This window comes from Streptomyces sp. NPDC091280, assembly GCF_044768565.1.
Taxonomy (GTDB): Bacteria; Actinomycetota; Actinomycetes; order Streptomycetales; family Streptomycetaceae; genus Streptomyces.
The window spans coordinates 56,732-110,663 of record NZ_JBIVUZ010000020.1 but is presented as its reverse complement, the minus strand read 5'-3'; the positions used below and the strand labels follow the sequence as shown (position 1 = coordinate 110,663).

The window sequence follows — 53,932 nt, the reverse complement described above, 5'->3', positions numbered from 1 at the left end:
TCGCATTCGGCGCTCCTCCTGGAGGAGGCGCTTGAGGTCGTAGTTCTCGCGGACCAGCTTGAGGAGCTGATCGAACGGCATTACCGAATACGCTTCCCCTACGCTCTTGAATCGGGCCTTGATGATGACGGCGCCGTTCGTCGCATGGGGGTTGTGCTCCAGCTCGCGATTCAGCTCGCGCATGAATTGGGCGAGGTCGAACTTCTGGACGTTCTTCATCTCGAAGAAGAACGCCATCGGGATGAGGGTGATGTCTCCGCGATCGTTCACCCCGTACAGGGTTCCGTGCCTCTGGATCTCTTCCGGATCGATGTCCGGGAAAGTCTCCCGGATGTGGTCGAGGCCCTGCTTTTCCCAGCGGTAGCCCTTGTCCTTGTTGGCCTTGGCGGTTGAAGTCATCGCCCCCCTTCCCTTACTTTCAAGGTAGATCAGCTGCGCTTCGGACTCAACTTCTGAGTCACGGAAAATGTGTGACCTAGAACTCAGCAGAGATGTCCGTTAGGCGCATGTTCGCGTTGTTGAAGTCGTAGCTGCTGAAGGTCTGCCCCGAGCTGTCTTCGAATCCTTCACGGTTCTTGACCGGCGAGACATGCAGGATCCTGCCGTCCATGCCGTCGATTTCCTTATGGATCGTCAGAATCACGGAAGGGACACGGCCGATCTTGCCTTTCACCCCCGACAACGGAATGGGGTTGAGGCCGTCGGAGAACTCGCCGACCACGTGATGGAGTCCGAGGACATGAGCGTTCGTGTCCCGCGCCATCTCGGCGAGGTACTCGCACATCGCCTCCAGGCCGAACACGAAGCTCTCCGCGTCAGGTGTCGCGCCGCCGTCGACGTTGGTTACGTTGTCGACCACGATCAGGTGCGGGTCCATCCCGAACACCTCGAAGTAGCAGGCCAGGTCCCGCTCGATGTCGCCAGGCGTGGGCCGGGCCTCGAAGTTCCACCGGATCCACCAGCGCTTCCCGAGATCGGCGTAGTACTCCCCGAACTCGTCGTGCACCAGCTTGCGTTTGATGTCCCTGACGTTCTGGCCGGTGATGATCGCGGTGGCCCTGGTCAGCTGCGTGGCCGCGTTGGAGTCGGCCGAGAAGTACAGCACGGGCATGTTGCCCGCCAGGGCGAGGTTCGCAGCGAAGATCGACTTGCCCGTGCCCGGACCGGCCGCGACGAGCGACAGTTCCCCGCGCCGGAACTCGACCTCGTGCCTGCGCAGCCCTCCGAAGGGGGACGGGATTGGCTCGCCGGCCTCTCCCCTGGCCTGGACGCTCTGAACGAGTGAGTACATCCACTTCCTTATATTTCGGACTCAACTTTTGGTCGAAAAAAATATGCACGCGTGCGAGACGTCGCAGAAGCGACAGTCATAGGACGGCCGCGCGGGGAAGTCACCGGCCTTCACCCCTGCGTCCATCGAGGCATACCGCTCCCCCAGATCGTCAGCGCTCACCTGGTCCAGCCGCACCGGCCGGGAAAGGCGCCCGTCCTTGGCGAGGTACCAGTCAGCATCGTTGACCTCGACGCCGTACAGCTTTCGCACCGCGATGCCGTACGTCTGGAGCTGGAACTTCGACTTGGTGGACCCTGTCTTCAGGTCCCGAGGCCGCACAGCATCCTTCACCGTGACTAGCTGGTCTATGTAACCGCGGACTTCGATCCCGCCCAGCTCGACGAGGAAGTACAGCTCTAGCCCCGGCTCGCCCTCAGGCGTCTTCCAGATCGAGGGGCCGTTGACCTTGGCCCACTCCACGTAGTACGCCGTCTGCTCCTGACCCAGGACATAGCGCCGCTCGATGTCCTCCCCGCCGCTGTAGCGGCCGGCGGACATCCACCGGTCGGTGTCACTCTCCCGGTCCAGGCCCGCGTTCGTCAGGTCCCCGTACTGGTCGGAGAAGATTTCCACGGCCTCTTCCGTGCTCATGCTCCGGCCGGACTTCTCGAAGGCTTCGGCAGCAGAATGGAACGCAGTGCCATGGTGCGACCATGCCGCCGGCCTCGGTGTCACGCGTTCCACTCGCTGTAGGTAGAAGCGCCAACTGCACTTCTCGTACTGCTCGGTCTGACTCACGCTCCTGGGCTGAGTCTCAATACTCAAGCAAGCACCGCCTTCGCGTATCGAACGATCTTGAATGAATTGCTTCCGGGGATCCAGGCGTGCGGTCGGTCGTACGTCTCGTACTCCACGCCGACCATCAGCGAGGCCTCCATCTCGACCTCAAGGTCCCGGACCCGCTCACGCCCCTCGGCGTCCACCTGGTCAGACACGATCACATCGACGTACTCGACCGCGCTCCGAGGGTGACGCCTGGACCGGGCATGCGTCCGGATGATCAAGAGTCCCCATGTCTCGTCGTCCTCCATGCACCGCATGTCAGTGCACTGGTCGATCAGCTCCCGCAACTTCGTACGCAGTCGACGCTCCCCCTCTACGGCATCGAGAAACTGGCTCAACGTACGGCTCCGCCGGCCGAGGCCGTACAGGTCAGGGAGCGCCCCCTCCTCACGCACGTCTTCCTTGTCACGGAGGTGCGGCGTATGGCTCTTCAGGACCACCTGAGGGATCGCACCAGAGTCTTCGACTCCCAGCTCAAGCGTCACGAGCGCTCCCAAGGGCCCGACCCCATAGGGGTCCCGTTCACAAACGAGGAGCCCGTGTGTGGCTCCTGTGAATCAACGTAGCAAGGTTAGGAACGCGTTAATAGCCTGAGTTTCCGCAGGTGAGCGCCACGGCCGTACAACCTTTTCGCTGCTTACGGTGCGTCTACTTCGCAGCCGTAACGACCGGCGATCAAGGTTGGGAGCAACCGGACACAGCGGACGCCTACTCAAGCGTAGGGACCCATTCCGGTTACAGGGAGTGATTAGTCAAGGGGATGCAAAATGTTGAATCCGAGAGGGATCCCCCTTATGAAGCGCACCGCGCCGCCGAAGTGTCACACCGGCACCAAAAAACCTCCCGGCGCCTTCACCGGGAGGTCTAAACCAATTTCGCCAGAGGCGGGGGGAACTAGCCCCAGGGAGTCTCAGGCAGCTCCAGAGCCGCGCGGTACTTCTCGTCCTCGAACGGCGCGCGCCCCTCGGGCCAGCGAATGACACAGTTCCCGTCCGACTCCAGTCGCGGTATCAGGACCCAGGGCCCCTCAGCCTCACCGGGCCGCAGGTCGAGGACGCACCCGCTCTCCCTGATGAGCCGGTCGAAGCGCTCGGAACCCCGGACCAGGGTCCTTGTGGTGGTCTTTTCGCCCAGACCGCGACGCAGGAAATAAAAGAAATCGCGCGCACGGTTGATCGCCATGTATTCCGTGCGGTTCGTTTCGCTGGCAGGCCAAACGTGTTCAAGGATTTCCTGGGCCTGAACCTTGAAAGGGGCGCGCCAAATACCCAGTTCCTTGAGCCGCTTATTCACAGCCTGAAAGGAAACCCCGTACACTTCGGCAATTTCCTTATCGGACATGCCGTCTCTGTAGTGCTTTAGCAGCACGGGGTTATCCGGCAGCTTGGTCATAGGGTCCCTTGTCGTCCGGGTGGGGCTAGGCATGGCGCAGCGATCATGCGTCAAGGTAGCCCCAACGCGTCTCGGATTCAAGTGTGTTCCAGGGGCTGACCTGGGGCGACTGCTTCCCAAAAGTTGAGTCTGTGACGTCGGTCTCACATCGGGACCCTGGTGTCAGCGGTCTGGAGGTTTGTCACCGACGTCTTTAGTGAGAGAGCGAGCAGAGCGAGCGATCGAACAGGTCAGAGACATTTTTCGAAAGACTGTTCGAGTCTGATTTGGAAAGGTTCGTTCCTCCAGTCTAGTTCCGCAACAACGTTGCGGAAGTGCAGACCTACCGCGCGGTACGAGACCTACCCCACTAGGTAAGGGGTCGGTGAAAGACATCACGGCTTCTCCTGTTGATCAGCCCGTTGAGATCCATCTCCGGGCGAGCGTCCAGGAGCGGCCCCGGCTGCCAGATCAGCATCCGGCCGGGGCCAAAGACTTTCGAGGAGGGGCATGCCCAGGGCAAAAAGCATCTGCCTAAAAACTGGCTGTACCTCCCACACAATTCGCGATGGTCGGTGCGACAAGCACCAGGTGCGAAAGAGCTGGGACAGGGTCTCAGCACGCAATGCCAGCAGGCCCGCGGACTGGTCCCGGCGCCGGGCTCGTGTCCTGGCCCGCGACCGCTTCCGCTGCCAGCTCTGCGGAGCCAGAGAGCCGCTGGAGGTCGATCACATCGTCCCCGTGGCCCGTGGGGGCTCATGGGAGCCAGACAACCTCTGGACTCTCTGTCGCCCCTGCCACAAGCGCAAGACATACAGCGAGAAGTGACAGGTCCCCTCCCTGGAACTCCGTTCATCACTTTCCTAGGAGGCCCTCAATGGCTCGTGGCGTTATCCCTGTGACCGGTGTGGACCGGACCGGCGTACTTCTGCCCGGTCCCACTACCGGTGACCCCGTGAACAACCACACCGTCGCCAACAACGGCCGGGTGGTACTGCTCGTGCAGAACACCGGCTCGACCTCGTCACGAACAGTGACCTTCCGCCTCGCGCGGACAGTCGACGGCTTCAGCGTCACTCCGCGTACCGCGACCGTCGCGACGGGGACCACCAAGGCGTTCGGCCCCTTCGACCCCAACGACTACGGCAACGATCTCCAGGTCGACGTGGACAACGCCGAACTCAAGATCCAGGCCATCAGGGTCTGACCTCTACGCGATCGAGCCCGCTCCCACGACTCCGGGGGCGGGCTCTTCTCATTCAAGAACGGAGAGCGCATGAGCGCCTGCAACGGCCAGTGCGATGACTGCCCCTACACCTTCTGTGCCCCGCCGGCGCCCAAGGCACCGAGGCCGACGAAGGCAGCAGACAGGCGCAGTTGGCGTCAGGACGCGCTCTTCGAGCTGGAAGACCTCGGTGACATCTGGGGAGTGGACATGAGCAAGGTGAGGCTCTGATGACTCGCGGCCCGCGCCCGAAGGACAACGCGGTCCGGCGCAACAAGCACGAGCACGCCCAGCAGCTCAACAGCTCCGCGACCGAGGGCCGAGCACTTCCCGCAGGCCTCGGGATCAAGACGGCCGGGGCCCGCCGCTTCTGGCGGACCTGGGCGACTTCGCCGCAGGCCGGGAAGTGGATCGAAACCGACTGGGCCGAGCTGGAGATCACGACCAAGCTCGTGGACTCCCTGTTCCAAGGCGACCTGAAGCAGGCCGGCGAGATCCGTCAGCGCGTCGCCAAGTGGGGGGCGACCACGGAGGACAGGGCGAGGCTCCGCATGTCCATCGAGGACCCCCAGGACGAGGACGAGACCGCCGGCACCGAAGCCGCAGCTGTCGCATCAAGCACAGACATAGACGAGGAGCTGTTCCGGCTTCTCAGCGAATAGAGGTGACCGCCCTTGCAGACAGGGAATCTGCCCGCAGGGGTACCGAGCCCGAAAGAAACGCTGGGCTATCAGGTCATTCGCTGGGCTCAGAAATACATCGTCCAGCCGGACGGCGAACGCGCCGGTGAAAGCTGGCAGTTCACCCCCGAGCAGCTCAGATTCGTCCTGTGGTTCTACGCCATCAATCCGGATGGGGGGTGGCGTTACTCAGCTGGCACGCTTCGGCGTGCGAAGGGCTGGGGAAAGTTAGACGCCCCTCCTCGCCGCACTGGCGATCGTTGAATTTATCGGCCCGTGTAGATTTTCCCACTGGGATGCTTTCGGCCTCCCTGTTGCCAGACGCGTCCCTCTGCCCACAGTGCAGATCGGTGCGACCGCGCTGGATCAGACCGAGCAGACGATGGAGTTCATTCGAGGACTCCTCTCTGAGTCTCCGGCCGAGAAAGAATACGGACTGGAGATCGGCAAGTCGATCATCCAGTTCAAGAACGGCAAGCCTGGCACCATCAAGCCGAAGGCAACTGCCGGTAGAACGAATGAAGGAAATCGCCCCACCTTCGCCCTGATGGATGAAGTCCATCACTGGGTCGGAAGCAATGGCGGTCCCGACTTCTACCAGGTCATCAAGCGAAACATCGAGAAGACCGCTTCTGCTGGTTCTCGATGGGTCACGACGACTAACGCGTACAACCCGAATGAGGATTCGGTCGCTCAGCAAATCCACGAGTCGGACATGGTCCGTCAGGGGTTCTGGCTGTACGACTGCCTTGAGGGCGACATCGAGCATGACGAGCTGCGGGACGAAGCCAAGGTCCGTGCCGCGCTCAAGCAGGCGTACGGAGATGCGGTCTGGGCCGACATCGACGGCCTGACCCGCACCATCCTGCACGACCGAACGACGCCTGACAGCACCTACCTGCGGTTCTTCTGCAACAGGATCGCTGAGTCCTCTGACGGCTGGATGAGCCGTTCCGAGTGGCTGGCGTGCCTGGACGACCAGGAACCGATCAGGCCCGGCGATCAGATAGCCGTGGGGTTCGACGGCTCGATCCGCGGTGACGCGACGGGCCTCGTCGGGTGCCGGCTCCGGGACGGCAAGCTGTTCGTCCTGGGGCTCTGGGAAAACCCGAGAGACCCCAATAACCCTGACTGGGAAGTCGACGTCCTCGCGGTCGAGGCTGCTGTTCACAGGGCTTTCAAGACGTACAAGGTCGAGTGGTTCTATGGGGATCCGCCGTATTGGCAGGAGAACCTAGGCCGCTGGGCTCTCGAATACGGCGATGATTACGTTTTCGAATACTGGACCAACAAGCCCACGCGCATGGTCCAGGCCGTTGAGAGGTTCCGCACCGCTTCCATGGTCCAAGACCTGAAGCACGACGGAGATGAAGACCTCACCCGGCACATTCTCAATGCGGTGACCCGTGAAGTCCCTCAAGGGATCTTGATCACCAAAGACTCTCCCCGCTCGAAAAAGAAGATCGACTTGGCGGTTTGTGCGGTGTTGGCATTCGAAGCCCGCGCTGACGCAATTGCGGACGGACGACTCAGGCAGAGGAGGCGGCGCGTCGTCGGATTCTAAGTGAGGTAATGCATGATCGTACCGCCGAATGGCTATACCGCCATGTCTCCCCCTTCCACTCCGAAAGAGTGGATGCAGTACCTGTACGGGAAACTCCCGGCTCCCAACTCCCCGGAGCGGATATATTCGCGGTACTACGAGGGGGAGCAGCAGAAGCTAGCTTTCTCCCAGGCTCGATTCAAGTCCGCCTTCGCTGACGTCTTCGAGCAGTGGCGGGACAACTTTTGCGCGATGATCGTCGACTCGACGAACGAGCGCCTGCACGTCGACTCCTTCCGTCTGCCGGACTCACCCGGCACGGACAAGGACGCCCGCGAGTTCTGGCAGCGCTCGTCCATGGACGCCTTCAGCAACTCCGTCCACCTGGACGCGCTGATCCAGGGCACTTCGTACGTCCTGGTCTGGGCAGACCGCAACGGCGATCCGACCATCACCCCAGTCTCAGGCGAGCAGATGGCCGTGCAGTACAAGGCCGGCAGCCTGACCGAGCTGGAGGCCGCCGCCCGCTTCTACATGGACTCATGGGGTCGGCAGATAGCCACGCTGTGGACCGAGACGTACGTCTACGAGATCCCCGTGGGCGAAACCGACTGGGACAAGGGCCAGGTCGCCCGCAACCCGCTCGGCCTGGTGCCAGTCGTCCCGTTCGCCAACCGGGCCCGGCTGCTGGGCGCTTCGTTCTCGGATCTCGCCAACGTCATCCCGATCCAGGACGCGATCAACAAGACCCTCATGGACGCGCTCACCGCGTCCGAGTTCGCCGCGTTCCCTCAGCGGTGGGTCACCGGCCTGGAAATCCAGGAGGACGAGAACGGCACTCCCATCGAGCCGTTCCAGGTCGCGGTGGACAAGTTGCTCCAGGCCGAGGACCCCGGAGCCAAGTTCGGATCGTTCTCCCCGGCTGACCTCAGCAACTATGCCGCGCTGGTCTCCCTCCTCCTTCAGCACATGGCGGCAGTCAGCCGAACTCCCCACCACTACTTCCTCGTTAACAGCGGCTCTGCCCCCTCCGGCGAGTCCCTGATCTCTGCGGAGGCCGGTCTAGTGGCCAAGGTGCGAGAGAGAATGCTTCATTTCGGCGAAGCGTGGGAGAAAGTCCTCCGTCTGTGTTTCGCAGTGAAGCGCGATAAGCGCCAGTCCGCCTACGGCATGGAGACCGTATGGAAGGACCCGGAATACAGAACGGAAGCCCAGCACATTGACGCCCTGCTCAAGCTGAAGCAGCTCAACGTTCCCGAAGAGCAGCTCTGGTCTGACGCAGGATATTCCGCTGCACAGATCGTGTCCTTCCGCGAAATGCGTAAGGAGGACGCGAAGGCGGCAGCAGAGGTTCAGAAGCTCGGGCCGCAGCCGGAAACCACGGCGGCCGGCCCGAAGCCGCCTCAGGGCAACGCGGGCAACGTCAACCGCAAGCTCCACGAAAAGTAACGACCCGCCGAAATGGCGTGTCCATCCGAAATGGAATCACCATGAGCGACGAGCAGACCCCCAAGGATCCGGCCGAGCAGAAGCCGGACACCCCGCCGACGCCCAGCGTCGAAGACCTTCAGGCCGAGGTGGACAAGTGGAAGGCCCTGTCCCGAACGAATGAGAAGCGCTGGAACGAGGCTTCCGCCGAGCTGGACACCTTCCGACAGGCACAGATGACCGAGCAGGAGAAGGCCATTGAGGCCGCCAAGGCAGAGGCGCGAAATGCAGCCCTGTCCGAGGTCGGTACCTCGCTGGTCGAGGCGGAGATCCGCGCTCAGGCGGCGACTGCCGGTGTCACCGTGCCCACCGAGTACCTCGACCTGAACCGATTCCTTGGGGAGAACGGCCGTGCCGACGCTGACAAGGTCAAGTCGTTTATCTCGTCCCTCCCGAAGCCTTCTGCCGATCCGGATTTCCCTCAGCTCATGGGGACCGGTCATCACCAGGCGGGCGGCAACGTCATTTCCTCTATGGACCCGAACGAACTCGCGGACTTCATCGCGGGCGGGAAGTTCATATAGACCCTTTACCTAAGAAAGCCCTTCGGTTCGCCGAGGGGCTTTTTTTATGCCCGGAGGCACCATGGCGCTTACCACGCATCATTTCAATCTTGACCCGAAGCAGGTTGTCATTGCGGCGCTCGGCCTGCTCGACCGACAGCTGACGCTCGGCGGAATTCCGGCCCGATACTCGGAACTCAACTTCACTGGCGGTATCGGTGACGTCATCAACGTCAACCGCGAGTCCCGAGGAATTCCGGTCCAGTCGTCCGGCATCTCCTCGCCGATCACCAACCCGATCACGGGTGACAAGAACGTCTTCGCAGCGGCGTCCGACCGGCCGCTTCCCACTGCGGACCGCCGGGCCCCGAACGGCTTCATCAACGAGAGCCGGTTCCCGGTCCAGCTGACCACGCTGGCGCAGAACGCGTCCACGCTGTCCATGGAACAGGTCGCCTTCGACCTCAAGCAGTTCGGCTCTCAGGTCCTCTCCAAGCTCACCCGTGGTTTCGCCGAGTACTTCGACGACACCACCGCGGCCTTCATCAAGGCGAACATCAACCGGTCGAGCCTGACCACCGGCCAGAAGAACGCCATCGGCGGCGACGTCGCGGTCTCCATCCCGACGGCGGACGGCACCGCAGCGAACATGGCTCAGCGCGCCCTCGGTATCCGTACCGCGCTGGTCGACGCCCGCATGGCCCTGAACATCGCCGACGTCCCCCAGTCCGAGCGGTTCCTGATCGCCGGCCCCGAGGTCGAAGCGATCCTGCTCAAGGACCCCGAGTTCGTGGCCGTCGACTATTCCGGCGACACCAACGCGCTGCGTCGGGCCGTGGTCGGCCGGATCTACGGCTTCGACATCGTGATTCACAACTCCTTCGGCCTGGAGATGTACCTGTTCCACCAGAGCGCGATGCTCCTGGTCTCCGCGTGCCCCGCGATCCCGATGGGTGCCGTCAACGGCTCCACGCAGAACATCAACGGCATCGCCACCCGCATGCTGATCGATTACGACTTCGGGAAGAAGGCCGACACGATCGGTCTGGACACCATGTACGGTCTCGCGACCGTCAAGGAGGACCCTGACTTCAGCGTCCGGGGTACCACCATCGGCGAGAAGTTCGTGCGGGGTCTGAAGATCAGCATCACCGAGACCGCTCCGTCGGGCGGCTGATCCTGACACATGAAAAGGCCCCGGACTTCTCCGGGGCCCTCTCGTCACTCGGTCAATCCTGCGGCCTTAGCTCCCATCAGGAGCAGGGTAGTTGAGGTTACGAAGGTTGCGGCGCCAATAGAGGCACCCTCCTTAACCCGCGACCCTAGGGCCAAGAATAGGGCCATTGCTGCGCAACCAAGCGCAAATCCAGTGACGAAAATCAGGGCAACCACCCATTTCTTATTGGGGTTACCAGCGGACGGTTCAGTCATTTGTAAGCCGCCTTGGCCGCTTCACAAGAGTGGACAGCGGCTTTGACGGTAACGCGCTAGGCGGCTGTCTGACTACACCAATCAAGATCGTTCATGTTTTTGTTTGCCGGGCCGTTACAAGACGGAGCTTCGGAAGGAGTACCCATGCCCATAGCGAGCCTTGAGGACGTCGCCGCCAGGCTCGGTCGGACTCTCGAAGCTGACGAGCAGACCCGCGTGCAGGCGTTCATCGAGGACGCCACAGCGCTGGTACTCGACTGGTGCCAGACCGACTTCGAGCAGCACCAGGACGAGACGTTCACGCTTCCTCTACTGGGGAGCGAGGTCGAGATCCCCCCGCGCTACCTCCCCGGCCTGAAAGTCTCGGCCGTCGAACTCGACGGCTACGAGCTGGCGGCAGAGGACTGGAAGCTCGTGGGCCGCGTCCTCTTCCTGCGCTACGGCATCACGGTCGGCACGGTCACCATCACTGCATCGTGGGGGTGGCCGGCGCCTCCGCCTGTGCTCAAGCAAGTCATCTGCGCCGAGGTCATCCGCTGGATTGCTGTCTCTCCCGGCACCGTGCTGGAGAAGACCGGCGAACTCGAAGTCCAGTACACGCCGGCCGCGAACCATCCGGGTCTCTCCCAGTCCGCCAAGGACAGTCTCAAGCGCTTCAGGAAGCGGGCTCGAAGCCTGGATCTGTGGCGTCCCGTGACCCCCTTCTAACTCCGGAGGTCACATGGCCCTGTTCAACGACCCCATCGAAATCCACCGGGCTCCGCTGGTCGGCGATGCCTACGGCAGGCACCGCGATTGGGCCCAGGCCGTCAAGGTCTGGGAAGGCGTGGGGGCCGCTCTCCCGTACCGGCGCTCATACAAACCGGAGCCTGCTGTCCGGGAGACGAGCCGCATGCGCATCACGGTCTACCTCCCCGGCGCCGTGGCCTTCGACTCTGCCGACCGCCTCTTGATCCGCGGTGAGTGGTGGGAGTCGGACGGCGATCCGTGGCCCTGGCGGCTCGGCTCGCGCAAGTACACGCAGCTCTACGCGAAGGGGGTGACCAAGTGACCGGTGACTCCGCTGCGCAGCCGAAGCGCGGTAAGCGCTGGACCAAGTCAATCCGGAACGGCGTCCTCTTCGAAACGGACGTCGGCTTCATGCTGCAAGAGATCACGCATGGCGGTAGGTACAAGGAATTGGCCGCTTATCACGCCGCGAAACTGGCTGGCGAGATCATCAAGGCTGCTCCGCGTGGTCCGCACAAGTTCACCGACGAATACTCGATCAAGAAGAACATCCACGCCAACGTCGAGAACAACGTTGCCGGATGGATCGGTTACGTGACGGTCGAGGAGAACCCCAAGGCTCGACACGCCATGCTCCAGGAAGAGGGATTCCGCACCCGGGACGGCATGCGCCATGCAGGCCGCTTTTACATCAAGGGTGTTCTGGAGAGGCAGCGTGTTGAGTGAAGGTCGATCCAATACCCCTCGTCGTGGACTATCTCAAGTCCTGCCCCGGCATTCCTGCTGATGCGCCCACAGGCACGTTCGTCGGCAGAGAGGCGGGAGACACCACCCTCTACGTCCTGCACAGCGGCGGATACCGCATGGTCCGCAACGCGATGGACAAGGCCGATATCTGGTACGACGCCTATCACCAGGACCGAGCCTCAGCCGCCGGCCTGGCGTACCTGGCCCGTGAATTTCTCCTTGAGGACCTGCCCGGCAAGGTAATCAACGGTGTCCAGATCCTCGACGTGAAGGAGATTTCCTCTCCTCGCTACATCCCCGACGAGACGTCCCTTGAGGACGTGTACGGGGGCGAGGTCTCCATTTTCTACGTCGAAGCCTGACAACTCCACCGAGCGAGAGCGCTCGGTTTGAAGGCCCCTGCGGGGCCTTTTTTGTTTCCCTTCTTCAAGGAGCATGCATGGCCAATGACGCTTCCAAGATTCGGTTCGCGCCGAACGGTGCCCTCTTCGTGGCGCCGGCCCCGTCCGGTGGCACCGGTTCTACCGTCCTTCCGACTGCCGTAGGCGACGGCGGTACGACCGCCCCGACCGGATACAAGTCCTTCGGCTACGTGAATGAATCGGGTGTCACCATCACCCCGCAGATCAACACGGATCCGGTCACCGTGTGGCAGAGCGCAGTTCCGGTTTTGTACAACGTCAAGGACGCCTCGTTCAGCATCAAGGCGACCTTCTCCGAGGTCTCGAAGATCACCACTGAGTCGTTCTTCGGCGCCAACTGGGTCAAGCAGGGCTCGTCTTCGCTCTGGCGCCTCGACCTGTCCAGCGTTCCGGGCTTGTCCGAGCTGTCGATCGTCGTGGACTGGCAGGACAAGGGCAAGAACTACCGGTGCGTGGTCCCCAGGGCGATGGTCTCCGACCGAGGCGCGATCACCCTCCAGCGGACCGCCAACCAGGAGTTCGAGCTGACCTTTGAGGCCCTGGACTACCAGGGTGCTCTTGGCTACGTCCTCACCGACGACGCCAACGTGGACGACGGCACGGACCCGGTTTCCGGCGGCTGATCACCCTTCGCCCCTGCCGGGGAGGGCTAAATTCCCCGGCCTCTCTCACCCCACCCCCTTTGCTTCCTGGAGATACCTATGTCTGCTGCTGAGATCGTCGCCGCTGCTGAGTCCGAGGCCACCGAGGAGCCCCGCGTCATCGAGCACAAGGGCGTCGAGTACGTCATCCCGGATCCGCTGGACTTCCCCCTCGAAGTCGTCTACGCCGAGAACGAGGTGGAGATCGTCCGCCTGGTCCTCGAAGCGCACGACGAGCGGCAGTGGAAGACGTACCTGTCGACCAAGCCCACCATCCGTGACTTCCAGGAGCTTTCCGAGAAGGTCAACGGTACGGCGGGAAACTGATGTTGGCCGTCCGCTCCATTCGAGAACACCCCGAGGAACTTGAGTCGGACCTCTTGGAGTTCTTCTCGGTCGATTTGCTCGACCTGTGGCGTGGACGGCTCTCCCTGCGGCGTATCGCAGTTCTCGTCAAGGCACTTGGCCGCCGGCATGGCCGGTCCAGTCTCGCGGCCGTCATGGACGAGTCCGCCGAGTGGGACACCTCTGACTACCTCCTGGCACGTATCTCTGACGCGCTGGAGATGAGCAACTTCCTCTTCCTCAAGGCGAATTCTTCGAGTGACAGCCAGCTCACCGCGCCTGATCCCATTCCCCGGCCCGGCTTCGAGATCGAAGACGAGGAGCCGGAATTTGAACACTCCTCCGGTGAGGAGGTGGCGGGCTTCTTCGCCCAAATGAGCAAACTCTAGGGGGCGAGATGTCCACCATTCCCACGGGCGTCAAGGTCGGTAACGCGTTCATCGAGATCAATCCTCAGATGGACCAGGATCAGCTTGCGCGACAGCTGGCGTCTTTCGAGGAGAAGGTCAAGGCCACCTACAAGCGCCAGTCGGATGTGACGAAGGCGTACGCCCGCCTTCAGGTCCAGCTCGAAGAGTGGGTCACCAAGAACTACGGGGACCAGGCGAAGGCGCGCCTGGCCATCAACGCCGACACCATCAAGGCCCGGAAGAAGCTCAGCCAGACGGAGTCTGCTCTCCTCCTCCAGGCCCTCGCCGAGGTCGAGAAGGCCGAGCTGGCGAGCGAGAAGCGCAAGACGGCGGCGAAGCAGACCGCCGCGCGGGCCAAGGAGCGGATCGCGCTCAACGCTCGGGACCTTGAGATCAAGTACGGCACTGAGGTCGCCGACGCCTACAAGACCCAGCTCGCCGGTATGCAGGCCGGCAAGAAGAAGCTGACCCTCACCCAGATCAACGAGACGAAGCGCTGGGCTGAGCTGGAACAGGCCGAGATCCGCAAGGTCGCTGCCGCTCAGCGCGAGGCACAGCAGGCAGCAATCCGCGGTGCCCAGGTCGAGGCGACGGAGAAGACCACCGCTGCGAAGAAGGCGCAGGTCGCTTACACCCGCACCTTCGAGCAGGTGAAGTCCCAGCTTCTTGAGCAAATGCAGCTGGAGAGGATGCGGGAGCGCGCTCGCCTCGAAGGCGAGCTGGCCATCCAGACCGCTTCCGCTCAGACGGCCGCGCTGAACCTGGCCAACGCCCGTTCCAGCCTCGCTCAGGTCACCTCCCTGACCACGCGCAACACCGCCACCATGGCTTCCCGCTGGAAGAAGGTGGGCGGCGAGATCGAAAAGGTCGGGTCCACCGCTTCGGAGCTGGGTCGCACGCTGATGACGAGCGTCGTCACGCCGATGGCTGCTGCTGGCTCCGCGCTCACGGTCTGGGGCCTCAAGGCCGCCGACAACTTCCAGAACACGCAGACGTCGCTGAAGAACATGGGCATGGCGCTCCAGGACGCCAACGACCTCATGAACAACCTGACGACGTACGGCCTGCAAACCCCGTACGCGGTCGGCGACATGCTCACCTACGGTGCCCGGTTCTCCCGTGCGATCGGGGCCCACAACAAGAACTTCACCAGCTCCGACCCGACGAAGCACGCGAAGGGCTCCGAAGAGGTCTCCACCGAGGCCCAGAACATCGTGCAGATGATCGGTGACCTCGCTGCGCGAGGCGGCATCACCGACTCGTCCATGGTCCAGCGCGGCTACTACGCCATGGAAAAGCTCATGGACGCTGACCGCGTCTCGCTGCGCGACACCAAGCAGTTGGAGTACGCGGTCAACATGCCGGTGCAGGAGCTTGCCCAGCTCCTCGGGTTCACGGACTCGAAGTACACCGCCAAGCAGGTCAAGGACTTCAAGAAGGTCAACCCCGGCTTCCACGCGAAGGCCGGAGACATCTACCCGGCTTCCGCTCAGATGATGGAAGTGATGGCGAACGCCAAGACCACGGGCGGCGTTCGCGGTCAGGACATGGTGAAGAACCTCCTGGGCTACTGGGAGGGGAAGACCAACGTCCCCGGTGCCAAGCCGGACAAGACGATCCAGGGCTCTGCGGAACGGCTCGGTACCGCGACCTTCGGTAGCCGCATCTCGAACATGAAGGAGACTGCTCAGCAGAACCTCCGCAAGATGTTCCAGACGTTCGACCCGAAGACGGGTGAGCTGGAATACACCGGGCTCGGCGCGGCCATCATGGGCAAGCGCGTCCAGGTCAAGGGCCAGGACGGCAAGGTCCACAACGAGTGGCAGGGCGGTCTTCTCAACAAGGTCGCCGGCATCGGCTCCGACCTCATGGGCGAGCACGGCAACGGTGCCGTCCCGCAGCTCATGTCCGGCTTCGTGGAGGGGACAACCCGGTTCATCGACTGGGTCAAGAAGATCGCCGATGAGCTGGACAAGCACCCCGAAGTGGTCAAGGCCATCAAGGAGTTCGGCAAGCTCGCTGCTGTCGTTGCTCCGGTCGCGCTCGCTCTCGGCGCGACGGGCAAGATCTTCGGCAAGATCGTCAAGTTGTTCTCTCCGCTCGTCTCGGTGGGCGGAGCTGTCGTCAAGGGCCTGATGGGTGGCGGCAAGATCGTCGGTCAGGTGATGGCCGGCCTGTCGTCCAGTGCCAACGGGACGGGCTTCCTCAACGGCTACCGGGGTCAGCGTGCGGCCTACAACAACGGCGATGAGCGCAATCTCCGTCAGCGCGCGGTCGACCGCATCCGAGGCAACAACTCCCAAGAGGAAACGTTGCGCCTCAACGCCACCCAGTACGAGGAGGCGATGCGCAAGGCCAAGGACTCGATCGCCGACCTGAAGCGCAAGATCAACGACCTCAACCGGCAGAACCTCGACAAGGTGGCCAAGGAGGCCGCGGGCAAGGACACCAGCGTCCAGGCCGCAGCGCAGAAGGCCCAGAAGGCGACGGACAAGGCCGCCAGGGCGGTCCGCGACCTGGACAAGGAGAAGCTCAGAGCACTCCGGGACCAGATCAGCAGCAGCACGTCAAAGGCCACCGGACTCAACTCGTCTACAGATAACGCGAGTTCGGCCGTCAAGACGCTCAACGGCAAGTCACTGAAGAAGCTGCGCGACCAGTTCAAGGACGTCACGGACGCTGCGGACAAGACGATCCGCAAGGTCTCGACGCTCACGGGCGACATCCACACGCTGAGCGGCAAGAACCTCAACGGCGTGACCAAGGAGGTCAAGACCCTCGGCAAGGAGTTGGAGGAGACCGCAGGCAAAGCCGAGGCCCTGAACCTCACGCTCGACCACATCGCCAAGCACAAGGGCGATGGCGGTTCGTCGAAGACCAGCAAGCCGAAGAAGCACGCCAAGGGCGGCATCATCCCGGGCTACGCGCCCGGCGTGGACAACGTGCCGGCCATCCTGTCGCCGGGTGAGGCGGTTCTCCGTCCGGAGGTCACTCACGCACTCGGTGCCGAACGAATCAATTCGTGGAACAGCATGGCCGCTCGCGGCAAGCTGTCCCGGAAGTTCGCCAAGGGTGGCATCGTCGGCAAGCTCGGCCTCAACCAGCTCATCGACGCAGCGAAGACCTTCAACATCGGTCCGGACGCGCTCAGCGCGTTCGCCACGATGACCATGGACAGCTCGTCGCGCAAGCTGGGCGGCGATGTTCAGAGCGGTGTCGTGGGATCGGGCACCGCGGGCTCTCACTTCGTCGGCTCGGACCTGGCCGAGAAGTTCAAGGGGATGTTCGACTTCACGACGAAGGACTCGTGGAAGATCCTCAAGAAGCTGCCGATCCCCGATGGCTGGTCGCAGGTCATCGGCATTCTCGGCGGAGCCCTGACCCCCATCACCGGAGAGTATTTCTGGGACGACGTATGGAAGGGTCAGGGGAACGTCCTTCAGCGAGGCACCGCCTACCTGGATGACCTCTTCTCCACAAAGACCCTGACAGGCGTTGTCGAAAATCTGTTCGGCGGCATCTGGGACTCGGTGAAGAGCCTGTTCTCCGGAGCGAAGGCGCTGCTCACTGATCCGGTCGGGACCGTCGAGGACTCGATCACCGGTCTGTGGGAGCTGAGCAAGGCCGAATACGACGGCACGATCGACATGGTGAAGTCGCTGGGAAGCATCTTCACCAGCCCGATGGACTACGCGGGCCAGGTCGTCTCCGACCTGTACTCGACCGCGAAGGATTCACTCCCCAACACCGAGGGCCTGTTCGACTTCAGCGGCGATCACCTGACCGCCAAGAAGCCGGACGTGTCACAGCTGGTCGACGGCCAGCTGAGCACTCCGGGCACCGGTTCCGCGGTCTCCCGCTGGACCCCTCAGGTCAAGATGGTCCTGGCCCAGCTCGGGCTCTCCTCCTCGAACCTCCCCCTGGTCCTGCACAGGATCGGCGTGGAGTCGGGAGGCAACCCCAAGGCCATCAACAACTGGGACAGCAACGCCAAGGCCGGCGATCCCTCGCGCGGTCTCATGCAGACCATCGGATCGACCTTCCGGGCGTATGCCGGCCCGTACCTCAAGCGCGGCATCTACGACCCGTTGGCCTCGATCTACGCAGGTCTGAACTACGCGGTTCACCGGTACGGCTCCAACTGGACGCAGGCCCTCGCAGGCACGAAGGGCTACGCGACCGGCACGACCGGCGCGGCTCGCGGCTGGGCGTGGGTCGGCGAAGCAGGCCCGGAATTGGTGCACTTCGGTGGCGGGGAGACGGTCCTCAACAACCGGGACAGCATGCTCGCCACGGTCAAGGTGCTCAGGGGCTACGCCACCGGCACCGGGACCAGGACCACGGGTGTTGCTGCGGACGCCGAGAAAGGCGTGTCCAGTCTCAACAGCGCGGTCAAGAAGCTGTACGAGATCATCACCAAGGCGTTCACCTCCGGGCGGATCGGCTCGGGATCGGCGAACTCGCTGAACAAGTGGCTGGACAAGGAGAACAAGCAGCTCCAGTCCCTCGTGAAGCAACGCGCCGACATCGCGCCGAAGTTGAAGGATGCGAACGCCAAGCTGGCAGCAGTCAAGAAGGACGAGGCCGACATGGCGTCGTCCATCTCGGACAAGTCGAAGGAAGAGCGCTCGCTCTCGTCCATCTTCAACACGGACGGGGTGTCAACCGCTTCGGCGATCTCCGGTCTGCACGAGCGCCTGGCGGCCATCAAGACCTTCCAGTCGAACGTCTCCACGCTGGTGAAGCGCGGCTTCTCGAAGGACATCATCAGCGAGATTGCCCAGGCCGGCCCTGAAGAGGGCGGCGCCATGGCGAAGGAGCTGCTGAACGCCACCTCGTCCCAGGTCTCCGACCTGAACAAGACGTACGCGGCCATCGGCTCTGCCTCGGATTCCCTCGGGAAGTCGGTGGCTGGCTCGTACTACTCCGCCGGGAAGAAGGCTGCTCAGAGTTTGGTCGATGGCCTGACCGCCAAGGACAACAAGCTCAAGAAGCAGATCGAGGGCCTGGCCGACGAGATCACCAAGACCCTCAAGAAGAAGCTGCACTTCACCTCGAAGACTCCCGTTGACTCGGGGCTGGCAGCGCTTCTCACCTGGCTCACCGGGGAATCCCAGTCGGTCAAGGGTGGCGGGTCCACCGGAAAGAAGAAGACGACAAGGGTCACCACGTCGTATTCGACGGATTCCAAGGGCCGACAGGTGACCACCGTAACCACCACGGTCACCGACCCGGCAAAGGGAACCACGACCACGACCACCGAAAGGACGGTCGGCGGCAAGACCACGAAGACCACCAAGGTAAGCAAGGTGAAGGGGTACTGGACCGGTACTCTCGCGGCTTCTCCTGGAATGGCCCTCGTGGGCGAGAAGGGTCCCGAGCTGGTGAATTTCGGTGGCGGTGAGCGTGTCTACAACGCTCGACAGACGGCGGAAATGATGGGGAATCGCTACGAGATCCACATTCATGAAGCCAAGTCCGAGAACACGACTCAGGCTGTGCTCCGAGCGATGCAGTACGCAGAGGTGATGGCCGCCATGTAATCGACAGGAGTGCTCAATGCCGATTCCCGCAAGGCCAGTAGTCCCGGTAAACGGCGGCTTTCTACAACAGCCGATGGTTCCGGTCCCGGAGGATTGGCAGAACACATACGTGTCGATCAGAGGCAACAACGGTCAGGGGGAGGAAATCCCCCTGACCGGCTTTCTGTCCGCCGCATGGCCGGCCATGATGATCCAGCCCGGAGCAACGGGCCTCGATATGCCTCCCTTCGAGCTGCACACCGATGACTCACCGAACCTCGACGGATCGATGTATCGAGGAGCCAGGGCCGCAGCCAGGCAGATACTCTTGCCCGTCTTCGTCTACGGAATCGACCGCAAGACACTGCGCAGATTCAAGCGGAAGCTGGCCAACGCTCTCAATCCCAAGCTGGGATATTGCATCTTGACCTTCGTGGAGTCGAACGGAATCCCCCGGCGCCTCCAGTGCTACTACGCAGGCGGCATGGAAGGAAACGAAGCCGCCGACTCCGCGGGCTTCAAATGGATCTCCTATGGGATCCAGCTGACCGCGACGGACCCGTGGTTCTACGGAGACACGGAGATAGCTGCCAGCTGGTCTTTCGGCTCGGCTCAGCCGTTCCTCGGCAACCCCTTCCTCCCGGTCAAGCTGGGCAAGGGGACGCTCTCCACCGGCACGCTCACCGTGACCAACACGGGCGACATCGAAGCCTGGCCGGTGTGGACGATCACCGGCCCGCTGAAGAGCTTCACCTTTACCGGCCCGGACGGAACCAGCTGGGGCATCCCCGCAGCGGCCGGCGGGGCTGACGTCCTGGCCAACGGCCGGACCCTCACCGTGGACTGCCGTCCCGGATACAAGACCATCACCGACGACCAGGGAACGAATTATTTCCCGTCGATGTCGGCCAGTCCTTCCCTCTGGTCGGTGCCCCCTGGCACCTCGACCGCCCAAGCGACTCTCGTCTCCGGCAGCGGAACGCCCACCGTGACGATGACGCTTTTCCCTCGCTACGCGACTTACTGACATGAGGTGTTCATGGGTTATCGAGTGGAGGTGCGCGACGCTGCACTCAATCGGATTGGCGTGATTGACACCTGGATCTCGATGGACCTCGTAGTCCGGTACTGCCAGCAGGGCTCTTGGCAAATCCTTGTCGAGGCAGGAACGCCACAGGCGGACCTTCTCCAGAAAGGGGGCGGGGTCGCCATCTATCAGGATGACGTCGACTTCCCCATTCTCACGGGCCAGATCGAGAGCTTTCAGCACTACTGGACCAACGATCAACACACCTCGCTCGGGTCTCTCTACTTCGGCGGGAAGTGCGACAACAAACTTGCCTACAGCCGTCTCGCCTTTCCCGACCCGTCCAAGTCGGCAACCCAGCAGTGGAACACGACCGACGACACCCGCACTGTTTCCGGCCCGGCTGGTCACCTCGTCTGGTCCGAGCTGAATCAGGCCCTCGGTTCCGGCGCCCTCGCCAACCGCAAGGTGTCCGGGGTAGTCATCGGCAGCGATGTGACATTCGGGAGTACCGTCTCCGACAATTTGCAGTGGGACGTCATCGGCACAAAGCTCGAATCCTGGATCGACACCACGACCACCGGCTACCGCTTTGTGTGGGATCCGAACACCAAGCTGATCAGTCTCCACCTGTTCAGCCCGCGCGACCTCTCCAAGGACGTCCGGTTCAGCCGGGAACTGGGCAACCTCCGGGAATTCACCTGGGCTCTGACGGCACCGACCGTCACCCGGGTCATTGTCGCCTGCCAGGGCACCGGAAAGAACCGGTACATGTACCAGCAGATCGACAGCGATTCCGAAGCCGAGTGGGGACTTCAGATCGAGCAGTTCCTTGACCGGCGGGATCTCCCCATCAAAGCGGACCCGACGACCGGACTACCCATCAAGGCAGACCTGTCGGTGACGGACGACGCATTCACCACTGCCAAACAGGCCGTATTGGACGCAGCCACCGAGGCCCTTACCACCGGGGCGAAGAACGGCAATTTCCAGCTCTATCCGATCGACACCCCGCACATCAAGTTCGGGCGCGACTACTTCGTTGGGGATCTCGTCACCGTCAGCGTGGACGGGACCGAATACACAGACATCGTGCGCGAGGTCTCCATCACCGTGGACCAGGGCGGACAGACACAAACCGTGTCTCCTTCGATCGGAGAGCAGGGATCGAGTAATCCCCTCAACTTGTACAAAACAGTTTTCGATATGCGTGAGAAGTTGCGCAGGCTAGAGGCGAGGATGTAATGGCAAACGAAATCAGTTACCCATTTACCGCCGATAGCGCTGGTGGCGGATCGCAGATGGTGTCCCAACAGCAATGGCAGTACATGGCCCGCCAGTTCGGCAAGGACCGAGTCGACTACCGGCTGAACACCGCGAGCCTCGCCGCGTCGGACCTCCCCTTCTACGCCCAGGTGGTCAACGGCACCACGGTTTCCATCGCCCCCGGCAGGGCTCTCGTGGGCGGCTTCTTCTACCAGCTCACCTCTACACAGACGGTCACCATCGCAGCCAACACCGGGACCACCGGACGCTGTGACCTGATCGTCCTGCGTGCGGACATGTCGGCCGGCTCGGTGAACCTGAAGGTAGTCCAAGGCCAGCCCGCCGCCTCTCCGAAGTGGCCGTCCCCCACCAAGGCCTACGGCGGCGTGTGGGAGATGACGCTCCACGTCGTGAACGTGCCGGCCAACAGCGGCGCCCTCACGCTGATCAACGTCATGCCCTTCGACTTCCCGGAGACTCAGGCTGCTCCATGGAACGTCAGCCAGGCTGCTCAGTTTCAGCAGGTCGGAACATTCCTCGTCGACATGGACAACAACAACACCGACACACAGACCGAGTACTTCGTCGGCCGAGACGGCACCGTGGTGACGCGCGACCTCGGGAAGCCCCGCACCTACACCCCGACCCTGGTCAACAACACCGGCGACGTGCCCGACGCGAACAAGGTCGGCCGCTGGCGCTGGATCTCTCCGGGCGTCCTCTACTTCTCCGTGTCCCTCACGAACGACTACGAGGACACCGGCCCCGTCCGCACCGGCACGGCCGGCATGGGCATCACCCTGCCCCGCACCGCAGCCGCATCCACCGGCCAGGTCTTCAAGGGCCGCCTGTCGAACCCCTACTACAACGGCGGACTCCCGAACTCCGTGGACATCACCGCGGTCGTCAACCAGTCCAGCTCAGCCCAGTCGGTCATGTACCTGTGGGCGCCGAACCCCACGAACTTGGCCGAGGGCCTTGACCTTCTGCGGGCGATCCCGCCTCGCTCCCAGCTCACGATTTCCGGCGTGCTCGAAGCGAGCGCCTTCGGTAACTAATTAGGAGGCCGCTAGTGGCACGACAACTGTTCGGAGGCACCGCCGACTCTGTAGCCGAAGACGCGACCGGCGCCCGGGTGGCGAACGCAGTGGGAACCGTCTGGGACGGTCCTTCCGCCGGGGCCACTCAGCTGACCGACCTCACCGACGCGAGCGGCGCCCCGCTCACTCAGCTCCAGGCCGACGCCAACGGATACGTCGGCACCTTTTTCGGCCCCGATGGATTCGAACGTGTCTGGGTCGACTTCGGGGGTGGCAAGGTCGCCCTGGTCTCCGTGACCGTCGGGGACCGGCTTGACGCCCACCTCACCGCGACCGACCCACACGGGGACCGCGCGTATGCGGACGGCGCCTTCCTCAAGACCAGCGTGGCCGGTTGGGCGGCCACCGCGAACGCGCTGCAGAACGCTTCGAAGGGTCTCAGGGTGCCCCCGAGCTGGGGCGAGTTCTGGCGTCCGAAGCGCGATGCCGCGAAGGCAGGAACCGGTAAGGCGACCGTCGCCGTCATCGGCGGATCGACGGCCGCGGGCTTCTACGCCTCCAACATGTTCACGAAGTCCTGGCCCGGCGTCCTGGCCACCAACCTCCAGAGCACCTACGGAGACGGAGGCAGCGGCTTCTACAGCGCGCTCTTCAGCACCCAGGGCATCGGCGGCATCGACTCCACCGCCCTGACGCAGTGGACCGCTTCGGGCGGCCTCGTCACCCAGACCGGCACATGGAACCTCGGCGGCTACCAGGCCGGCCCCGGAGCGGGCTACCTCTACAGCTCGACCAACGGCAACACGCTCACCTTCACCGTGAAGGGCACGAGCGTCACCATCTACACCCTCGGCGCGGACGGCTCTCACTCGCCCTGGACGTACAGCATCGACGGCGCCACCGCCGTTGCCGTGACCGACACAGCGACGACGGGTCTGGCCGTGCTCACGAAGACGATCACGGGCCTGTCCAGCGGGACCCACACGGTCAAGCTGACCCACACCGGAACGACCGGTACCCAGTACCTCGCCGTCTGCGGCGTCGCGGGCGAGAACGCAACCGGTGTGGTGGTCAACAACTTCGGCAAGCGCAACGCGTCGGCCGCTCAGTACGTCTCCCCGCTGAAGCTGGGCTGGAGCGCAGGCCCCAACTACCCCGCAGACGTGGTGATTTACTCCATCAGCCCGGACGACATCATCAACGGCAACGACGCGGACGTATGGGCGTCCAACGTCCGTCAGCACCTCTCGTACGTCCGCGACGGCGGCACTGCTGTCGGCGCAACGGACATCGTCTTTGTCGTCCCGCACATCGGCCAGGCCGACTTCTCCAACCAGCGCTATCAGGACTTCATCAACCGGGCTCACGGCCTGGCGGTCTCCTTCGAAGCCGCACTCATCGACTTCTGGGGAATCGGCCGAAATTCGTGGAACTACTGGAACTCACTGGGGTATTGGGCCAACCCGGCGACCCCTGGTGCCACCGGAACCGACGCCTATCTCATGTCGGACACCGGCCACTCCTACGTCGCAGGAGTGATCTCTTCGCTCCTTTCGAGCTGACTTAGGAGGAACTATGGGAAACCCCCAGATGCCGCAGGTAATAGCCGTGGCCAAGAGCCAGGTTGGCTACCACGAGGGATACGTAGAAGGCGGCTGGACCAACGCCACCAAGTACGCGGCCGAAGTGCCCGGCCTCAGCTGGGCCAATGGCCAGTCCTGGTGTGCCGTCTTCACGAGTTGGGTCGCAATGAGAGCTGGTGTCGCTGGTCTGTTCCCGCGAACTGCCGATTGCTCGGCCGCAGTTACGTGGTTCACCAGCGCCGGCCGCTGGTCCTGGTACCCCGCTGTCGGGGCACAGGTGATGTACGGCACGAGCGGCCAGGACCACACTGGAATCGTCTACGCGTATGACGCGACCTACATTTGGACGATCGAAGGAAATACGAACGACAACGGTTCGACCGAGGGTGACGGCGTCTATTTCCGTAAGCGCAAGAGGTCCGATGCCAACGTTTATGGATACGGCCTCCCCAACTATTTGGAAGGCATCACCACTGCCGAAGTCGCCAAGAAGGGCGTATCCGGATACAACTACCAGGTTTCCAGCCTTGGACCCGGTACGGCCTCGCTCCAGCCCGGCGGGCTGATGACCAACAACCTGGTGGCCGACGTCCTGTCCGTCGACGGAGCGGCCCACGCGGGCCGCGTCTTCGTCCAGCAGAACGACGTCTCGACCGTGGCCCTTGAGGTCATCTCCGCGTCCTCGACCGCGACCGCGAGCCTGGTCCTGTTCAAGGACGCCAACGGAGCCGTCCAGTTCGAGATCACCGCCACCGGCAACCCGATCTCACGCGGCACCCACTACTTCCCGGCCCCGCTCCAGCTCGGCGCGACCACCGCAGACCTCGGCGGCAGCGCCGGCGCGGTCATCAGCATGAAGAACGCGACCACCGCCCCGACGACCAGCCCGAGCGGCGGAGGCATCCTCTTCGCCTCGGCCGGCGCCCTCAAGTGGAAGGGCAGCAGCGGGACGGTTACCACCATCGCCCCCGCCTGAGGAGAACCCATGGATTTTCAGGCCCTCTTCGCTTACGCGGGAATGGGTGCCACCGCTATCGCGGCCCTCGTTATGACGAAGGCCGCGTGGCGACTCAATACAGCTCGGGTTTGGAAAGAGGAGGCGGAAGCGCAGAAAGCGCGGGCCGACCGACTCATGGAGGATCTAACGGAAATCAAGGAGCGACTAACTCGGATCGAGGACGAGAACAAGCGGCTCGTTCAGATCTTGCTGTCCCTCGATCCTGAGCGAATCGCCGCCCTATGAAGTCAACCGTCCGTTATATGCCTCTCTTATTCGCGCAGCCTCGTCAGCAACCCGCATCTTATGTTCCTCGTCCAGCAGTAGCCGGACTTCGTCCTTGCGTTCTTCAGAAACATCCGGCCGCTTAATCATTTTCTCCAGCACACGCCTAGAGCGCCACACCTTGATCTGGACGCCCCATCGCGCACCCTCCACCTTCAGAAGAGGTAGCAAGGCGCCAGAAATCGCAGCGACACCTGGAGACGCCCACATAAGAAGACTCGCCCAGATGCTGTCCTGAGGAACTTGGTGGGACAGGGAAAGCATTAGCGTTCCACCAAGACCGCCACCCGCAGCAGCAGCCTTCTGAGTTCGTCGACTGGGAGCCTTACGCGGGGTACCACTCTTACGGGCTGGGGGCTTTGGCGCGCTTCCTTCACCGTTAGCGGAAACAGTCTCAGTCACTCTCCACCTCGGCGCGAGGGGCACTCTCTCGTGAGCGGATGACGCCTTCTTTTGATTCGACGTATTTCCGCAAGAAATCCTCAGCGTCTGCTTCTGAGGCCTTGACTTCCTTCTCGCGCGTACCGGGAGAACGCTTAATAGTGACTGTGAAAGAACTCCAGTCATCACTAACCTCGAAATGCGCGATACGCCTGACGGCATCGCGGGCGCTTCGAAGGATGATCTCCGCTACGACGACGACCACTCCCCCCGCAGACACGGCGGTGATCGCGTTCACCCAGTTGCCACTGCTCATCCGTTCATCCGCCCCCCAGCCGTGGCCCCTTGACTGCCCATCACGTCGCAACTGTAGCGGAGAGCCAGCCGACTAGCGAGGGATACCGCTAGCGCCTAGATCAACCGCAACTGATCAAGAGACTCAACTCCGGGCCGCGTCGGCGGCCCTTTTCCATGCCCTGAAGGGGGATCTCATGAGTGGTGCCGCAGAGCTGATTCGCATAGCGAAGGCAGAGGTCGGCTACAAGGAAGGCTTCAGCAACGGCCACTGGAACAACCGCGAGAAGTACGCCGGGCAGGTGCCCGGCCTCGCGTGGGTCGACGCTGGCGGATATGCCTGGTGCGCGGTCTTCGTCTCCTGGGCCGCGCTCAAGTCCGGTAACACGGATCTATTTCCTCGAACTGCTTCCTGTGCCAACGCACTTGACTGGTTCCGGTCGAAGGGCCGTTTCTCGGAATACCCTGCGATCGGCGCTCAGGTCCTGTTCGGACCGAACGGCTCGACACACACCGGAATCGTCTATGCCTACGATTCGGCCTATATCTACACGGTTGAGGGAAACACCAATCTCACCGGTTCCCCGGAAGGTGACGGCGTCTACCTGCGCAAGCGGGCCCGGCGTGATGCGAACACCTTCGGCTATGGCCTGCCGAAGTTCCCCGAGGGAGTGACCACCGCGGACCCGGCGCTGAAGGGCAAGTCCGGCTTCCACTACGCCGCGAAGGCGTCCGGGCCGGTCAGCTCGGCGTCGAAGCCGAAGCCCTCGACCGGCCTGAAGGCCGTGGTCGTGAAGTCCGGCATGACGCTCGGCTCCATCGCTGCGGCTGCTGGTGTGACCCTCGCGGCTCTTCTCACGGCCAACCCGAGCGTCAAGAACCCGGATCTGATCCAGCCCGGCCAGACGATCAACGTCCCGGCGAAGCCGTCGCCCACTGCGACGAAGAAGCCTGCTGCGAGCAAGACCAGCGCGAAGCCGACCAAGAAGCCGACGAAGAAGGCGTCTGCCAAGGCGACTCCGAAGGCCAGCACCAAGCCCAGCTGCAAGTGACCCCCCTAGGAGTCTTCCATGAAGGAATTCATTGCCCGCCATGCTGTCCGCCTGGTCGGTCTGCTCGGTTCGATGGCGCCCGTCCTGGTGGCCCGGTTCCCTGGCGTCCCGTGGGAAGCCCTGGTGGGAGCCGCCGCCGCACTTCTCGGCCTTGGTGAGGTCGCGCAGCGGAAGGCGGACACCAAGACAGCCGCCGCATGGGCCCTGGCCGAGGCCGGCCAGCTGGCGCTTGCCGAGATCGAGCGCCTCCAGGAGAAGCACACTGCTGTCGACGCGCCCGCCGAGTCGGCGCCCACGGCGCCGGCCCCTGCTGTCCAGTCGCCTTTCACGGCCTGACAGCCCAAGAACTGAGGTAGAGGGGTCTACCTCGGGTGAGAGATGAAATGCCCCCCGGCTACGGCCGGGGGGCATTTCTGCGTTTCAGGACTCCTCGCGGCACAGATGCCACATGTACTCATCCGCCCTACGGATGATCCCTGCATCCACGTTGCCCAGGAACTCGGGTCCAGCGGGATCGTCTAGCCGCTCCAGCCGCCATCCAGGGGGGAAGGGGTCGTCAGGCGCAGGGGCATACACCTTCCAGAGCCGCCACAGACTTCCGCTGCCGCCCGGGTACTCCTGCTCATAGACTTCTGGCCCTTCGACCCCTACGACATGCCATCCGTCAGAGGGCTTGCGGCTGTAGTGCACGGCTCAGCCGTTGGCCTTCGCGTACTCCTCGCGGATGTTGGAAGGAACGCGGCCTCGGTCGTTGACCTCGTAGCCGTTCGCCTTCGCCCAGGCGCGGATCTGCGCGGTGTCCTCGCTGCCTCCACGGGCCGCAGCTCCACGCCCACGAGAGGAAGTCTTCCCGCCCGTCTTGCGTCCGGCCTCGATGTAAGGGGCCAGGAGGTCACGCAGCTTCTTGGCGTTCTTCGTGTTCAAGTCGATCTCGTACGACTTGCCGTCGAGCCCGAACACGGCGGTCTCGTCTGCGTCCCCGCCGCTGATGTCGTCGGTGAGGAGAACGACGGTCTTCTGAGCCATCTCTAATGCCTGCCTTCTGTATCCGTGATGTGCGTATGAAACCACAAGAGAAAGACGCTCGACACACCATTGCCGAACGCCTGTACCCGTCGTGCTGGAGTTGCTCTAGGATGGGAGCGCGGTTCTGGACTCTTTGGCTGTCCAGAGCCGCGCTTCTTTGATCAGAACCTCGTCAGCACCCCGTCAACGTACCCAAGGGGCACGGCGTCGGTGTGCGGGTTCTCCCCATCGGGGTCCTCACTGCGGTAGTGGTACCGGCCTCGCTCATCCTGGAAGAGGACCAGAGGGTCAGCACCACACTGGAGACACCTGAAGAAGGCGAACTCAGCCATGCTCGCCGAAGGGCTCAGGTCACTCGGGCTTATCACCGTCGCCACAGTTTTCCTCCCACCTCCCCTGACTGCTGAGATTCTGCCACTTCCGGGCCAGATAAGAAAAGCGCCCTTGAACAGGGCGCGATCTCTTCAGCTGCGGTATTTCCGAGGGCTTCACTTGCCGGTCCTGCGGTACTCCTCGCAACGACGCGTCCAATACTTCCTCGCAGCCTCGGTGTTGCCGTCCTCCGCCAACTCCAGGAAGTTTTCAGGCACCTCGTACCCACCGGGCGGCGCCGTCTCCTCGACGGCCGCGGGCTCCTGCTGCTCCTGGTCCTCGTCGTCCCGGCCATCCTCGACGGCCGGCACCGGGCCGTGGCAGTACGCCCAGAAGATCTGAGAGCGCAGCGTCACTGTCCGAACGGACTCGCCCGTCCCGACGGCAACCAGGTCGTATATCCCGTCCCCGGTGTAGACAATCTTCACCTTCGTCCAGGTGCCAGGCTCAGTGTGCTTCTTCCCGGCCTTGCCTCCGAACCAGATGACCGGCTCGTGGCTTCGTCCTCGGGACGGCAGCATGCTGCCGTAGTTTTGCAGCGATCCGCGGTAGTGGTGGTCCGGCTTCTCGGGCTCCTGCTCTTCCTGCGTCTCAGGCTCCGGGTCCTGCTGCTCACGCTGGTCCAACCAGGCCTGTATCTGCTCCGAGCTGATGAGCTTGCCCCAGTGGATCTGACTGATCAGCGTGCCGGTGAACAGGCTCTCCCCGTTCTCCAGGGAGTAGATGACGTACTTGCGTCCCTCGACCTTGATCCCCGCCTTGATCCACTTGCCGGGGTGCGGGTTCGTCTTGCCTGCCTTGCCGCCGAACCAGAACTTCGGCCCGCCGCTGGTCCGGATCTTGTCCACGTCGGGGAGGTCGCCGATCCTCCCGGAGTAGGCGGGGAGAGGGCCCTCCTCCTGTCCTTGGACCTCATCGGTGACCGGCTCCTCGACCTGTGTCTCGGTGACCGGCTCGGACTTCTCGGCCTTGACGGCCCACACGTACGACATGCTGTGAACGACCTCGACCAGCTCTTGTGTGTCGACGTCGATCAGCTTGTTCTTGCCGTTCTCCGAGTCCCGCCACGAGACGAAGACCAGGGGGCCGCTTTCGTTCACGTCCTGCTTTGCGGTACCTCCGTAGTAGAAGTAGCTGGGCTCGTCGGACCATGTGACAAGGTCGCCCATGCGCTTCTTCTGCCACTCCCGAGAGGAGGTGCCGGCCTGCTCCTGGTCGTTCTCTTCGGGCTCTCCCTTGTATATGCCGGCGAGCTGCTGGAGCTGCTGACCGATGCCTCCGGACAGTGGAGCCTCCGCGTCCGGCCAAACCTCCCGAGCGAGGCTCACGTACCGCTCACCGCCGAGGACGGTCACCTTGGCGTCCAACAGGCCCATCTCTTCGGCGTGGCGCCTCAGCTCGATGCCGCCGACGGCTTCGGGGTCTCCCACCGTGACGTTGTAGGCCGCAATCTCCTCGTCGAGCGGGACCAGGCCGTACATGGCGCTGAGGATCAGCGTCCGGTCTCCCAGGGCTTCGGCCGCCTTGCGGCAGGCGAGGTGATAGCTCCCGACGTACATCTCACCAGCGGGAACAACTCCAACGTCGACCTTCTTCTTGCCGCCGCAAGCTACCAAGATCACGCGCTCCCGCTCGGCCGGGACCTCGCCCTTCTCGCGCATCGCCCAACCCTCGGCCTGCTCGATGTAGCCGGGCTCGTGAGCACGAATGAATTTGTCGGCCGCCAGCGGGACCGGCCCGCCGCGCCCGGAGTTCATCAGCTCGCGCACCTCGCCGAGCAGCCACCCCAGCGTCTCGTGCCCCACACGGCCGCTCATACCGGCCTTGCTCCAGGAGCACGCGACCAGCTGTGTACCAACCTCTTCCCTCAGGCCCTCGCTGCCCCAGTTGCGGACCTTCGGGTGAATCACTTCGCTCAGGCTCTTCGTCAGCTTGACCGCGTACCGGACCTCAGCGAGGGTGGCCGGCACGTAGTCCAGCTCGTGACGGGACAGGACGCTCTTCCCGGCCATCCACTCGGTGTTGTTGTTGCTGACCGCCCACTTTCGGGCCTGCCTGACCAGCACGCCCAGCGGGCCGTTCGCCAGAGGGACCGTGGTCGTCTTCATGGAGTTGCCGAGCCCGAGGGCCTTGCAGGCGTCCATCAGGTCGTGCTCATCCTGCGTGTCCGCGACGAGGGTCCGTGTCACCCACTTGCGGAGCGCAGCCGGGAGGTGGACCTCAATCTTGTTCGTCATGTCGATCTCCGATTTGTACTCGTGGCTGTCGTTGAGGACTTTGAGCGCAGGCACGTCGAGGACCTCCGTGCACACGTCGCAGTCGCAGGTGTGGCCCATGCAGAAGCAGAGGTGGTCATCGCAGAGCCGATCGGGGCCCTGCCCGTTTCCCTGGTCGTGCCAGGTCGGGTAAATCACGTGTTCACGGTCGAGTTGGTGACCGTGCGGCAGGGGCCGTCCCATGCAGGCGGCCCGTGCGTTCTCAGCGTTTTCGGGCAGCAAAAAGGCCGCCCGGCACTTGGTGCACTGAAGGCGGCCTTCTGGACGTCTACGCAGGGTATGTCTTTCGCTCATGCACCCTCGGGTATCGAGCGGTCAAGGGCTAGAACCTTGTAGCCCCTGACACCTGCCTCATACCGGAAGCCGAAGCGCTCACCGAACCCAGCCTCCGTGACGTATTGCGCCCAGTACTTGACGCGCTCGCGGGCGGTGGAGATGTCGTCAACGGTTTCCCACTCTTCGACCCGCTTCGAGGGGCGGACGAAGATACCAGCACACTTGCTCATGGGCAGCGCTTTCTACAGCAGGCTCAAGATCGGATTGGTCACTGCAACAGGCTCAGTCGGAATCGCCACCTGGCGCTTCGGGCGCTTACGCGCCTTTCGCGGCCGAACGGCTTCGGACTCAACGATCCTAAGCACAGGCGCCGTCTCGGTCTCAACCTGCAAGGGCTTTCGTGACTCTTCGGTGACCTTCTCTGCCTCGGGGGTTATCAGCCGGTACATGATCGGCTTCGCTCCGCGACCGGGGGTATTCAGCTTCTCAACTTGGACATCGTCCATCTTGACAACGGCTTCCTTCAGCGCCGCCGCATTTATGCGAGTGCCCAGAGCACGCAGCAGGATCGTGCTGGACGCCTCTCCGCCATACCGGGCAAGGACATCGCGCACGAGTTCCTCGGTCGTCTTCATCGCCTTGGTCGACTGATCGGCAGCGTCGCGCACCAGCTTCTCGACCGACGTCATGGAGTAGGAGACGAAGGCCCACGCCGCCTTCACGGCCTTGAGGCTGATCCGGGTGCGCTTCTCCGAGGCCGTCAACACAGCAGCGACCCGGTAGACCTGCTCGGCGGAGCGCTCCATGTAGCTGGCCAGCAGCTCGGGCATCCCGGCAAGGCGCTCGTCGATGATGTCGCGGAGCTGGTCCCAGTACCGGCCGGCCTCGGCCGTGAAAGAGATGACACGCTCCTCGCTGATCGCCCAGCGGTAGTTCTCCTTGAGCGCGGGAACGGCCGGGTAGACCGGCTTCTGGTCGAAGGGCAGCTTCTTCGACTGCTCGACCAGCACCGGGAGCAAGCGGTTGAAAGATCCGCCTAGGGCCTTGGACGACGTGACCGAGGTCTTCCACTCCCCCGGCGTGATGTGTCCATGGAATCCCAGGAGTGGACGCGTCACTACGGTGAGCCCCTCCTTCTTCGTCCGGTTCGAAATGGGCTGACCGTCCCAGGCGGTACGGAAGACGCTCGCGAACTTCGGGCACCGCTTCTGCTGGGCGAGGGACTCCGACCACTCGTCCTCGATGAGGAGCCCGCGGCCGTCCATGCCTCCTTCGGTCCCCTTCGTGTCCAGCTCGTACTTGGCGAGCCAGCTCACGAGGGCCGGCCCGGAAGCGACCCCCTTCTCGGCGCGACCATCCAGGTAGCCGCCGATCAGGGGCGACAGGATGCCGCGAGAGGTACGGAGCGCGGTCCCCTTGGCACCTCGGGAGGAGAGACCGGCGAGGACCGTCCACACCACCACAGGACGCCCGGACTCCAGTCTCACCGAGCGGCTGATGGCCGACGAGTACAGCGACAGGGACGCGGCCCATACTCCGATGGGGTCCGCCTCACTGGTCGGCATCGCCGCCTCGACCGCCTTGCCCAGGGGGCCGTACTTCATCTCTTCGAACGTGCTCATTTCCTTCTCCTTTCTCACGCGCTCTTCGCGGCCAGCTGGGCGCCGCCGAGCGCTTCTGCGAACCAGAGCTTGAACTTCTGGCCGTGCTCGTCGCACAGGTCGTACTTGTCGCCGAAGATTTCGAGCGTCCCGACCGCTTCGACCTCTTCACCCTTCGAGTCGCAGGCGTCGCACATGCTCTGCTCGACCTCAATTACCTTCCTGGCCATGACAATTGCCCCCTCGGTGTCTTCGATCAGTTCATAAAACTCACGGACAGATTCCGGTATCTGTGACGTGTACCTGACAGTCGGAAATGGCTGTCGCATCTTCTTGGCGTCTTGGTACTTCACCCACTTAGGGACACAAGCCTTGATGCGTTTCTCGTACTGCTCGGCGATGTCGTCCAGGTAATCCCGCTTGCGCGCTGCGCCGTCGTAGTTGGGCATGTCGTACTTGTTCTCAGCCCAGTCGTAGGTCTCGGCGTGCTCAAGGCAGTCCCGATACCAGGGCTCAAGGTCCAGCATGATTCGAGCGTTGGCTATCGCTCGCCTGACTGCATTCGTGTGCTCGGTCTCCAACTCCTCATCCGTACGAAGGAATTGGTCCTTCTCCGTGCGTACGGAGAAGGTCTTTCCGGATACCGTGAGAGTCGTCTCACGGAAATTACTCGCCATCGAAACCCCCTTGAGAGTGCAAGCGCCCATAGAAAAAGGGCCGGGAACAAAGTTCCCGGCCCTCGCTAAAGGCGCTCGAATCAAACGGAGTTGGTGACCAACGCCCGTCGGCCGGCCTGCCACTCGGCGACGGCCCGCGCCACCAGGAGCCGGGCGACCTCACCCGGCGCCGCGTAGACGCCGGCCAGGTGCCCGCAGTCGTGGAACACGACTGTCAGAGCAGCGAAGCTCTCATCCCAGTCCGGCTTCGCGGCGGCAGCTTTGGCCCTGCCGCTCACCAAGGCGGAGTCGAAGCGGAAGTCCTTCACCGCGCTCACCGAGCATCGCCCGCCTTGGCCCTGGTGCTGCTGCTCACCTCGGCGGCAGCCCACCAACGAATGACGTTGTGATCGGCCGCCTCCCATACCGCCGAAGCGAGCGGGGACCTGGAAGCCTGCTCATCCAGAACCGCCATCACCGCGTCGTCGAAGTCCCTGTGGCTGGGGCTTTCGTCCAGCGTCCACACGGTCCGGACCTCCGCTTCGTGGCACTCGACCACGTCACCGCTCAGGGAGTCCAGCAGGAAGACACGCATGCCGTGCTGACCGGGATTCCACTCCAGCCCGATGGCCTTTCCGGCCTTCTCGGACGTCAGCCCGACAGCAAGATTCCGGTACGTCATAGTCCCTTCGCTTCCTTGTATGCCTTGACAACAGCCTGCGGAATACGTCCTCGTGTGCCGACGAAGTATCCGTTCTCACGACCCCACGCACGCATGTCCCTCATGAGCCTCGCGTGCTCCGCAGCCCGCTCCATCGCTTCACGGGACTGACGGGATAGCTCCTCCCAGTGAGCCCGCTCCTTCGCCCGACGCTCCTCTTCCTTCAGCTCTCGGGCGCGTTCAGTCTTATAAATATTCAGGACTTGAGGAAGGAATTTCCGCTCGATGAAATTCGTGTCCCATGGCCCTGTGGAGAACCAACGCTGCCTTTTGCACCAGGCAGCGACGTCTTCGAGATCTAGTTCTTCATCGGCTTCAAGCATCCCTCACCGATCCGGATCGAAATCATGTTCCTGTCGCAGATGATTCCCACGCCAGAGCCAGGCCTGATTGTTCATCCACGGCCATTCTTTCTCCGTGAAGGAACTTGAGAGCGCCTTGAACACCTCGCCGTGCTTGGCACACGTAACCGCAACGTGGCCGTATGCCACCCAATGAAGACGTCCCCCGTCCGAAGTCCAGCGCTTCGGCTCGGAGAACTCCTCGAAGGTCAGGGACATCAGAGATTCGGGAGACTCGCTCACGGCGTCCTCAGCCTCGCCCGCATCTGCTCCTGCCACTGAGGCCGAAGGTGACTCTTCACGTACTGCCGCGCCAACTGGTCCCGCCAGACGGAAGAAGCGCCCCACACCCAGAGCATGAGGCGTCCGGCCTCGTACGAGACCGTCACCGAACCCGAGTCCGCGTCACGGAACTTCTCGTAAAGCTCATTCCACTCGTCCGCCTGCTCGTTCAGCCACACCGTATCGGCCTTGGATCGCATGAAAGCGGCTACGGCGCCCGCGAAAAGTCCGGCCACTTCCGGCGATATCTGAAATTCCATCACTTACCTCTTGCTTCGCTCACTTGCTGTAGCTGGTCACCATGGACTTGATATAAGCGCGCGCCACGGGGCTCGCGCTCTGGGCGGTCTCGTTCATACCCTTCACCCATTCCGCGTCACCGCCGGAACGGCCGGGGTCGACGGTGTACTCAGTGATGTTCAGATCCTCGGCCCTCATCAATACGCCGTCGCGGAAGTACCACAGATAGGTTCCGTCATCCGGGTCCCGCTGAATTACGATCTCGATAGCCATTACGCAGCCTTCCGAATGTCGGTCCAGGCGTAGAGAGCAGTGGAGCCGGGAGTGCCGTTCTCAACGTCAATAACCCGCACGTAGAAGTAACCTGGGTACTGCTTCTTGAGCTGGGTGCGGAGGAAGCGCGTCGCGCGTTCCTCGGCTTCCGCCCCGTCCTTGCCGTCCGCAACGACGGTCCATTCGGGGTCCTCTATGACCTCGACAGCCGGTCCGTGGGCATCGATCGTGAACGTCCAGACACCTTGCGGCTCGTGGTGGTGCGGGTTGTCGCAGTCCTCGCCGTGGTCGGCAAGGATGCTTTCTGCGGTGCCGTCGTATCCATAGGCACGGAAGAGGCCGGAATAGGTAATGGCCTCGTCGCACCCGAGAGTGCAGGTGTAGTCCGTGATCAACTCGTGAGACAGGCCCGAATTCGTCCACGACTCCACAAATGCGTCAGCAGCGGCCAGCCTGCGCCTGTGCTGGTTGCGGACCTTCTTGGGGTACTTGCGGGACATGCCATTTCCTTTCTGCCGGTTACCCGTGGCGAACGGCCGGGAATTCCCGGCCGCCACCAAACAGGGACCGCTCAGACACAAACGGGCTCGCCCTGCTCCTGGTCCTGGGGCTCGTCGTCGCTCATGAAGTCGGCCCAGTCGTCGTTAGCGTCCGCCCACAACTGAGCGGCACCGTGGCGACCAGTCATCCTCAGCAACTCCACGAGCGGGGACAGTTCCATCACGCGGAAGTGGTTGGAGATGTCCCCGGCCAGCAAAGGGTCATCGAGCCTCTCCGCGAGGTTTTCGGCAGCAGCGACCATCAATTCCCGGCGCCGGTTCAGCATCAGCAGCTCGGCGACGCTCGCACGCAGTTCCTTCAGCTCGTCCTCAACGAGTGCGCTGTGCTGCGCAATCGTCGTGACGGTTTCAGCGACCGCCGTAACCCCCACGTGAAGGTGTGTCTGGGAGTGCACCAGCGCGCTCAGCGACACATCCCGCATCTTGCGGTGCTCAAGCCAGTGAGAGAAGAACGGAATACGCATGCCGAGTCCTTTCAGGCATGAAAAAAGACCAGGAGGTGTTTCCTGGCCTCGGATAAGGGAGTTGCTGTTCAGGCCTTCTCGACTGCGACCTTCGCCTCATCAAGCGTCAGGAACCTGTCGATATAGCTCAACAGGCCCTCGGTCACGGTCTCGTAGGCGTAGTAGTAGGTGCCCGAGACCTGCCGTCCCGAGAACACCCACTGCCCGTCATCCCAGCCGGAATCCCACTCAGACCTGATGATCCCGAGCGACTCCCCGTTGGGCTTGACTAGCCTCCAATTGCTGTCGTCCTCCTGGACCCACTCCGGGCCGCCGGCCTCGTCCTGCGGACCCGTCACGCTCTTCGTGTCGCTCACTTCTTGGCCTTCCTGCGGTAGAGGCGCTGGGTGGGCACGGTCACCTCGTCGCCCTGAATGAATTGGTACGACGCGCCGGTGATCTTCACGCGGGATTCGGTCTCCCCAAAGTCGATCACCCTGCACTTCACCTCGTGCGACCACAGGGACAGACCATTGGCGTAGTTCTCGACCACCGCCAGGTCGCCGGCCTCCAGGTACGCCGAGAGGTAGAGGTCAGGGAAGGCCAACAGGGACAGCCCCCACACCCGACCGTGCTCAGCACTCAGCACGACCTTCGGACCCCACACTCCTCGCCGGGTGTCGAAGTAGTGCCCCTCGAATACCAGGCCGGGGAAGAGCGGGTGACTCGGCTCCCGGACCTCGTTCACCTTGAAAGCAGAGCGGCCGGTGAAGAGCACGTTCCCGGCCTCGACTTCGTACGTCTCAAGCAGTTCGTGAGCCATGTCTTTCCCTAGTCGTACTGCGCGTAGCGCTTGATCTCTTCGGGCGTCATGCTGAAGCGGCACCAGCAGTCGAGAGGGTTGATCTCCCCACAACGCGGGTCAGGGCAGAAGCCCGCATCGATCACTACCGGCTTCGCGTCCTGGACAACGCGGGGGTAGGCGAACACGTACTTCCAGCTACCGCCGTCCCGCATCACCAGAACTTCGGCCTTGCGGTAGGAGCGCTCGAACGCGTTAATGGCCAGGCGCGCTGCCTCTTTCTCGTCCGTGCCCTCGTAGAGGTCCGTCTCCTTGCCGTCGAGAACGGATACCACGTTGATGATCAGGGGCCCGTACCCGTTCATGGTGGGGAAATCCGGGCTCGACTGGTCCATGTAGAGCTGCGAATCGACCCACGCAGCTTCGCTGTTGTCGTCCGCAGGGCTGTAGTCGAACATCACTCGCCACCGGGCCCGGGATAGGTGTTCTGGATGACGAGTTCCCATGCCTCGTTCAGGTCAGCGGTGGTGTCGTACTTGCGCAGAAAGACGTTCCCCCGAGCGTCCTCAGTAAGGATGATGGCTTCGAGCTGGTAGAGGCCGAACCAGGCAGCACCGCTGACGCTGTCACCGACCTCCTGCTCGGGCTGGAGGAAATACAGCTCCTCCGCTTCCTTGGATTCGAATTTGGACATGCGCGTCCTCTCCAACGGGACCGGCCCGCAGGTACTTTGGCTTACCTGCGGACCGATCTCGGACTCAACTTTTATGGCATGAAGAACTGTTGCGGGTCGGCCTGACCAAACATCCCGCCGTCCAACTGCCAGTCGAACCAAGCCAGCTGGTTGCGCTCGAACAGCAAGTCACTGATCAAACGCGCCGTGAACTTGTGCCAGTCCGCGGTGCCCTTGGACATGGCCACGTAGTCGTCACAGAGCTGGAGCGTGGTTCTCTTACGCAAGTGCTGTTCAAGCAACTGCGCATTCATGTGCTGTGCCATTACGGCCTTTCGCACTACACCGGTGTCACCCTGTCGCTTACCGGATTCCACCACACCCCGAAGGGCATGATGGAACTCGTCAAGTGTCAGTGCACTTCGGCGAGCCATGAGCATGCGGGCTGAAAACCCTGCTCGCAGTCGTCCGACTTGCTGTCGTTGAATCCGTCGTTGAAGGCGTTCACGTAGGTCACATGCCCGGCCTTGTCCACGACGAATGAATGACCGTGACCATTCCCCTGGCTGCTCGCGTCCCAGTAGCAGTTCACCGAGTCTTCCGTCTCACACGGCTTGAGCTGAGTGGAGCCGTGCCCGTAGGACACGCCTCCGACAAACGCAGCAGCAGACAGGAGCACGGACAGGACGATCCCGCGCTTACGCATGACAATTCCTTTCTGACTCAACTTTTCGGGCAGGGCTATGCCGCAGCCTTGACCTCGACGCGAGCGACGAGCCCACGAGTGATCAGACGCGCGGCCATCGTGCCGCGCTTCTTCGCCTTGCGCTTGTTGATCAGACGCTCACCGCGTCGCCCGTACACATCCGCACCATGGGCGCGCACGCTGTTGATCGAAGACATGGAAACCTCCCCGGACATGAACCAAGCGCACTGAGCGAATTCTCAGTGCGCATGGAGCCACTTCCGGCTTGGGGGCCGCCCGGCCAGCGTTCCGAGCGGTATCACGTACGGCACATCATCGTTGTGCGCCTGATTGGGTCACCCGTCCCTGCTCGCGCTCCCTGCTGTGCCCTTGACTCCACAGCCTTACTGCGCATTGGTCATTGCGTCGCGCCCCACAAGGGCGGCTCAAAGGTTCCTTAGGTGACCCGCTGGTTTTCCGGCCGCAGGCAGGGTGCTAGTCCTGCCTGCGCCTTCGTGTGGTGCGTGTCTTCCCCTACGCTTTCCCTCTACGTGTGTCTTTGGCTCACACGTTTCAGGCCGCCCTAGATATGCCGTCATTGCACATACCGAGAAACGGGTTCTCGCCCTCAGGATCGTTCGCCGAAGCGCACTCCTCCCCACACGGACGCCTGGATTACGGGCGCTTGCTAGGCGCCGGATGCCAGGTCCCTCTATTGAGTTCACAAGTAACCAGGGGTCCCTTTGCGCGGCCTATCGGCCAGCACCCACCGGGCATTCCTGCCCAGTGGAGCCGCGCGCCCTCACCCGCCGGTGAGTTCGCGGCCCCCGCTTTCGCGGGGGGTCGCTCCGGTCCCCTGCCCATGCACCCTGGATTGCGTGTCCGTGGACCACGTGTGTGATCCGAGCGCTTGAGCGGGTGTCGCGTCCTGCGCCCCAGGTGGGCGGCGCGTTCGGCGACAGGCAGAACATTGCCCCACCCGTGCTTCGGACTCAACTTTTCAGATCTGACGGTCCGTAGAGCAAAACGAATTAATTCTGACAGATAGCCCATAGATATTCGGGCATATAGGTACAGCCCTAGACAGATATGCGTGATGCGCGTCACATTCAAGCCCTATTTGGAATGCCCACAAAATAGGACAGGTCTAGACCGTGGTCTAAACCAATTCATCGAATGGCCTAAACCACATACGCCGTACGTAGAGATCTGACCGTTATAAAAACCGGCCTTTTGTAATCGATCTGCGCACCTAAGCGTTATTAATTCGTTGCCGAATCTCGAAGCCTGGCACGCGTTCGATGCGACGCAATGTGGGTCAATTCAGACAGCTAACGAGCCATCATATTTGCAATTCACTATTGCACTGTTTGCATTCGACTGCATACTGACCGGCTATTCAGTTGTGCGCTGCATGGACGTATTCAAGGAATGAAAGAATTCCCATTCAATTCATTCATTACCCAGCCGTGTTGGATACGGGGGTAATACTTGAATACATTCGAAAAGGACCCACCGGGGGTGCTGTCCTTCCAGCGTGTACATGTATGAAAGTTTCGAGGCTCTGTGCGTCCCGCACGCGGGCGCGAAGCGAACTCTACCACACCAGGTCCCAACTAGGCCTTTCTGAGCCCGTACAGCGACTCTCAGCGGCCCGGAGGCCGGCCAACCGGCCTCGTCGCCCCGTCGCCTACCCATCTCGAATGAATGAATTGGGACAGGAGACGTGATCCCCGTCTCACTCCGCCTCGCGCTCGTCCGGAACTCGGCAGATTGACACCGACATCTTTTTTGGCGGGGGTTGTATGCCCCCGCCGGTGTGGTGTCACACAGGAAACCTCTTCGTTGCCTCGATGAACGCAGTCCATGGATCGGAATGGAGGCTCAGATGACCATATTCTCTGTTCTTGGTGTCCCGGATTAGAACCTCAGCAGGGTCGTTATCAGCGACTTCCACGCAACTGTCGCTGGACGTGTACGAGCTGGTACGCCAATTGGCAATAATTGCCAATTTTGACCTCCTAGTCGGTGGGCATGTGATCAAAATGCTGGATAGCATTAAAGATTAGGTCACGGACTGCGGTCCCATAGACGGCGGAGCGCTGCAAAAGTGAGTAAGCCTTCGCGTACAGCTCGATTTCTCGGGGTTGAGTGACTGAGAATTCAGCCGAGTACGTCTCCACGAGGACGAGCCGGTCATCAAACATCGAGAACGAGTTGCCAGGCCAGATGTGGACAGGCGCAGACCGCGGAATGATGCCCAGGCTGAGGCGAGCCAGCCTCATGACTGCCAGGAGGCGGTCAAGCTGCCCCTTCATCACCTCCGCGCCCCCAAAGTTGGTGTACAACGCCTGCTCAGCAAGGAGGACGTTGAAGATTCGATCACCCTGGTACAGATACTGCTGCCGTTCGAGCCGCTTGGCTGTGGCTGCCTCGATGTCGTTGGGGATCTCGAAGAAGTCCACGACCTGCTCAAAGGTCGCCGCCGCATAGTCGGCGGTTTGGAGCGTCCCCCAGATGAGGGTGGGGTGCCAGATACGGAAGACCTTGGTTTTTGCGTACACGGGGATGGCCTTGCTCTGCCGGGTCTCCGCCCCGGTTTCAAGCTGGCGACGCCACTCAAGCCACAGCTCGTCAATGTGACGAACCGTGGCAATAAGGTCCTCAATCTGGTCAGGCCTGTTGGTCTTACTGCACCAGGTCCGGATGTCGGCTTCGCTGGCGTTCTGCTTCCCGTTCTCGATCCGGGAAACCTTTGACTCCTGCCACCCAGTGGCCAGCGCGAATGCCCGGCCGCTCGTGAAGCCCGCATCCTTACGGAATCCACGAAGCCGGGCACCCAACGCCTCACGTGCTTCTTGTGCTTGGTTGCTCACGGATGAGTCAGGGCTTGTACTCGGCGTGTGGGATGGCGAGAGACCAGAGCTGGTCACGTAGGCCGGCGCACTGGGTCACCACGTCCGCAGCCTCCACGATCTCTGAGCCCAGGACCCGCCCTTCAGGGTCGAAGTGGCCCACGGCGAGAAGACTGTCGTCGTACAACCACCAGTCGTTACCTGACAAGGGGAACGTGATCTCCTCGGGAAGCAGGTGCCGCGGCAGCCAGCGAATGTCCTCGCCCATCTCGATGTTGAGGTGGGTGAGCGAGTGTTCCCACCTGACGTATTGGCTGTGCGGCTCCGTCACGACACGGACGCGCCGAACTGCCTTGCCCTCACCCGTGACGCGCTTCATCAGAGTCGTCCAGGCGTCGAGCCACGCGTAGTCGTCGGGTTCGCCACGCTGCCATCGGGCGTACGGGGTGTCCTCGACCGGAGACCCGTAGTCGTCCCTCAGCTCCAGATGGAACGCATCCCGCTCGAACTGGTTGAACAGCTCGTCACGCTGCGCGGGAGTGATCAGGTCCACTGTCTTCCTCCAGTAGGGCCGCGATCGAGGACTTGGGTACCTCGATGCAGGTCTCATAGTCGGGCATACGCATCTGGCTGAGGGCCTCCGGGTCGTGCATTTCCGGGCCTTGGAGGACGCATGTTCCCTGCTCGGTGACAAGCATGATCGGGGCGGTGAACTTCTTGATCTCTCCGGAGGGCCGGCCGTCCTTCGTCAGGTGCTCGAACAGCTCGGTTGGTACCTCGATGACGGTCTGTCCGTCCGGCACGTCGAGCTGCATGAGCAGTTCGTTCGCGTACACCTTCCAGCCCTGGATGACGTAGCTGTCCTGGTCACTGGCGTACAGGGTGGGGCTGTCTCCGGGGGTGGAGTTCTTCCCAAGGAACCGTAGCTGCATGGCTGGTCTCCCGTCCGCTGTCTTGCTCCGGATTGCGCGACAACAAGATGTTGGCTGCGCCGTTCGACCCCGTCAATTGGCTTGCTGCAAACTGGCGCAATCTTCTTGGGGGTTGGGTGCCAACCCCTCTACGTTCGTCCTCGGACCCAGACCGCACAGGCGGCATCGAGGGGAGAAACGTGGTGGCAAGCATGACCGGAGAACGCTCAGTCGGAGAGGCCCAAGCCGGTTGCTTGCCTGTCCAGCTCGTTGCCAGCTTCTCCGACACCGTTGACAAGGTGCTGGCCATGGGGCTCAGCACCTCAAAGCGCGAGGACATCGACGCCCGGACGCACGAGTTGATCGGCTACATGACTCGGCTCCAAGGCGAGGACCTGGGTGAAGACCAGAGCCGAGACACCTTGAGACTTCTGGGCCTGGTGGAGAAGCACTTGGCGACGAGTAACCGGCCGTCGAAACGCACTCAGGCTCACGAAGCCTTCAACTACATGCACGACACTGCCGTGTTCGCGCGAGCCCTGCTCTTGGCGTACATGACGAACAAGGACTCGGCATCGTGAGGTCTCTCATACGCCATGTGCCTTACAAGATCACTAAGGACCCCGACGGGGAGACCACGCGACAGGCTCACTGCGTGTCTGGGGACAAGAAGGAGTGCGGCGCCAAATCCAAGGTGTTGGGCGGCGAACAAGCAGTCGCTGACTGGATGGCCGAGCACACCAAGGAAACCGGGCACGAACGCTATCAGCGGACGTTCCAGGACTACGCCCTCGTGAAGAAGGCGGAGCAGTGACACAGACCCCCGGGCAGTTGGCCCTCCGGCGACGCATGGACCGAATACGCGACTGCTTCGGGCAAGCGAGGGAAGCGCGCCAAATCCTGGCCGAGCGGGACGCCTCCGGGCAGTCCCCGGCCAAGGCGCCGGCCCTCTGCAACACCCCCTGAACGCCTCGTCCGTCCGTCCTCCCCCGTGGCGGATGGGCGAGGTACAAGCCCCTCCCCTCACTGGGAAAGCGCAACCGCTATCCGCCCCAGTGAGGGGAGGCCAGCGCCTAGAGAGACCAAGTGACCTGCCAGATACCGCAGGGTGGCTCATGTTCTGGCTGCCCAGAGTGCAACGTGGAAATTTTCCTCCCTGCTCAACAGCCCTACTTTGGCGCCGGCGAGCCCGGTGGAGACCAAGACGGGCATGAGCAGCCCAAAGAGCACCCGGAGTGAGGCACCTGCCCTCGTAGCTCAATAGGCAGAGCGCGGTTGCGTGTCGCTTTTAGTCGAACGGCCACGTCCAACCGAGGTTTCCGGTTCGAGCCCGGACGAGGGCACTGCTCGCTCTGGCCGCCTTTCGACGGTGGGAGATGGCTGGAGCGAGTCAGCAAGTGCAGATCAGTCCAGATGGAAGAAAGGACTTCCCGATGACTGTCGCACCGGAAATGCCGACCGTCACCCTGCGGCACGGCCGAGACCTCGTGTCGCCCGACCTGTTCGAGCGACTGGTCGGCTTCTGCGCCGAGGAGTACGCGCTGAAGCGCTTCATGGCCGAGCAGGTCATGAGCGAGGCCCTGGCGTTCCTGGACGTCATGGGGCGGACCGGTGAGGGCATGTCGCCCTCGCAGGCCGTCGACCCCGGGTGGCACACCTTCATGCTCCACTCCGAGGAGTACGCCGAGTTCTGCCAGACGCGCTACGGCCGGTTCATCCACCACGCCCCCAAGTCCCGCTACCGGGACAAGGCCACGATGGTCGACGTCGTGAGCAAGATCCGCGCCCACGGCTTCGTGGTCGACGACTCCCTCTGGGGCACCAAGGCCGACTGCAACGAACCGACCTGCTGCGGCGACGGCCCGTGCTGCTGATGCCGGGCGTTGTCAGTGGCAGCCACTAGAGTCCCGCCCTCACGGTCCGGACTCTAAGTACAAACAGGGAGTTTTCATGGCAACTGCCGAAGGAACCAAGGGCCAGGGACGGGTAACCGTCTTCTCCATGTTCGGGCCCGTCTTCGGCTACGCGACCACGCTCGTAGATGACCGGCAGGTTGCCTATGTGGGACCGCTGACCCCCGGCGTGGAATGGCGCCTGCTCTGGCGGATGGCAGACAAGTGCATGCGACCGCGAGACAGGTCGGAGTCCGAGCACGCCAAGTGGATCATCACGCAGGCCAACCGATCATTCATCACGGGCAGCGACGTTGTCGTGAAGCTCTCAGAAGCTGACTGGGTAATGGAGCCCAATGGCCGACGAGTGGAACTCGACGGGTCCTGGTCGAACCAGGACGTATTGGTTACCGGAAACCTCACGGTGCCGGCGCTCGCTGCCGAGCAGACCGCTCGCAAGTTCACCTACTGGCCGCACTACGCGGCGTGACGCCCCGACCACTCTCACTCTCGCAAAGGTCAAGTGGCCGAGGCGTCGGGCTCCCTATCTCCGTGAAAGGAGAGGAACACAATGAGCAGGGTATACACCGACGCAACGACGCCGGGGCCCGATCCACCGGGCGGCCCGCCGCCGAGGCGGAAGCCGGTGCAACAGGGCGAGCCGGGCTGAGCAGTCCTCGGGCTGAATGAATGAACTAGGCTCGGAGGCCAGGAGACCCCCCGCACTAGACCTGCGGGGGGCCTTCTGCATTTCCGGCCTGGCTAGACGGTCAGCGGCAGCATGCCGGCCGACTGCTCAGCAGGCTTGTGCCGGTAGTAAGTGGCGGCCGAGATTCCCAGGGTCTTGCAGACCGCGTCCACGGTCACCTTGCTGCCCTTTGCGGCGAGCGCCTTACGGGCCTGCTCGATCCGCTCCCCGAGAGAGGCCGGGCGAGGATCCCTCTCTACCTCGTGCAAGACCTCGTCCCAGCGGCCGTTCTCCAACTCGGCCGCGTTCACCAGCTCGACCGCGACGGTCGTCAAGGTGTCGCTCTGCTTCACCAGGGTCCGAGAGCGATCCACGAGAGAGGCAGCCGTCTCCGCCGTGAAGGCGTAGAGGACGGCCCGGAGGTCTTCCTTCTCCTCATCAGCCGACTTCGCCTGAGAGGGGGTCTCAGCCATGTGGATCAGGTGAGCGATCACGAGAGGAGGCATGAAGGAGACAGCCACCACCAGGAGAGCGGACGTCTCCATGTAGCCCAGCTCGATCAGGTGAGAGATCGCCTGCGCGCCCATGGCGAGGAGGAGTGCCATCGCTCCGCCGATGAGAGCGGTCCTCTCTCCGGGGAGTTTCATGGACCGCCGGTACCCGGATATGGCCCCGGCCCCGAGCGCGTAGACCGAGATGCACACAGGCATGGCCAGCGCGTACTTCTCGGACCATCCGGCAGACCGAGCCAACGCGATTTCTCCCGGGATGGAGAGGTACAGGGCGGCGAGGCAGGCCGCCGGGATGGCGACGCACAACACGGCCTTGATGTACCAGGGCACAGCTCTAGACATGAGTGTCCTTTCGAACGTGTTGGGGGGAGAGAACTCAGCTGGCGGCGACGAAGGCCGCTGCGCGGCCCAGCTCGGCCTTGCAGGCGCGGCAGATGCCTTGTTGGCCGAGAGGGAAGAGCACCTCACAGACCTCGCAGTGAGCCCGCTCGACGGGAGTCCTGGAAGGCAGCTGAGGGACAGACCTCACGGGCGTGAAGTTCGTCAGCCGGTGAGAGATCAGCCCCGGAACAGAGTCGATCTGTTCCGGGAGAGCAGTCGTGAGGCACTGAAGGATGTCCTCACTGCGGTAGGCCTCACGGAGCCACGGCACGACCTTGGGAGACAGGCGGGCTATCTCCTGGTCCGTGAGAGGCAGGCTCTTGTGAAGGCTCAGCCGCTCAAGGATCCGACGGCCCTCTCGGGCCATCTCGCGACCGATCTTGCGAAGGAACGCGTCCTCTTCCCCACCCCCCTTGGAGCCTTCGAGTGCCAAGGGAGCGGTCTGACTCGGGGGTGGGGTGGTGTTCTTCTCTTCTTCCGTCTTTCTCCCTATGGGAGAGCCGCCGAGAGCCTGACCAGCCGCTACGCCGACCGTCGGCAACCGGTCAGTCGGAGAGGCAGCAGACTCCGGGACGTCCGTGACGGTGGTGATGGTGACCCACCGTCCCGACTCGGGATCCTGCACCCGGGCTCGCTTGACGTAGCCAGCCTCGATCAGCTCGTTCATGGCGCGAGCGACCACACGCCGGCCGTTGGAGACCTGGGCGGCGATCTTCTCGACCGTCGCCCCCGTACCGTCAGGCAGGGAGAGGAGACGCGTCAGCAGACCGACGGCCTCAAGGGAGAGCCCTCCGTGCCGCGCGATCGTGTTTGGTATCTGGACATAGCCAGAGGCATGCTTGTTACGCTTGACGTGCATCGAAGATCTACGCCTCTTCGGTGTCATAGACCCCCCACCGAGGTTGCCGCCTCAGGGGGGTCACTTTTTTGCGGACGCGGTTGAGTCCGAAACGGACCGTAGCATGATCGGACGTCGACCCGTCAACCCCTTACTCCGCAACCTGCCGCACGGATCGCGCTCTGGACCGTCGCGGGCGCTCGGCGCCCTCGGGGAACGGCGCGAGAGGCCCCCTCCGGACGGAAGGGGCCTGTTTCGGCAGGTCAGGGGGTCACAGACACAGTGAACGGATAAGCAACCTTCGAGAACGTTGCCGAAGGGCCCGATGCCCAAGGGCATGAAACTCCCCAAGGGCGGCGGCAAGGCCCGCTGAGTCCCGGGCGCCCATGGGTCTTGAGGCCCGTGAGCCTCAGGCCAGCGTCCTGAACCCCCGGTCGTAATACACCATCGGGGACCCCTCCCCCAGTCGCACACCCGTCACCCGGCCGATCAGGACCGTATGGTCCCCGGCCGGGTGTCGTGCGTGTGCGGCGCAGTCCAGTTCGGACAGGGCCCGTTCGACCGTGGGCAGGCCTCCCGGGCTGAGGCCGAGGCCCTCGGACGCGAACTTGTCGGTGCCCTTCGTGGCGAAGCGCACGGCGAGCGGGCGGTGGGACGGGGCCAGCACGCTCACCGCGAAGCGGTCGCAGCGCTCGAAGGAGGGCGCCGAGTCCGCCGAGTTCGCCAGGCACACCAGGACCATCGGCGGCTCCAGCGACACCGAGCAGAAGGAACTGGCGGTGAATCCGCGGGGAGTTCCGTCCTCGCAGCACGTGGTCACGACCACGACACCGGAGGGGAAGCGGGCCATCGCCGCCCGGAAGTCCCCGGGCTCCACCGCGGTCTCGGCTTCCAGTACTTCCTGACGCTCCGTCATGACGGTGCACCACCTGTCGGGCCTCCGGGGAGGCCGTCGCGGGTTCGGCGGCCTCGGAAACGGCTCACCGACGGTGATCGAGATCGTCACCCGGGTTCAGATCGACTATGCGGCCCGCGCCCCCGACCGGCAACCGGGGCCGGTTCAGCGCACGGCCGCCGCCCGCTCCCCCTCCGCGCCGGACAGCGCCCAGGCACCGTAGGCCGCGCCCGTGGTCTCGAAGGAGAGGGCCACATGTGAGGCCGCGCTGTTCACGTCGCGCCAGAAGCGCTGCACGGGGTCGGCGGAGGACTGGCCGGAGGTGCCGCCGGCGCGGAAGACGCGGTCGACCGCCGAGACCAGCAGTTCCACCGCCAGCGCGAGATCGCGGGCGCCGCGGACCGCCGCCTCGCCCTCGGGGACGTGTTCCGTGCCGTCGGCCACCGCCGCCGTACGCAGGACGAGCAGTTCCGCTGCGTCCACCTCGGCGGCCGAGCGGGCCAGCGCGACCTGCGTGGCGGGCTTCTCGGCGACGGCCTGTCCCCTGCGGTCGACGCGCGCGCCGGCCCGTGCGATCCAGGCCCGCAGCGCGCCCCGGGCCGCGCCGACCAGCGGGGCGGCGAACGGCAGCGCGTTCACCGCGTGCATCGGGACGAGGTGGCAGCGCGCGTCCGAGGCGGGCGCCCGGCCCGCGTGCACGGCCGACCGGGACAGCGTCCGGTGCTCGGGCACGAAGGCGTCGGCGAGGAGGAGGGTGTCGCTGCCCGTTCCGCGCATTCCCACGGTGAACCAGCTGTCCTCGATGGTGAAGTCGGCCCTCGGTACGGCGAAGAACCGCACCTCGGGGCGCGCGTCGGGGTCCACAGGCCCCTCTGCGGGCACGGCCGCGCACGCGAGCGCCCAGTCGGCGAAGTGCACCCCGCTGATGTACTTCCACTCCCCGCTCAGCCGCCAGCCGCCCGCCACCGGTTCCGCCTTGCCGGAGGGCATGAGCGCGCCGGCGAGCAGCACGTCCGGGCCGTCCGCCCAGATGTCGTTCTGCCCCTCCTCGGGCAGGAAGGCGCCGTACCGCCCCGCGTAGGCGGCCAGCGAGGCGGCCCAGGCGGCCGAGGTGCAGCCCTCCCCCACCAGGCCGACCGCGGCGGTCACCTCGGCGAAACCACCGGCCTCGCCGCCATGGGCCCGCGGTACGAAGTGCCGGGCGAAGCCCGCGTCCCGTACCGCCTCGACCACCTGCGGCGAGAGCCGCCGGGCGGTCTCCGCCTCCTCCGCGCACCGCGCCGCGATCTCGGCGACCATCGGCGCCCGGGTCACGATCGTCGACTTGTCGACTGCCGGCATCCTGCTCTCCACTGCCCACCACTTCCGTCGGGAACGGCGACAGTGTCCCGGCCCCGGCCCGCCCGCACCCGGACCCCGGGCCGTGACCGGCCGACGGTCACCCGCCCGGCACGGAAAAGGGGCGCCCGAACACCCGGAGCGCCCCTTCCGTCGAACGACTGCTGCTAGATCCGCACTTCCACCGTGCGCGCCAGCCGGTCGTGGAGGCCGCGGCCGTCGCGGTCCCAGATCAGGGCGGGTACGGCGACGCAGAGCAGGGCGGAGCGGATCAGGGCGCGGAGGGGGCTGGGGCGACCGGTGCCGAGGGCGTGGACGCGGAGGCCGAAGAGACGCTTGCCCGGGGTGAAGCCGATCGTGCCGACCGTGAGGGTGCTCAGGACGAAGAGGATGAGCAGGGCCCAGTTGCCGGTCGCCTGGTTGTAGCCGTGGGTGAGCAGGCCGTATGCGATCAACAGGCACAGGGCCCAGTCGACGGCGAGGGCGCCGAGGCGGCGGCCCGGGCGGGCGATCGAGCCGGGGCCCTCCTCGGGCAGGCCGAGCCGCTCGCCGCGGTAGCCGAAGTCGACACCTGCCCGCTCCGCCGCCGCCCGGGGGCCGGAGAGCCATGAGCCGATTGCATCCCTGTTGTCCACCCGTCCACGGTACTGCCCCCGTTCTGCCATGCGGACAGGAGGGGCCAGACGGGCCAGGAGCGGTTAACTTGAGCGAAACAAATGGGTCACGCCTGAGAAATCCCCCGTCCCTAAGGTCGGGTCCAGCGTGTGCCACCGCACTGGCCGCACGAACGAACTACCACCCCGGCACGGACGGTCGGGAGTAGGAGGAGCTGGATGTTCCAGAACGCCGACGAGGCCAAGAAGTTCATCGCGGACGAGGACGTCAAGTTCATCGACGTCCGATTCTGCGACCTGCCGGGTGTGATGCAGCACTTCACGCTGCCGGCGACGGCCTTCGACCCGGATGAGGAACTCGCCTTCGACGGCTCCTCGATCCGCGGCTTCCAGGCCATCCACGAGTCCGACATGGCGCTCCGCGCCGACCTGTCGACCGCGCGCGTGGACCCCTTCCGCCGCGACAAGACGGTCAACATCAACTTCTTCATCCACGACCCGATCACGGGCGAGCAGTACTCCCGCGACCCGCGCAACGTGGCGAAGAAGGCCGAGGCGTACCTCGCCTCCACCGGTATCGCCGACACCGCGTACTTCGGTCCCGAGGCCGAGTTCTACGTCTTCGACAGCGTGCGCTTCGAGACCAAGTCGAACGAGGCCTTCTACCACATCGACTCCGAGGCCGGCGCCTGGAACACGGGTGCGGTCGAGGACAACCGCGGCTACAAGGTCCGCTACAAGGGCGGCTACTTCCCGACCCCGCCGGTCGACCACTTCGCCGACCTGCGCGCGGAGATCTCCCTGGAGCTGGCCGCGTCCGGCCTCCAGGTCGAGCGCCAGCACCACGAGGTCGGCACCGCCGGCCAGGCCGAGATCAACTACAAGTTCAACACGCTGCTCGCCGCGGCCGACGACCTCCAGCTCTTCAAGTACATCGTGAAGAACGTGGCCTGGCGCAACGGCAAGACCGCGACCTTCATGCCGAAGCCGATCTTCGGCGACAACGGCTCGGGCATGCACGTCCACCAGTCCCTGTGGACCGGCGGCCAGCCCCTCTTCTACGACGAGGCCGGCTACGCGGGTCTGTCGGACACCGCCCGCTACTACATCGGCGGCATCCTCAAGCACGCGCCGTCGCTGCTCGCCTTCACCAACCCGACGGTGAACTCGTACCACCGCCTGGTCCCGGGCTTCGAGGCGCCGGTCAACCTGGTGTACTCGCAGCGCAACCGCTCCGCCGCGATGCGCATCCCGATCACGGGCTCCAACCCGAAGGCCAAGCGCGTCGAGTTCCGCGCGCCCGACTCCTCCGGCAACCCGTACCTCGCCTTCTCCGCCCTCCTCCTCGCGGGCCTGGACGGCATCAAGAACAAGATCGAGCCGGCCGAGCCGATCGACAAGGACCTCTACGAGCTGGCCCCCGAGGAGCACGCGGGCGTCGCCCAGGTCCCGACCTCCCTCCCGGCCGTCCTCGACCGCCTTGAGGCCGACCACGAGTTCCTCCTCGCGGGCGACGTCTTCACGTCCGACCTGATCGAGACGTGGATCGACTACAAGCGCACGAACGAGATCGCCCCGCTCCAGCTGCGCCCGCACCCGCACGAGTTCGAGCTGTACTTCGACGTGTGACCGGACCGGTCGAACCGATCGTCGGGTGCCCCCGTCTCTCTTCGGAGGGGCGGGGGCACCGTCGTACGCGTGCACAGTGTCAGGGGAGGGCTACGGGGATGGGTCAACAGGACGACGAAGAGCGCGAGTTCGACCTCAAGTGGGCCGACGGTGCCGAGTACAAGGAGCCGTCCGCGCGGGCTCGGATGCTGGCCGCTCGGTGGAAGGCGGACCCGCCGGGACCGGTGCCGTTCCGTGGGGAGCCGGAGGGGGGCGGGGCGCGGCGGTCGTCGTGGGTGTCGACGGTGGTCGTGCTGGGGAGTGTCGCCGCGGTGGTCGTGCTGCTGGGGTGGGTCAAGTTCCGGGCGCCGTACTAGAGATGGGGGCGGACAGCGGGCCGGGAGTGGTCGCCGCGGTGCGGCTCGCGCGGGGGGGAAGCGGTGCGGGACGTGCTCGACGTCCGCGATCCGCGGGCGTGGCTCGGGCTGGACGAGGGGGTGCGCGCGGGCGAGTTCTGCTGTCCGCCGGACATGGTGGCGCGGGAGCGGATGCCCGGCGCCCGTGAACTCACCGGGATCCTGCGCGGTCCGGGGCCGCTCGCCGAGTCCCTGCTCGCGCTGGCCCTGTGTCACCGGGACGGCCGGGTCAGGCGGGCGGCGCTGGACCGGACCGCGGGGCACCCCGTGCTGCTGCCGCTGGTCGTGCTGCGGTGTGCCGATTGGGCCGCGCCGGTGCGCGACCGGGCCCGGCAGCGGCTGGCCGAGGGCCTCGACGCGCCGACCGCCGTCTCGCTCGCGCCGATCATCCTGCGCGTCGGCCGCCGGAACCGGGCGGACTTCGCCATCGGCCTGCTCGACGAGATCCTGCGCCGGGCGCCCCTCGACCGGCTCGCCCCGCTCTGGTCCGACGCCGACCGCGCGGTCCGCCGCCACGCCTACCGGCTGGCCGTCGAGGAGGGGCGGCTCTCCCTTGCCGAACTCGCCCGCGCCGCCGCGCGGGACACCGACGCCGTCGTGCAGACCCTGTGCGCGGACGCCGCGCTGGCCGGTGCGGCGCGGAGCGGGGCGTACGACGAGGTGTTCGGGCCGCTGCTCGGGGCGCGGAGTCCGCGGGCCCGGTCCGCCGGGGTCACCGCGCTGCGGCCGGCCGGGCGGGCCGAGCTCGCGGTGCGGTTCCTCGCCGACCGGGCCGCGGTCGTACGGGCCTGTGCGCGGTATGTCGTACGGCAGCAGGGGATCGATCCGCTGCCGTTGTACCGGGCGTGGTGCGCGGTGCCGGAGCCGGTGCCCGGGGCCGTGATCGGGCTGGCCGAATGCGGTGGGCGGGCGGATGCCGAGGTGCTGTGGACGCTCGTCGGCCATCCGGCGGGCGCGGTGCGGGCGCGGGCGGTGGCCGGGCTGCGGACGCTGGACGTGACGGACGTACGACGGTTGCGGCCGCTGCTGGAGGATCCGGTGGCCGGGGTCGTGCGCGAGGTGACGGCCGCGCTGTTGCCGTCCGCGGAACTGGTGCCCGAGGAGTGGCTGACGGAACGGTTGGGGGCACGGTGGCTCCGGCCGGTGCGGATCGCCGCGTTCCGGTTGCTCGACGCGCGGGGCGGGGACGTACGACGGCGGGCTGCCGAGGCCTTGACGGACGATCCGGACGGGAAACTGCGCGGATGGGCCGAGCACGCCGTAAGGCGGGGGTGAGGAACGGGCCCGGACGCACAGGCACCTTTTGCTCCGCCTAGGGCCGATCAGGACCGCTTCATGGGAGAGGGCGGGTGCACACTGGGCGGTGGGACGAGTGCCTGACTGCGGGGTGATGGCAGATGCAGAGCCGCTTCCGGAGCGACCGGCGGCTGACCGTGCGTATGGGTCTGACGCTGTTCCTGCTCGGGCTGTTGTACGTGGCGTTCGTGGCCGCGCTGATCGTGTTGCTGAAGTCCTGGGTGCTGGTCGTGGTGCTGGCCGGCGGGCTGCTCGTCGCGCAGTACTGGTTCTCCGACCGGATCGCGCTGTACGCGATGAAGGGGCGGCTCGTGGACCGGGAGGAGTATCCCGATCTGCACGGTGTGATCGACCGGCTGTGTGCCGTGGCCGACATGCCCAAGCCCGTCGTCGCCGTCTCCGACATCGACATGCCGAACGCCTTCGCCACCGGGCGCAATGCCGACAACGCCGTCATCTGCGTGACCACCGGACTGCTGCGGCGGCTGGAGCCGGCCGAGCTGGAGGGTGTGCTCGCGCACGAGTTGTCGCATGTGGCGCACAAGGACGTGGCCGTGATCACGGTGGCCTCGTTCCTCGGGGTGCTCGCGGGGCTGATGGTGCGGTTCGCGTTCTACTCGCAGATGTTCCGGGGGCGCAAGGACCAGAACACGCTGGCCGTCTTCGCCGGGATCATGGGGGTCTCGGCGGCCGTGTACGCGATCAGCTTCCTGCTGATCAGGGCGCTGTCCCGGTACCGGGAGCTGGCGGCGGACCGGGCGGCGGCGCTGCTCACCGGGCGGCCCTCGGCGCTGGCGTCCGCGCTCACCAAGGTCGACGGGGACATCGCCCGGATCCCGACCAAGGACCTGCGGACCGCGCAGGCCTTCAACGCCTTCTACTTCACACCGGCGACCGGCACCGAGCCCGGCCTCGCCAAGTACTTCTCCACGCACCCGAGCCTTGAGCAGCGGCTCGACCAACTGGGGCGGATCTCCGCCGAGTTGGGTGAGGCGGCGGTGCCCGGCATCGACAAGGCGGGCTGAGGATGGGGCTGTTGGACATCCTGCTCGGCCGTACGAAACCGGTCGCCCCCGATCTCGACCAGCTGTTCGCGCTGCCCTCGGCGGCGGTGACGCTGGAGGCGGCGGCCGGCTTCCGGGCGACCGGGCGCGGTGCGGTGTGCTTCGCCACGGTGGAGGGCGGGGCGTTCGAGCAGACGCACCGGGAGGTCCAGGCGCTGCTGGACGCGGACGCGGAGCGCACCGGTCCGCCGGTGGAGCTGACCCAGGACTCCTACGGCTACTCCTGGCTCGTTTCCCACCGGGCCCCCGACGAGCTCTCCGCGCTGGTCAACGATCTGCACGCGGTCAACAGCGCGATG

69 protein-coding genes and 1 tRNA gene (2 of these 70 cut by a window edge) are annotated in these 53,932 nt (G+C 64.1%); 35 read left to right on the top strand and 35 right to left on the bottom strand.

Features of this window, described 5'->3' with window-relative positions; all coding sequences use genetic code 11:
• The 5 genes from ACIQPR_RS43765 to ACIQPR_RS43745 form a co-directional block, all read right to left on the bottom strand.
• On the bottom strand, positions 1 to 399 hold the 5' portion of the coding sequence (locus ACIQPR_RS43765) for a hypothetical protein (RefSeq protein WP_403661464.1). 12 nt of this gene lie to the left of the window's left edge; 399 of the gene's 411 nt are visible here — the first part of the coding sequence; the start codon lies at positions 397 to 399; its stop codon lies beyond the left edge, outside the window.
• A gap of 76 nt (positions 400 to 475) precedes the next feature.
• A complete protein-coding gene (locus ACIQPR_RS43760; RefSeq protein ID WP_403661461.1) occupies positions 476 to 1,291 on the bottom strand; it encodes an AAA family ATPase in 816 nt (271 codons plus the stop codon).
• Between the two features lie 21 nt (positions 1,292 to 1,312).
• Positions 1,313 to 2,071, bottom strand: a complete 759-nt coding sequence (locus ACIQPR_RS43755) for a RecB family exonuclease (protein WP_403661459.1) — start codon at positions 2,069 to 2,071, stop codon at positions 1,313 to 1,315.
• Positions 2,072 to 2,094: 23 nt separating this feature from the next.
• Entirely contained in the window at positions 2,095 to 2,601 is a 507-nt protein-coding gene (locus ACIQPR_RS43750) for a hypothetical protein (protein WP_403661456.1), read from the bottom strand.
• A gap of 409 nt (positions 2,602 to 3,010) precedes the next feature.
• Positions 3,011 to 3,508: an ImmA/IrrE family metallo-endopeptidase gene (locus tag ACIQPR_RS43745; protein ID WP_403661453.1), complete on the bottom strand. Its 498-nt coding sequence runs from the start codon at positions 3,506 to 3,508 to the stop codon at positions 3,011 to 3,013.
• Between the two features lie 489 nt (positions 3,509 to 3,997).
• Here ACIQPR_RS43745 and ACIQPR_RS43740 point away from each other — a divergent pair, with 489 nt between their 5' ends.
• From ACIQPR_RS43740 to ACIQPR_RS43630, 23 genes are all read left to right on the top strand, one after another.
• Positions 3,998 to 4,315, top strand: coding sequence for an HNH endonuclease (locus ACIQPR_RS43740; RefSeq protein WP_403661450.1), 318 nt, complete (start codon positions 3,998 to 4,000; stop codon positions 4,313 to 4,315).
• A gap of 127 nt (positions 4,316 to 4,442) precedes the next feature.
• Positions 4,443 to 4,694 carry a hypothetical protein gene (locus tag ACIQPR_RS43735; protein WP_403661447.1) on the top strand — a complete coding sequence of 84 codons (252 nt, stop codon included), beginning with the start codon at positions 4,443 to 4,445 and terminating at the stop codon, positions 4,692 to 4,694.
• A gap of 69 nt (positions 4,695 to 4,763) precedes the next feature.
• On the top strand, positions 4,764 to 4,943 hold the full coding sequence (locus ACIQPR_RS43730) for a hypothetical protein (RefSeq protein ID WP_403661444.1): 180 nt from the start codon (positions 4,764 to 4,766) through the stop codon (positions 4,941 to 4,943).
• Positions 4,943 to 5,374 (top strand): hypothetical protein, encoded by a 432-nt coding sequence (locus ACIQPR_RS43725; protein WP_403661441.1) that lies wholly within the window; start codon positions 4,943 to 4,945, stop codon positions 5,372 to 5,374. Before ACIQPR_RS43730 ends, ACIQPR_RS43725 begins: the two co-directional genes overlap by 1 nt.
• Before the next feature lie 12 nt (positions 5,375 to 5,386).
• Positions 5,387 to 5,656, top strand: a complete 270-nt coding sequence (locus ACIQPR_RS43720; protein WP_403661438.1) for a hypothetical protein — start codon at positions 5,387 to 5,389, stop codon at positions 5,654 to 5,656.
• 76 nt (positions 5,657 to 5,732) lie between these two features.
• Entirely contained in the window at positions 5,733 to 6,956 is a 1,224-nt protein-coding gene (locus tag ACIQPR_RS43715) for a hypothetical protein (protein WP_403661435.1), read from the top strand.
• 12 nt (positions 6,957 to 6,968) lie between these two features.
• Positions 6,969 to 8,384: a phage portal protein gene (locus ACIQPR_RS43710; protein ID WP_403661432.1), complete on the top strand. Its 1,416-nt coding sequence runs from the start codon at positions 6,969 to 6,971 to the stop codon at positions 8,382 to 8,384.
• Positions 8,385 to 8,425: 41 nt separating this feature from the next.
• Positions 8,426 to 8,947 carry a hypothetical protein gene (locus tag ACIQPR_RS43705; RefSeq protein ID WP_403661429.1) on the top strand — a complete coding sequence of 174 codons (522 nt, stop codon included), beginning with the start codon at positions 8,426 to 8,428 and terminating at the stop codon, positions 8,945 to 8,947.
• A gap of 61 nt (positions 8,948 to 9,008) precedes the next feature.
• The gene (locus tag ACIQPR_RS43700; RefSeq protein ID WP_403661426.1) at positions 9,009 to 10,103 is read left to right on the top strand and encodes a hypothetical protein; all 1,095 of its coding nucleotides are present in this window, start codon (positions 9,009 to 9,011) and stop codon (positions 10,101 to 10,103) included.
• Positions 10,104 to 10,501: 398 nt separating this feature from the next.
• Complete coding sequence (locus ACIQPR_RS43695; protein WP_403661423.1) at positions 10,502 to 11,065, top strand: hypothetical protein; 564 nt, start codon at positions 10,502 to 10,504, stop codon at positions 11,063 to 11,065.
• Positions 11,066 to 11,078: 13 nt separating this feature from the next.
• Positions 11,079 to 11,408, top strand: a complete 330-nt coding sequence (locus tag ACIQPR_RS43690) for a hypothetical protein (RefSeq protein WP_403661420.1) — start codon at positions 11,079 to 11,081, stop codon at positions 11,406 to 11,408.
• Positions 11,405 to 11,812 carry a hypothetical protein gene (locus ACIQPR_RS43685; RefSeq protein WP_403661417.1) on the top strand — a complete coding sequence of 136 codons (408 nt, stop codon included), beginning with the start codon at positions 11,405 to 11,407 and terminating at the stop codon, positions 11,810 to 11,812. The genes ACIQPR_RS43690 and ACIQPR_RS43685 overlap by 4 nt, the downstream gene beginning before the upstream one ends.
• A 23-nt stretch (positions 11,813 to 11,835) precedes the next feature.
• Positions 11,836 to 12,195, top strand: a complete 360-nt coding sequence (locus tag ACIQPR_RS43680) for a hypothetical protein (protein ID WP_403661414.1) — start codon at positions 11,836 to 11,838, stop codon at positions 12,193 to 12,195.
• Positions 12,196 to 12,272: 77 nt separating this feature from the next.
• Positions 12,273 to 12,878 (top strand): hypothetical protein, encoded by a 606-nt coding sequence (locus ACIQPR_RS43675; RefSeq protein WP_403661411.1) that lies wholly within the window; start codon positions 12,273 to 12,275, stop codon positions 12,876 to 12,878.
• Between the two features lie 78 nt (positions 12,879 to 12,956).
• The gene (locus ACIQPR_RS43670; protein WP_403661408.1) at positions 12,957 to 13,223 is read left to right on the top strand and encodes a hypothetical protein; all 267 of its coding nucleotides are present in this window, start codon (positions 12,957 to 12,959) and stop codon (positions 13,221 to 13,223) included.
• Positions 13,223 to 13,630 carry a hypothetical protein gene (locus ACIQPR_RS43665; protein WP_403661405.1) on the top strand — a complete coding sequence of 136 codons (408 nt, stop codon included), beginning with the start codon at positions 13,223 to 13,225 and terminating at the stop codon, positions 13,628 to 13,630. Before ACIQPR_RS43670 ends, ACIQPR_RS43665 begins: the two co-directional genes overlap by 1 nt.
• An 8-nt stretch (positions 13,631 to 13,638) precedes the next feature.
• A complete protein-coding gene (locus tag ACIQPR_RS43660; RefSeq protein ID WP_403661402.1) occupies positions 13,639 to 19,194 on the top strand; it encodes a transglycosylase SLT domain-containing protein in 5,556 nt (1,851 codons plus the stop codon).
• A 16-nt stretch (positions 19,195 to 19,210) separates the two neighbouring features.
• Complete coding sequence (locus ACIQPR_RS43655) at positions 19,211 to 20,200, top strand: phage tail domain-containing protein (RefSeq protein ID WP_403661399.1); 990 nt, start codon at positions 19,211 to 19,213, stop codon at positions 20,198 to 20,200.
• A 12-nt stretch (positions 20,201 to 20,212) separates the two neighbouring features.
• A complete protein-coding gene (locus ACIQPR_RS43650; protein ID WP_403661396.1) occupies positions 20,213 to 21,445 on the top strand; it encodes a siphovirus ReqiPepy6 Gp37-like family protein in 1,233 nt (410 codons plus the stop codon).
• The gene (locus tag ACIQPR_RS43645) at positions 21,445 to 22,524 is read left to right on the top strand and encodes a hypothetical protein (RefSeq protein WP_403661393.1); all 1,080 of its coding nucleotides are present in this window, start codon (positions 21,445 to 21,447) and stop codon (positions 22,522 to 22,524) included. The genes ACIQPR_RS43650 and ACIQPR_RS43645 overlap by 1 nt, the downstream gene beginning before the upstream one ends.
• Before the next feature lie 14 nt (positions 22,525 to 22,538).
• Positions 22,539 to 24,068, top strand: a complete 1,530-nt coding sequence (locus ACIQPR_RS43640; RefSeq protein ID WP_403661390.1) for a hypothetical protein — start codon at positions 22,539 to 22,541, stop codon at positions 24,066 to 24,068.
• Positions 24,069 to 24,081: 13 nt separating this feature from the next.
• Complete coding sequence (locus tag ACIQPR_RS43635; RefSeq protein WP_403661388.1) at positions 24,082 to 25,065, top strand: CHAP domain-containing protein; 984 nt, start codon at positions 24,082 to 24,084, stop codon at positions 25,063 to 25,065.
• A 9-nt stretch (positions 25,066 to 25,074) separates the two neighbouring features.
• Positions 25,075 to 25,332 (top strand): hypothetical protein, encoded by a 258-nt coding sequence (locus ACIQPR_RS43630; RefSeq protein WP_403661385.1) that lies wholly within the window; start codon positions 25,075 to 25,077, stop codon positions 25,330 to 25,332.
• A gap of 433 nt (positions 25,333 to 25,765) precedes the next feature.
• On the opposite strand, the gene ACIQPR_RS43625 is transcribed toward ACIQPR_RS43630, so the two are convergent.
• Positions 25,766 to 26,068 (bottom strand): hypothetical protein, encoded by a 303-nt coding sequence (locus tag ACIQPR_RS43625; RefSeq protein WP_403661382.1) that lies wholly within the window; start codon positions 26,066 to 26,068, stop codon positions 25,766 to 25,768.
• A gap of 175 nt (positions 26,069 to 26,243) precedes the next feature.
• Here ACIQPR_RS43625 and ACIQPR_RS43620 point away from each other — a divergent pair, with 175 nt between their 5' ends.
• Positions 26,244 to 27,098 carry a LysM peptidoglycan-binding domain-containing protein gene (locus ACIQPR_RS43620; RefSeq protein ID WP_403661379.1) on the top strand — a complete coding sequence of 285 codons (855 nt, stop codon included), beginning with the start codon at positions 26,244 to 26,246 and terminating at the stop codon, positions 27,096 to 27,098.
• A gap of 18 nt (positions 27,099 to 27,116) precedes the next feature.
• Positions 27,117 to 27,434: a hypothetical protein gene (locus ACIQPR_RS43615; protein WP_403661376.1), complete on the top strand. Its 318-nt coding sequence runs from the start codon at positions 27,117 to 27,119 to the stop codon at positions 27,432 to 27,434.
• 357 nt (positions 27,435 to 27,791) lie between these two features.
• Here ACIQPR_RS43615 and ACIQPR_RS43610 read toward each other — a convergent pair whose 3' ends face one another.
• From ACIQPR_RS43610 to ACIQPR_RS43495, 24 genes are all read right to left on the bottom strand, one after another.
• On the bottom strand, positions 27,792 to 28,124 hold the full coding sequence (locus tag ACIQPR_RS43610) for an Lsr2 family protein (RefSeq protein ID WP_403661373.1): 333 nt from the start codon (positions 28,122 to 28,124) through the stop codon (positions 27,792 to 27,794).
• 488 nt (positions 28,125 to 28,612) lie between these two features.
• Entirely contained in the window at positions 28,613 to 30,910 is a 2,298-nt protein-coding gene (locus tag ACIQPR_RS43605; protein ID WP_403661370.1) for a DUF6884 domain-containing protein, read from the bottom strand.
• Positions 30,911 to 31,062: 152 nt separating this feature from the next.
• Positions 31,063 to 31,278, bottom strand: a complete 216-nt coding sequence (locus ACIQPR_RS43600) for a hypothetical protein (RefSeq protein WP_403661367.1) — start codon at positions 31,276 to 31,278, stop codon at positions 31,063 to 31,065.
• 12 nt (positions 31,279 to 31,290) lie between these two features.
• A complete protein-coding gene (locus ACIQPR_RS43595) occupies positions 31,291 to 32,670 on the bottom strand; it encodes a DUF3987 domain-containing protein (RefSeq protein ID WP_403661363.1) in 1,380 nt (459 codons plus the stop codon).
• Positions 32,671 to 32,684: 14 nt separating this feature from the next.
• Positions 32,685 to 33,176, bottom strand: coding sequence for a hypothetical protein (locus ACIQPR_RS43590; RefSeq protein WP_403661360.1), 492 nt, complete (start codon positions 33,174 to 33,176; stop codon positions 32,685 to 32,687).
• Between the two features lie 230 nt (positions 33,177 to 33,406).
• Entirely contained in the window at positions 33,407 to 33,643 is a 237-nt protein-coding gene (locus ACIQPR_RS43585) for a hypothetical protein (protein WP_403661357.1), read from the bottom strand.
• Complete coding sequence (locus ACIQPR_RS43580; protein WP_403661354.1) at positions 33,640 to 33,987, bottom strand: hypothetical protein; 348 nt, start codon at positions 33,985 to 33,987, stop codon at positions 33,640 to 33,642. Before ACIQPR_RS43580 ends, ACIQPR_RS43585 begins: the two co-directional genes overlap by 4 nt.
• Positions 33,984 to 34,349, bottom strand: coding sequence for a histone-like nucleoid-structuring protein Lsr2 (locus ACIQPR_RS43575; RefSeq protein ID WP_403661351.1), 366 nt, complete (start codon positions 34,347 to 34,349; stop codon positions 33,984 to 33,986). Before ACIQPR_RS43575 ends, ACIQPR_RS43580 begins: the two co-directional genes overlap by 4 nt.
• Positions 34,350 to 34,352: 3 nt before the next feature.
• The gene (locus ACIQPR_RS43570) at positions 34,353 to 34,610 is read right to left on the bottom strand and encodes a hypothetical protein (RefSeq protein ID WP_403661348.1); all 258 of its coding nucleotides are present in this window, start codon (positions 34,608 to 34,610) and stop codon (positions 34,353 to 34,355) included.
• Positions 34,607 to 34,912 carry a hypothetical protein gene (locus ACIQPR_RS43565; RefSeq protein WP_403661345.1) on the bottom strand — a complete coding sequence of 102 codons (306 nt, stop codon included), beginning with the start codon at positions 34,910 to 34,912 and terminating at the stop codon, positions 34,607 to 34,609. Before ACIQPR_RS43565 ends, ACIQPR_RS43570 begins: the two co-directional genes overlap by 4 nt.
• 16 nt (positions 34,913 to 34,928) lie before the next feature.
• Positions 34,929 to 35,162 carry a hypothetical protein gene (locus ACIQPR_RS43560; RefSeq protein WP_403661342.1) on the bottom strand — a complete coding sequence of 78 codons (234 nt, stop codon included), beginning with the start codon at positions 35,160 to 35,162 and terminating at the stop codon, positions 34,929 to 34,931.
• Complete coding sequence (locus ACIQPR_RS43555; protein WP_403661339.1) at positions 35,162 to 35,662, bottom strand: hypothetical protein; 501 nt, start codon at positions 35,660 to 35,662, stop codon at positions 35,162 to 35,164. Before ACIQPR_RS43555 ends, ACIQPR_RS43560 begins: the two co-directional genes overlap by 1 nt.
• A gap of 71 nt (positions 35,663 to 35,733) precedes the next feature.
• Positions 35,734 to 36,186, bottom strand: a complete 453-nt coding sequence (locus ACIQPR_RS43550) for a hypothetical protein (protein ID WP_403661336.1) — start codon at positions 36,184 to 36,186, stop codon at positions 35,734 to 35,736.
• A 68-nt stretch (positions 36,187 to 36,254) separates the two neighbouring features.
• Entirely contained in the window at positions 36,255 to 36,542 is a 288-nt protein-coding gene (locus ACIQPR_RS43545; RefSeq protein WP_403661334.1) for a hypothetical protein, read from the bottom strand.
• Positions 36,539 to 36,988, bottom strand: a complete 450-nt coding sequence (locus tag ACIQPR_RS43540; protein ID WP_403661331.1) for a hypothetical protein — start codon at positions 36,986 to 36,988, stop codon at positions 36,539 to 36,541. Before ACIQPR_RS43540 ends, ACIQPR_RS43545 begins: the two co-directional genes overlap by 4 nt.
• A gap of 8 nt (positions 36,989 to 36,996) precedes the next feature.
• Positions 36,997 to 37,425, bottom strand: a complete 429-nt coding sequence (locus ACIQPR_RS43535) for a hypothetical protein (protein ID WP_403661328.1) — start codon at positions 37,423 to 37,425, stop codon at positions 36,997 to 36,999.
• The gene (locus ACIQPR_RS43530; protein WP_403661325.1) at positions 37,425 to 37,661 is read right to left on the bottom strand and encodes a hypothetical protein; all 237 of its coding nucleotides are present in this window, start codon (positions 37,659 to 37,661) and stop codon (positions 37,425 to 37,427) included. Before ACIQPR_RS43530 ends, ACIQPR_RS43535 begins: the two co-directional genes overlap by 1 nt.
• A gap of 71 nt (positions 37,662 to 37,732) precedes the next feature.
• Complete coding sequence (locus ACIQPR_RS43525) at positions 37,733 to 37,966, bottom strand: hypothetical protein (RefSeq protein ID WP_403661322.1); 234 nt, start codon at positions 37,964 to 37,966, stop codon at positions 37,733 to 37,735.
• Between the two features lie 86 nt (positions 37,967 to 38,052).
• Positions 38,053 to 38,346 (bottom strand): hypothetical protein, encoded by a 294-nt coding sequence (locus ACIQPR_RS43520; RefSeq protein WP_403661319.1) that lies wholly within the window; start codon positions 38,344 to 38,346, stop codon positions 38,053 to 38,055.
• Between the two features lie 35 nt (positions 38,347 to 38,381).
• Entirely contained in the window at positions 38,382 to 38,543 is a 162-nt protein-coding gene (locus ACIQPR_RS43515; RefSeq protein ID WP_403661316.1) for a hypothetical protein, read from the bottom strand.
• 1,607 nt (positions 38,544 to 40,150) lie between these two features.
• Entirely contained in the window at positions 40,151 to 40,384 is a 234-nt protein-coding gene (locus tag ACIQPR_RS43510; protein ID WP_403661313.1) for a DUF397 domain-containing protein, read from the bottom strand.
• Positions 40,347 to 41,201 (bottom strand): helix-turn-helix domain-containing protein, encoded by an 855-nt coding sequence (locus ACIQPR_RS43505; RefSeq protein WP_403661310.1) that lies wholly within the window; start codon positions 41,199 to 41,201, stop codon positions 40,347 to 40,349. The genes ACIQPR_RS43510 and ACIQPR_RS43505 overlap by 38 nt, the downstream gene beginning before the upstream one ends.
• Positions 41,202 to 41,208: 7 nt before the next feature.
• Positions 41,209 to 41,733 (bottom strand): DUF6879 family protein, encoded by a 525-nt coding sequence (locus ACIQPR_RS43500; RefSeq protein WP_403661307.1) that lies wholly within the window; start codon positions 41,731 to 41,733, stop codon positions 41,209 to 41,211.
• Positions 41,705 to 42,112, bottom strand: a complete 408-nt coding sequence (locus ACIQPR_RS43495) for a hypothetical protein (protein ID WP_403661304.1) — start codon at positions 42,110 to 42,112, stop codon at positions 41,705 to 41,707. The genes ACIQPR_RS43500 and ACIQPR_RS43495 overlap by 29 nt, the downstream gene beginning before the upstream one ends.
• A gap of 182 nt (positions 42,113 to 42,294) precedes the next feature.
• On the opposite strand from ACIQPR_RS43495, the gene ACIQPR_RS43490 reads away from it, so the two are divergent.
• From ACIQPR_RS43490 to ACIQPR_RS43470, 5 genes are all read left to right on the top strand, one after another.
• Complete coding sequence (locus ACIQPR_RS43490; RefSeq protein WP_403661301.1) at positions 42,295 to 42,672, top strand: hypothetical protein; 378 nt, start codon at positions 42,295 to 42,297, stop codon at positions 42,670 to 42,672.
• Between the two features lie 74 nt (positions 42,673 to 42,746).
• Entirely contained in the window at positions 42,747 to 42,905 is a 159-nt protein-coding gene (locus tag ACIQPR_RS43485; protein WP_403661298.1) for a hypothetical protein, read from the top strand.
• A 432-nt stretch (positions 42,906 to 43,337) separates the two neighbouring features.
• Positions 43,338 to 43,434: transfer RNA gene (locus ACIQPR_RS43480), tRNA-OTHER, on the top strand.
• Between the two features lie 90 nt (positions 43,435 to 43,524).
• Positions 43,525 to 43,965, top strand: coding sequence for a hypothetical protein (locus ACIQPR_RS43475; protein WP_403661295.1), 441 nt, complete (start codon positions 43,525 to 43,527; stop codon positions 43,963 to 43,965).
• Between the two features lie 76 nt (positions 43,966 to 44,041).
• Positions 44,042 to 44,473 carry a hypothetical protein gene (locus tag ACIQPR_RS43470; RefSeq protein WP_403661292.1) on the top strand — a complete coding sequence of 144 codons (432 nt, stop codon included), beginning with the start codon at positions 44,042 to 44,044 and terminating at the stop codon, positions 44,471 to 44,473.
• 272 nt (positions 44,474 to 44,745) lie between these two features.
• Here ACIQPR_RS43470 and ACIQPR_RS43465 read toward each other — a convergent pair whose 3' ends face one another.
• The 5 genes from ACIQPR_RS43465 to ACIQPR_RS43445 all read right to left on the bottom strand — a co-directional run bounded on the left by ACIQPR_RS43465 (position 44,746) and on the right by ACIQPR_RS43445 (position 49,270).
• Positions 44,746 to 45,513, bottom strand: coding sequence for a hypothetical protein (locus tag ACIQPR_RS43465; RefSeq protein WP_403661288.1), 768 nt, complete (start codon positions 45,511 to 45,513; stop codon positions 44,746 to 44,748).
• 46 nt (positions 45,514 to 45,559) lie between these two features.
• Complete coding sequence (locus ACIQPR_RS43460; protein ID WP_403661285.1) at positions 45,560 to 46,423, bottom strand: hypothetical protein; 864 nt, start codon at positions 46,421 to 46,423, stop codon at positions 45,560 to 45,562.
• A gap of 388 nt (positions 46,424 to 46,811) precedes the next feature.
• Entirely contained in the window at positions 46,812 to 47,318 is a 507-nt protein-coding gene (locus tag ACIQPR_RS43455; RefSeq protein ID WP_403661282.1) for a flavin reductase family protein, read from the bottom strand.
• Between the two features lie 144 nt (positions 47,319 to 47,462).
• On the bottom strand, positions 47,463 to 48,638 hold the full coding sequence (locus ACIQPR_RS43450; protein WP_403661279.1) for an acyl-CoA dehydrogenase family protein: 1,176 nt from the start codon (positions 48,636 to 48,638) through the stop codon (positions 47,463 to 47,465).
• Positions 48,639 to 48,802: 164 nt separating this feature from the next.
• The gene (locus ACIQPR_RS43445; RefSeq protein WP_403661276.1) at positions 48,803 to 49,270 is read right to left on the bottom strand and encodes an RDD family protein; all 468 of its coding nucleotides are present in this window, start codon (positions 49,268 to 49,270) and stop codon (positions 48,803 to 48,805) included.
• 198 nt (positions 49,271 to 49,468) lie between these two features.
• Here ACIQPR_RS43445 and glnA point away from each other — a divergent pair, with 198 nt between their 5' ends.
• The 5 genes from glnA to ACIQPR_RS43420 form a co-directional block, all read left to right on the top strand.
• Positions 49,469 to 50,878 (top strand): type I glutamate--ammonia ligase, encoded by a 1,410-nt coding sequence (glnA, locus tag ACIQPR_RS43440; protein WP_403661273.1) that lies wholly within the window; start codon positions 49,469 to 49,471, stop codon positions 50,876 to 50,878.
• Between the two features lie 98 nt (positions 50,879 to 50,976).
• Positions 50,977 to 51,234, top strand: a complete 258-nt coding sequence (locus ACIQPR_RS43435; protein ID WP_403661270.1) for a hypothetical protein — start codon at positions 50,977 to 50,979, stop codon at positions 51,232 to 51,234.
• A gap of 63 nt (positions 51,235 to 51,297) precedes the next feature.
• Complete coding sequence (locus tag ACIQPR_RS43430; protein ID WP_403661267.1) at positions 51,298 to 52,548, top strand: hypothetical protein; 1,251 nt, start codon at positions 51,298 to 51,300, stop codon at positions 52,546 to 52,548.
• Between the two features lie 122 nt (positions 52,549 to 52,670).
• Positions 52,671 to 53,594, top strand: coding sequence for a zinc metalloprotease HtpX (htpX, locus tag ACIQPR_RS43425; protein ID WP_403661264.1), 924 nt, complete (start codon positions 52,671 to 52,673; stop codon positions 53,592 to 53,594).
• Between the two features lie 2 nt (positions 53,595 to 53,596).
• Positions 53,597 to 53,932, top strand: partial view of a hypothetical protein gene (locus ACIQPR_RS43420; RefSeq protein WP_403661261.1) — the 5' portion only. Its footprint extends 258 nt past the window's final position; 336 of the gene's 594 nt are visible here — the first part of the coding sequence; its start codon is at positions 53,597 to 53,599; its stop codon lies off the right edge, out of view.

Bases quoted from the DNA above. Each gene is read 5' to 3' on its own strand.
- ACIQPR_RS43435 (WP_403661270.1), top strand. From the start codon at position 50,977: ATGGGTCAACAGGACGACGAAGAGCGCGAGTTCGACCTCAAGTGGGCC.
- ACIQPR_RS43495 (WP_403661304.1), bottom strand. From the start codon at position 42,112: ATGCAGCTACGGTTCCTTGGGAAGAACTCCACCCCCGGAGACAGCCCC.
- ACIQPR_RS43760 (WP_403661461.1), bottom strand. From the start codon at position 1,291: ATGTACTCACTCGTTCAGAGCGTCCAGGCCAGGGGAGAGGCCGGCGAG.
- ACIQPR_RS43620 (WP_403661379.1), top strand. From the start codon at position 26,244: ATGAGTGGTGCCGCAGAGCTGATTCGCATAGCGAAGGCAGAGGTCGGC.
- ACIQPR_RS43560 (WP_403661342.1), bottom strand. From the start codon at position 35,162: ATGGCTATCGAGATCGTAATTCAGCGGGACCCGGATGACGGAACCTAT.
- ACIQPR_RS43515 (WP_403661316.1), bottom strand. From the start codon at position 38,543: ATGTCTTCGATCAACAGCGTGCGCGCCCATGGTGCGGATGTGTACGGG.
- ACIQPR_RS43675 (WP_403661411.1), top strand. From the start codon at position 12,273: ATGGCCAATGACGCTTCCAAGATTCGGTTCGCGCCGAACGGTGCCCTC.
- ACIQPR_RS43610 (WP_403661373.1), bottom strand. From the start codon at position 28,124: ATGGCTCAGAAGACCGTCGTTCTCCTCACCGACGACATCAGCGGCGGG.
- ACIQPR_RS43540 (WP_403661331.1), bottom strand. From the start codon at position 36,988: ATGGCTCACGAACTGCTTGAGACGTACGAAGTCGAGGCCGGGAACGTG.
- ACIQPR_RS43670 (WP_403661408.1), top strand. From the start codon at position 12,957: ATGTCTGCTGCTGAGATCGTCGCCGCTGCTGAGTCCGAGGCCACCGAG.
- ACIQPR_RS43730 (WP_403661444.1), top strand. From the start codon at position 4,764: ATGAGCGCCTGCAACGGCCAGTGCGATGACTGCCCCTACACCTTCTGT.
- ACIQPR_RS43705 (WP_403661429.1), top strand. From the start codon at position 8,426: ATGAGCGACGAGCAGACCCCCAAGGATCCGGCCGAGCAGAAGCCGGAC.
- ACIQPR_RS43470 (WP_403661292.1), top strand. From the start codon at position 44,042: ATGGCAACTGCCGAAGGAACCAAGGGCCAGGGACGGGTAACCGTCTTC.
- ACIQPR_RS43450 (WP_403661279.1), bottom strand. From the start codon at position 48,638: ATGCCGGCAGTCGACAAGTCGACGATCGTGACCCGGGCGCCGATGGTC.
- ACIQPR_RS43550 (WP_403661336.1), bottom strand. From the start codon at position 36,186: ATGCGTATTCCGTTCTTCTCTCACTGGCTTGAGCACCGCAAGATGCGG.
- ACIQPR_RS43535 (WP_403661328.1), bottom strand. From the start codon at position 37,425: ATGTTCGACTACAGCCCTGCGGACGACAACAGCGAAGCTGCGTGGGTC.
- ACIQPR_RS43460 (WP_403661285.1), bottom strand. From the start codon at position 46,423: ATGCACGTCAAGCGTAACAAGCATGCCTCTGGCTATGTCCAGATACCA.
- ACIQPR_RS43660 (WP_403661402.1), top strand. From the start codon at position 13,639: ATGTCCACCATTCCCACGGGCGTCAAGGTCGGTAACGCGTTCATCGAG.
- ACIQPR_RS43520 (WP_403661319.1), bottom strand. From the start codon at position 38,346: ATGCGTAAGCGCGGGATCGTCCTGTCCGTGCTCCTGTCTGCTGCTGCG.
- ACIQPR_RS43690 (WP_403661420.1), top strand. From the start codon at position 11,079: ATGGCCCTGTTCAACGACCCCATCGAAATCCACCGGGCTCCGCTGGTC.
- ACIQPR_RS43615 (WP_403661376.1), top strand. From the start codon at position 27,117: ATGAAGGAATTCATTGCCCGCCATGCTGTCCGCCTGGTCGGTCTGCTC.
- ACIQPR_RS43710 (WP_403661432.1), top strand. From the start codon at position 6,969: ATGATCGTACCGCCGAATGGCTATACCGCCATGTCTCCCCCTTCCACT.
- ACIQPR_RS43645 (WP_403661393.1), top strand. From the start codon at position 21,445: ATGGCAAACGAAATCAGTTACCCATTTACCGCCGATAGCGCTGGTGGC.
- ACIQPR_RS43655 (WP_403661399.1), top strand. From the start codon at position 19,211: ATGCCGATTCCCGCAAGGCCAGTAGTCCCGGTAAACGGCGGCTTTCTA.
- ACIQPR_RS43630 (WP_403661385.1), top strand. From the start codon at position 25,075: ATGGATTTTCAGGCCCTCTTCGCTTACGCGGGAATGGGTGCCACCGCT.
- ACIQPR_RS43575 (WP_403661351.1), bottom strand. From the start codon at position 34,349: ATGCTTGAAGCCGATGAAGAACTAGATCTCGAAGACGTCGCTGCCTGG.
- ACIQPR_RS43725 (WP_403661441.1), top strand. From the start codon at position 4,943: ATGACTCGCGGCCCGCGCCCGAAGGACAACGCGGTCCGGCGCAACAAG.
- ACIQPR_RS43475 (WP_403661295.1), top strand. From the start codon at position 43,525: ATGACTGTCGCACCGGAAATGCCGACCGTCACCCTGCGGCACGGCCGA.
- ACIQPR_RS43525 (WP_403661322.1), bottom strand. From the start codon at position 37,966: ATGGCACAGCACATGAATGCGCAGTTGCTTGAACAGCACTTGCGTAAG.
- ACIQPR_RS43740 (WP_403661450.1), top strand. From the start codon at position 3,998: ATGCCCAGGGCAAAAAGCATCTGCCTAAAAACTGGCTGTACCTCCCAC.
- ACIQPR_RS43580 (WP_403661354.1), bottom strand. From the start codon at position 33,987: ATGACGTACCGGAATCTTGCTGTCGGGCTGACGTCCGAGAAGGCCGGA.
- ACIQPR_RS43510 (WP_403661313.1), bottom strand. From the start codon at position 40,384: ATGCTATCCAGCATTTTGATCACATGCCCACCGACTAGGAGGTCAAAA.
- glnA (WP_403661273.1), top strand. From the start codon at position 49,469: ATGTTCCAGAACGCCGACGAGGCCAAGAAGTTCATCGCGGACGAGGAC.
- ACIQPR_RS43595 (WP_403661363.1), bottom strand. From the start codon at position 32,670: ATGAGCACGTTCGAAGAGATGAAGTACGGCCCCCTGGGCAAGGCGGTC.
- htpX (WP_403661264.1), top strand. From the start codon at position 52,671: ATGCAGAGCCGCTTCCGGAGCGACCGGCGGCTGACCGTGCGTATGGGT.
- ACIQPR_RS43555 (WP_403661339.1), bottom strand. From the start codon at position 35,662: ATGTCCCGCAAGTACCCCAAGAAGGTCCGCAACCAGCACAGGCGCAGG.
- ACIQPR_RS43745 (WP_403661453.1), bottom strand. From the start codon at position 3,508: ATGACCAAGCTGCCGGATAACCCCGTGCTGCTAAAGCACTACAGAGAC.
- ACIQPR_RS43700 (WP_403661426.1), top strand. From the start codon at position 9,009: ATGGCGCTTACCACGCATCATTTCAATCTTGACCCGAAGCAGGTTGTC.
- ACIQPR_RS43600 (WP_403661367.1), bottom strand. From the start codon at position 31,278: ATGAGCAAGTGTGCTGGTATCTTCGTCCGCCCCTCGAAGCGGGTCGAA.
- ACIQPR_RS43650 (WP_403661396.1), top strand. From the start codon at position 20,213: ATGGGTTATCGAGTGGAGGTGCGCGACGCTGCACTCAATCGGATTGGC.
- ACIQPR_RS43665 (WP_403661405.1), top strand. From the start codon at position 13,223: ATGTTGGCCGTCCGCTCCATTCGAGAACACCCCGAGGAACTTGAGTCG.
- ACIQPR_RS43530 (WP_403661325.1), bottom strand. From the start codon at position 37,661: ATGTCCAAATTCGAATCCAAGGAAGCGGAGGAGCTGTATTTCCTCCAG.
- ACIQPR_RS43590 (WP_403661360.1), bottom strand. From the start codon at position 33,176: ATGCTGGACCTTGAGCCCTGGTATCGGGACTGCCTTGAGCACGCCGAG.
- ACIQPR_RS43635 (WP_403661388.1), top strand. From the start codon at position 24,082: ATGGGAAACCCCCAGATGCCGCAGGTAATAGCCGTGGCCAAGAGCCAG.
- ACIQPR_RS43695 (WP_403661423.1), top strand. From the start codon at position 10,502: ATGCCCATAGCGAGCCTTGAGGACGTCGCCGCCAGGCTCGGTCGGACT.
- ACIQPR_RS43455 (WP_403661282.1), bottom strand. From the start codon at position 47,318: ATGACGGAGCGTCAGGAAGTACTGGAAGCCGAGACCGCGGTGGAGCCC.
- ACIQPR_RS43625 (WP_403661382.1), bottom strand. From the start codon at position 26,068: ATGAGCAGTGGCAACTGGGTGAACGCGATCACCGCCGTGTCTGCGGGG.